Source organism: Streptomyces sp. CNT372 (genome assembly GCF_000377145.1).
Genome location: NZ_KB897777.1, coordinates 173,015 through 229,253 on the forward strand (window position 1 = coordinate 173,015; position 56,239 = coordinate 229,253).

A 56,239-nucleotide genomic window follows, 5' to 3' on the forward strand; every position below is an offset into this window, starting at 1 on the left:
TGGGCGGTCAGCTTCCAGGTGGTGGCCACCGCGGGCTTGGCGGAGTGCGCGGCGCTGAGCACGGTCGGCCCGTAGGTCCGGGCCGGGGCCGCCAGCCGGACCTCCTTGAGCGAACCGCTGTCGGCCGCCTTCCAGCTCAGGGTCACGGGGACGGCCCCGGCCTCGACCGTGCCGGTGCGCAGGGCGAGGGCGGGCTTGCCGGGGAAGGTGGGCGCGGTCGTCTCGGCCACCACGGTGAGGGGAGCCGTGGTCGCCGTCCTGCCGGACTGGTGGACCGCGCGGACCGCGAGCTGGTGGCTGCCCGCCGTGAGGGTCGCCTTCGCGGACAGCACGTTCGGGGCGGTGGTCGCGGCGACCTTGCCGCCGACCAGCAGCTCGTACCGCTTCACCAGCGAACTCGGCGTCTTCACCGACCAGTTCACGGTGACGGCGGAACGCGTCCAGTAGGTGGACCCGGCCGCCTGTGCGTCCGTCACGGAGGTGATCGCCAGCCCCGACACGGGCCCGCCGGCCAGGGAGCGCAGAGCGCCGAGCTGTTGGTAGAAGGCGTTGCCGGGGCACTGCGTGTTGTAGCCGTCCCGGTGCCCGTGGATCGTGGGCAGCGTCAGCTTCGCCCCGCTCGCCCAGGTCTTGCCCGCGTAGCTGCGGCCGGCGGCGCCCGCCACCAGCGTCGTGGTGCCGGCCGGGTCCACGCCGTACTGGCCGAGCTTCCACGCGGCGACGCGCGCCACCGCGGTCATCGCCGCCTGCGCCGGAGCGGTGTCCGTGTAGGTGCCGAGGACGGAGATCCCGGTCGTCTCGGCGTTGAAGCCGTAGGCGTGCGCGCCCATCACCGGCCGGTCCACACCGCCCTTGCGGCCCTCGTACACCGTGCCGCACTTGTCGACCAGGAAGTTGTAGCCGATGTCCTTCCAGCCCAACTGCCGTACGTGGTACGCGTAGATGCCGCGCACCACGGCCGGGGCCTGGGCGCAGGTGTAGCTGTTCGACTCGGCGGTGTGGTGGACCACGACCGCCTTGACCCTCTCCCCGGGCAGATAGCCGGGGGCCTCCGGGCTGATCGACTCGTCCGCGCCCCAGCCCGCACGGCTGGTGATCGCCGGCTTCGGCACGGTGGACGGCGGGGCCGGCGGCACGCTGACCGTCGGCGAGGGCACGGGCGTGGACACCGAGGGGGACGGCGTCGGGGACGGCGGGGGCGACGGCGAGGCGGGCACGCTCGGCGAGGCGGCCGGCGCGGACTCGGTGGGTGACGGCTCCGCCGGCCCGGAGGGGTCACCCGGCCCGGGCGACGGGTCCGGGGAAACGGGGTCGGAGGGCGTCGGCTCCGGGTCCGAGGGCGACGGGCTCGCGCTCTCGTCGCCGTCCGAGGCGAACGCGGCGGGGGCCATACCGCCCCGGCCCGGGTCGATCATGTCCAGGCGCAGGCCGTCCGGCAGGCCGGCGGTCGCGCCGCCCCCGGAGCGGACCCGCACCTCGACACCGTCCGACGGGCCCACCCAGGCGGGCTCGGTGCCGCCGCGCGCGGCTCCGCTCTCGCCCGGGCCGCTGTCCGCCTCCAGCCGCAGCCACGGCGACCACTCACCGGAGGCGACCGCACGGGTCCGGGCCTCGACCGTGCCCGTGACCCGGGCCTCCGGGTCGGTCCAGGTGACGCCGATCATGCTGAACGGTTCGGTGCCGGACCGCGCCAGCAAGGCGCTGCGCCCCTGGTCGGCCGTCTTCAGCGGCCGGGTGTGCGCTTCCGCGCGCACCGGTCCCGGCCGTCCGTCCTCCGCCACGGGCCGGCCTCCGCCGTCCCCCGCCGCCTGCACGACCAGCACCCCGGTCACGCACGTGACGGCGACGGCCGCCGTCACCCAGATACGACGCCGCTTCACGCAGCCCCACCCCTTGTGTCGTGTCGGGACCGGTCCCGTCCGCCCGACGCGGCACAGCCCTCCCAGGCCCCTCACCCGAGAAAGTACACCGGCCGCTCGCACGTCCCCCGCATGCGCATCCCCCCGGAAGCGCATACGGGGGCGAGTTGGGGGTATGCGTACCTGATTGCGGCGAGCGAAGCAGACCGGCGACGAGGAGTCGCCCCGCTTCAGCCCCGGGAACGGGCGGTGGCCCCGCTTCAGCCCCGGGAACGGGCGGTGGCCCCGCTTCAGCCCCAGGTGGCGGACTGCATGCTCCGGAAGTCCCGTCGCTCCTGCGCCGCGCCGATCCGGCGGGCGGCCACCAGGACCACCAGACTGACGCCGATGACGCCCAGCCCGAGGCCGGGATCGTCGAACTCCACGATGCTGGTGACCCGGCGGGCGTCCCCGGGCGGCGCGGCCGCCCCCGGTACCGCCCCGGCGCCCGCACTCACGCCCGTCGCCGGGGCCGTGCCGGTGCCGTTCCCGGTGCCCCCGCCCGCGGCCGCCCCGTCGCCCGCTGCGCCCGCGGCCGCGCCGGCCGCCTCGCCCGTTGCGCCGTCCGCTGCTCCGGTGCCTTCGCCCGCCCCGGTGCCGTCCGGCCCGGCAGCCGGGGTGACGCCCGCGAGGCGGACGCCCAGGTCCTCCAGGGCGGAGGTGACCGGCTGGAAGTAGGTGGTGCCGCCGGTGTCGCAGTCGCCGTCGCCGCCCGAGGTCAGCCCGATCGCCAGCCCCTCGGAGAACAACGGGCCCCCGCTGTCGCCCGGTTCGGCGCAGACCGTGGTCTCGATGAGCCCGGTGACCGTGCCCTCGGGGTAGTTGACGGTCGCGTTCACGGCGGTCACCCGGCCGGTGCGGAAGCCGGTGGTGCTGCCGCTGCGGAAGACCTGCGCCCCCACCGTCGCGTCCGCCGTGCCGACGATACGGACCCCGCGCCCCTGGCCGATGGCGACCACGTTGGTGAGGTCGGCCGACGCCTCGCTGCCGTACCGCACCAGGGAGTAGTCGGTGCCCGGGAAGGCGGACGCGGTGGTCGTGCCGAGCAGCCCCTCCGACTGGCCGCCGCCGCCCCGGAACCACGCCGTGCCCTGCGGCCCGCAGTGACCGGCGGTGAGGATGAACGCGTCCTGCCCGTCGGTCACGTTGAACCCGGCGGAGCAGCGGCGCTGGTCGCCGGCGATCGAGGAGGCGCCGCTGACCCGGGTGGTGAAGGAGCCCGTGGTGCGCTCCATCCGGACGACGTCGCCGATGCTCTCGGCGAGTCCGGTCATCCGGGACCAGTCGCCGGAGGAGACGGTGCGGTCGGCCCGGACCCGGACCTCGTTGGACGCGTAGTCCACCGCCCACGCGGTCCCGGGCACCCGGGGCGCGGTCCGCAGCGACTCGGTGGCCTCGCGCAGCCGGTCCGCGCTGTGCCGGACGAGCCGCGGCTCCGCCCCGGCCTCGCGCACCTCGTCCGCCGCGTCCCGGTCGGTGACGGCGACGACGGTCCGCCCGTCGGCGGCGGTCCAGCTGCCCGCCGTGCGGGCGGTGCCCAGCCGGTCGACCAGGGCGGTGACGGGTGCGGCCCGCCGCGTCCCGTCCCCCGGGCCGGGGTCGGCGGCGAAGGCGCCGGTGGTGATCAGGCCGCCGCAGACGAGCCCGCCGGCGGCCGCCAGACGCACCAGGCGCCGCAGGTTCCGTCGTGCGTGCTTCATGCGCGGCCCCAAGGTCCTCGTCGTGCGGGTGCGGCCCCGGCCGGGTCCGGCCCGGTCCGCTCCGGTGCGTTGTCGTCCCTCTCGTCGTTCCATACGCGCCCGGGGGCCGGGGCGTTCAGCCTCCCGCGGCCGGACCGCCCCCGAGCGCCCCGCACCCGGCGGGCGCACCCACCACAGCCCCCGGCCCCCTGTGCGAGGATCGCGGGCGTGGACGCCCTGACTCCCGACGACCCGGCCGCGATCGGCCCGTTCCGTCTCATCGGCCGGCTCGGCACCGGCGGCATGGGACGGGTGTTCCTGGCGCGCTCGGAGGGCGGCCGCGCGGTCGCCGTGAAGGTGGTCCACGCGCAGCTCGCGGAACAGGAGGAGTTCCGGCGGCGGTTCGCCCGTGAGGTGGCCGCGCTGGAGCGCGTCGGCGGCGCCGGAACCGCCCCCGTCATCGACTCCGACACCGAGGCGGCGGCCCCCTGGGTGGCGCTCGCCTACGTTCCCGGCCCGTCCCTGCGGGAGGTCGTCGGCGAGGAGTTCGGCCCGCTGCCGCCGCCCACCGTGCGGGCGCTCGCGGGCCGTCTCGCCGAGGCGCTGACCCTCATCCACGCGGCCGGGCTCGTGCACCGCGATCTGAAGCCGTCCAACATCCTGCTGACCGTGGACGGGCCGCGCGTCATCGACTTCGGTATCGCGCGGGCCGTGGACACCGTCACGACGGCGGACTCACGGGCACCGGCGCGGTGGTCGGCTCCCCCGGCTTCATGTCCCCCGAGCAGGTGCGCGGCGAGAAGCTGACGCCAGCCTCCGACGTCTTCTGCCTGGGCGCGGTCCTCGCCTACGCGGCCACCGGCACACCCCCTTTCGGTTCGGCGGACAGCGGCGCGCACGCGACCATGTTCCGTATCGCGCACGACGAACCGGATCTCACCGGCCTGCCGTCCGAACTGGCACCCCTGGTCCGCTCCTGCCTGGACAAGGACCCGTCCCGGCGCCCGCCCGCCTCGGTGCTCGCGGCCGGGGAGCGGGGCCCGGCCGGAGCCTGGCTGCCCGCGGACGTCCTCGCCCGGGTCGGCCGCAGCGCCGCGCGGGTGCTGGACGCGAACACCCCGGTGCCGGGGTCGGACCGGCGCCCGCACGATCCGACCCCGCCGGCCGGGAGCCCGGACACCGGCGAGGGTGATCCGCCCGGGAGCGGGTCCCGCCCGGCCCGGCGGCGCGGCCGGATCCTCGCCGCGACGGCCGCCGTGCTGGCGCTCGCCGGGGCGGGCACGGCCGTCGCCCTGTGGCCCGACGACGGCGCCACCGGCCCCGACGGCGACGCGGGGCGCCCGGCCGGCGCCTCGCGTACCTCCGGCGCGGTACCCGAGGTCTTCCTCGGCGCCTGGGAGGGTGTGCTCGACGGTCCGGCCGAGGCCCCGCGCTCGACCGGCCGCATCGAGATCGGTCAGGGCGCGGAGGGCGAGAAGGCAGCCGTGTACGTGACCGTCACCGGCGAACGCCTGTGCATGGGCCGGTCCGTGCTGGTCTCCGCGGACGCCGACCGGATCGTGTTCGGCGAGAGCGACGTGACCGTGAGCGTCCCGGAACAGCAGTGCACCCCAGCCGCGCACCAGACCCTCACCGTCCGCTCCCCCGACGTGCTGGAGTGGACCTCCGGCGCGGTCACCGCCACCTTCCGCAAGGCGGGCGCGGGCCCGGAGGCGGTCCCGGCGAAGTACGTCGGCACCTGGATCGAGGACGAGACGGGCCCGGAGTGGGACGGCGGCCGGGCGGATCTCTTCGAGCGCCGGGTCACGGTCACCCAGGGCCCGGTCGGCTCCGCCGTGGTCCGCTACGACACGGTGTTCCCGCGCACGGACGACGAGACGGGCGAGCCGGTCGGCGGCAGCATGAACTGCGCGTCCACGGCGGTCCTCGGCGGCGTCGGCAGCCTCCTGGTCGTCGGCCCGCCCGTGCCGGACCGCAAGGCGTCCGACGCCGACTGTCCCTGGGACGCGGCCTCCCAGAACCTGCGCACCGATCGCTTCGACGGGCGGGAGCGGCTTCTGCTGTACGGGATGAGCGCGGACGGGGAACCGGGCGAGTACGTCCGCCGCTGATGTTCCCGGCGCCCGGCCTCCTGGCCTACCGGCTGCGCGGCCCGGCCAGGGCGTCGTCACCACCCACGGGCGTCCGGCGTGCGCCGCCCCGAGGTGCCCGCGTGTGTGCGGAGTGGACGGGACCCGACGGGCCCGGGGCGTGGGCGCGCGGCCCCGCGTCGGTGCGCGGATCGCCGTGCACGGCTCACTACGCTGACGCGCGTGCGTCGTGACGAGGAACCGGGCCGTGGCGGGGAGCGGGGCGGTGACGACGAGCCCGGCGGGGCGCGGGGCCGTGACCAGGAGCGCGGCGGAGCGCGGGCCGAGGGCGCCGGGCCGTTCACGACCCGGCTGACGTGGCGCAGCGCCGAGGGCGGCACGGCCGTGTGGGAGTCGCGGGCGGTGCGCAAGCTGGGAGCGCTCACCGTCCGGACGGCGCACGAGGCGGAGGCCGTACTGCGGCCCGCGGACCGGCAGACCCTGGCCCGGCTGCGGAGGCTCAACACCCTCACCGCGATCGCCTTCACCGTCGGCGGGGCCCTGTTCGCCGCCGGGGCCGCGCTGGCGATCGCCGCGCCCGGGGAGGCGGTCGCCACCACGGTCACGTACTTCACCGGCGGGCTGTTCTTCAACACCGGCGGCTATGTCTCCCTCCTCCAGACCCTGAACGCGCCGCGCCGCTCGGCCGACGGGGACCGGCTGGAGCCCGTGCCCTGGCGCTGGTGGAGCTACGAGCCGATGCGGATCGACTGGCTCGGCACCTTCCTGCTGTTCGCCGGGACCCTGGTGTTCGGCGTCAACCTGCTGGACTCCTTCCTCCAGGGCCTGACCACCCAGCAGGCTGCCCGCCTGGTGTGGGCCCCGGACGTCATCGGCTGTGTGCTCTTCCTGATCTCCGGCCAACTCGCCCTCGCGGAGGTGTGCCACGGCCGCTCGGGCATCCGGGTGCACGACCTCGGCTGGTGGATCGTGGCCGTGAACCTGGCGGGTTCGGCGCTGTTCATGCTGGCCGCCGTCGCCGACCTGGTCACCCCGGGCTCCGAGTCGCCCGTGAGCCTGGCGGTCGCCAACTGGTGCACTCTGGCGGGGGCGTTGTGCTTCGCCGGGGCGGGCGTCCTCCAGGGCTTCGAGCACCCCTGACCGGTCGCGGCCGTGGCCCTGACCGGCTGCTCCGGCCTCTCCTTCCAGGACGACATCTGCGCCGGGGGCGAGTACCCCGTCATCTCGGTCGGCGGGACCGGTTCCGCCTGCGTCAAGGACGAGGAGAAGGTCCCGGAGGGCTACACCCGTTACCCCGAGGGCAAGGTGCCGCAGAAGGTCGACGACGAGTGGGACGTGTACTGGGACACGCACACCGTCGACGAGGACGGCGAGATCGTCGAGGTCCCCGGGGCGGCCGACGCGCCCGCCGCGGGGTGACGGGCGGTGACGCGCGTCAGTCCTCGTCCTCGTTGGGCATCACCCGGGTGACCCTGCCCTTGGGGTCGGCCTCCAGATAGCCGCTCTGGCTGTAGGCGTTCGAGAGGTAGACCTTCATGTTCTCGGGGTCGCCGAAGGTCGGGTCCTTCCCCTCGACGAGCAGGTAGCGGGAGTTCACGTCCTTGACGTTGAGCTTCTTCTCCGCCTGCCCGAGCAGGCCCGGCACCGCGTCCCAGTCGAAGCCGTCCACCTCGAAGGGGCTGTCGAGCGGGCTCACCGAACCGCTGATGATCCCCTTCTTCGCCCCCTCACCGGGCCGGTAGGTCCAGCTGTCGTAACGGCTCTTGCTGCCCTTGAGCATGACGTTGGCCGAGACGTGCTCCGGATAGACGGAGAGGGAACTCATCCGGTCCGACCCGGTGGCCTCCTTGAGCGCCTTCACGGCGGTGCGGATGCCGTCCGGGGTCAGCAGGTTCTCCGGCGCCTCCTCCGGCTCCCCCGCCGCGCCGCCGGAATCGTCACCCGCGTCCGCCGGGAGGTCCGCCGCCTTGGAGGCGGTGGGCGCCGGGCCGCGCGAACCGGACGCGACCGGGCCCGGGGACTTGGCGTCCGCGTCGCCCGAACCGTCGCGGTCGGGAAGGAAGTTCCACACCAGGACGCCCGCGAGCACCGTGGAGGCGAGCGAGGAGCCCACGGCGATGCGCCGGAAGCGCCGGCGCCGCGCCTCCTCCCGCCGCCGGGCCTCCGCGTCGCCGCCCGCCGCGATCCGCACGGCGTGGTCGCGCGGTTCCCCGCCGGGCACGGCGTACGGGGTCGGCCCGGAGGGGTACGGCGTCGGCCCGGTCGCCGGGTAGGGGGTCCCGGCCGGCGGCCACGGCGTCGCCCGGCCCGTCGTCCCCGGGCCCGTGGCGCCCGGACCCGCCGTCGGCGGGCCGAAGCCCGGGGGCGGGGTCGCGGACGGGGTCGCGGACGCGGGCGGTGCCAGCGGGTACGAGGTGGCGCCGTCCCCGGCCGGGGCCGGGCCCGTGCCCTCGGACCCCGCCGCTGCCGCTGCCGCGAGCAGCCCGTCCACCGTGTCCACGTCCGCCCGCGCCGCCGGGTCCTTGACCAGTACGGCGGCGAGCACCGGCGCGAGCACGCCCGCCCGCCGCGGAGGCGGCAACTCCTCGCTGAGCACGGCCGCGAGGGTGGCGAGGGTGGTGCCCCTGCGCAACGGGTGGTGGCCCTCGACGGCGACGTACAGCATCATCGCCAGCGACCACAGATCGGACTCCGGCCCGCCGTCGGCACCCGAGATGCGCTCGGGGGCCATGTAGTCGGGGGTGCCGATGATGGAGCCGGTCACGGTGAGCGCGGTCGACTCGCGGATGGCCGCGATGCCGAAGTCGGTGAGGACGGGGCGGCCGTCGGGGCGGAGCAGCACGTTGGCGGGCTTCACGTCCCGGTGCTGGATCCCGGCCTCGTGCGCGGCGCGCAGCGCGGCGAGCACCTCCCGGCCGAGCCGCGCGGCCTCCCGCGGCTCCATCGGCCCGCGCGCGAGCCGGTCGGCGAGGGAACCGCCGGTCACCAGCTCCATGACCAGCCAGGGGTAGGCGTGCTCGCCGCCGTCCACGACGTGGTGGATGGTGACCACGTTCGGATGGTCGACCCGGGCCAGTGCCCGGGCCTCGCGCAGCACCCGCTCGCGGAGCGTGGCCGCCGCCTCGGGGTCGTACTCGGCGAGCCCCGGATCGGGCGGCCGCACCTCCTTCAGCGCCACGGCCCGGTCCAGCACCAGATCGCGCGCCCGCCACACCATGCCCATACCGCCGCCCCCGAGCCGTGCCTCCAGCTCGAAGCGTCCGTCGATCACCCGTCTCGCGGGCTCCCCCTCGTTCATGCGGGGATGCTACGAGACTTTGGCGACAACCGGGACACGCCCCCGGTTACCGGCCGGTTCAGGACGTCCCGACAACGTGCCGCGTACGAAGCGGGCGCGCCCGTCCCCTCAGGGCCACCGGACAGAGGCACCCCCGGCCGGTCCCCGGCAGTCCGGGACCCGGCGGGCGGCCTCCGCCGGTGGCACGTCGTCCAGCGCGAAGCACAGCTGCGCGTGCAGCGACTCCGCCTCGGCGGGCGTCAGCCGCAGAGCCAGGTCGGTGTCGAAAGTGCCGGCCCGGATGAGCCACAGGTCGATCGCGAACCGCCCGTCCGCCTCCCGCCGCACGGGCTTGCCGGGCACCCTGCTGATCCGCAGCCTGCTGCCGCTGTCACTCATGCCGCCACCCCCATGACGGGCATCCCGACCTCGTGGCCGTGAATGACCCATGGCCCCGTGTCGATCCCGTCGAGCGCCAACTCCAGGGTCGTCCGGCGTTCCTGCTGCTCGTACGCGACGAGGTAGGGCCGCACCAGGGGGCCGGGGTGGTCGAGCAGCACGGTGTCGTGCTGTTCCCCGGGCACGTCCCGCTGCGCCCGCACCACGAGTTCGGCATGCTGCGCAATCGGCGTCGCACGCCGGGGGAGGAAGGGCCGGACAAGCCGACCGGATGCGCGCCGGACGGCCCGGCGGATAGTCTTGGGCATGCTGACGTGCTCCTCTGTGAAGGGCGTTGGCCACGCCCCGGGGTGCCGCTAACACCGCCGGGGCGCTTGTGTGCGTGCGGCAACGGGACCGCTACCGCGTGTAGTTGAGACGGTAGCGCGAAGAGTCAGCACTCATCAACATTTAGGCGTCACGAACACAGGAACGGCATATGCCGCAGCTGCTCACACCAGGTCGTCGAACTCCCCCGCACGGGCTCCGTCCAGAAACGCCTTGAGTTTCCGCCTGCTCGTGCGGACGACCACGGAGGGGTCGTCGCTCTCCCGCATGAGGATGTCGCCCTCGAACTCGGCCAGTTCGACGCAGTTGCCCTCCTGGTCGGAGAACGACGACTTGCGCCAGCTCACTCCGGAGAAGTCCACCCGAATCAACCCTCACATCTCTCGCAGCACCGAACGGATGAAGTCCTGAGACTCATCCGGGCTCAGTGCACGCTGCTCCACTCGGTCCAGCACGTGACGGTACTTGACGAGCTCCACCTCGGCGTGACGGAAGATCGTCCCGGGCGGCACGTCGATCTGCACCGTGTCCAGGGCCGATACCGGACCTTCGGCGTAGAGCGCGGAGGAACCGGCATTGGGGATACCGCCCGCCGCGAAGGGGATGACCAGCACGCGTACGTTGTCCCGGTCCGACTCGGCCAGGAGATGCCTCAGTTGGCGTTCCATCACCTGACGGCCGCCGAACGCCACGCGCAGCGCCGACTCATGGACGAGGAAGTCGCAGGGAAGTCCGGCCGGTGCGTCCAGCACGCGCTGCCGTGCCCCACGGAACTCGATGTTCCTGTCGAGAAGTTCCGGGGACAGCGCGGGTACGGCCTCCTCGAAGACCGCTCGCATGTAGTCGGGCTGCTGAAGCAGCCCGGGCAGATGCAGGATCAACGAGGCGCGGAGCGCAACCGCATGGTGTTCCAGCTCCGCGATGTCGACCATCGGCGCCGAGAGGGCGTCCCGGTACTCGTCCCACCAGTGCGAGCCTCGTTCGCCCGCCATCGCGGCCAAGGCGTCGACGTAGGTGGGATCCGGGCAGGCGTAGTTGGCCGCCCAGACACGCACCCGGTCAGGGCTGACGCCGAATCGCGCGGATTCGCTGTTGCTGATCGTGGTCTTGTCCACACCGTGGAGAGCAGCCGCCGCGGTCAACGACAGCCCCGCCCGCTCCCGCATGCGCCGCAACTCCGTGCCCAGCCGCCGCCTGCGCTCCGTCGGCGGCTTCCTCACGCTCACTCCCGGCCACCCCCTTCCCGCCGGGACAGCCTAGCCGCGCGCGCCGCGCCCCCGCACGCCGACGGCCCGCCCCGGGGAGCAGGTGTCCCCGGGGCGGGCCGGCGGGTGTGGGACGGGTGGGGCCTACAGGAAGGAGTTGATCTCGATCGTCTCCGTGCGGCCCGGGCCCACGCCGATCGCGGAGATCGGGGCGCCGGACATGTCCTCCAGGGCTTTCACGTACGCCTGCGCGTTCTTCGGCAGGTCGGCGAAGGTCTTGGCCTTGGTGATGTCCTCGGACCAGCCCGGCAGGGTCTCGTAGACCGGCTTCGCGTGGTGGAAGTCCGTCTGCGAGTAGGGCAGTTCCTCGACCCGCTTGCCGTCGATCTCGTACGCGACGCAGACCGGGATCTGCTCCCAGCCGGTGAGCACGTCCAGCTTGGTGAGGAAGAAGTCGGTCAGGCCGTTGACCCGGGTCGCGTAGCGGGCGATCACCGCGTCGAACCAGCCGCAGCGGCGGTCGCGGCCGGTGGTGACGCCGCGCTCGCCGCCGATGCGGCGCAGCGCCTCGCCGTCCTCGTCGAACAGCTCGGTCGGGAACGGGCCGGCGCCGACGCGGGTCGTGTACGCCTTGAGGATGCCGATGACCCGGCTGATCTTCGTCGGACCCACGCCCGCGCCCGTGCAGGCACCGCCCGCGGTCGGGTTGCTGGAGGTCACGAAGGGGTACGTGCCGTGGTCGACGTCGAGCAGGGTGCCCTGGCCGCCCTCGAAGAGGACGACCTTGCCCTCGTCGATCGCGTTGTTCAGGATCAGCGTGGTGTCCGCGACGTACGGACGGATCTGCTCCGCGTACTGGAGCATCTCCTCGACGATCTTCTCGGCCTCGATGGCGCGCCGGTTGAAGACCTTGGTCAGCAGCTGGTTCTTGGTGTCGAGGGCCGCCTCGACCTTCTGCTGGAGGATCGACTCGTCGTACAGGTCCTGCACGCGGATACCGGTGCGGTTGATCTTGTCCGCGTACGTCGGGCCGATGCCGCGCCCGGTCGTGCCGATCTTGCGCTTTCCGAGGAACCGTTCCGTCACCTTGTCGACGGTGACGTTGTACGGAGTGATCAGATGCGCGTTACCGCTGATCAGCAGCTTGGACGTGTCGACGCCGCGGTCGTTCAGCCCGCTCAGCTCGGAGAGCAGAACCGCCGGGTCCACGACGACACCGTTGCCGATGACCGGAGTGCATCCGGGCGAGAGGATTCCGGAAGGGAGGAGGTGGAGCGCATACTTCTGGTCACCGACGACCACCGTGTGGCCCGCGTTGTTGCCACCCTGATAGCGCACCACATAGTCCACGGAACCACCGAGCAGGTCAGTGGCCTTTCCCTTGCCTTCGTCACCCCACTGAGCACCGAGCAGCACAAGTGCGGGCACAGGCGTACACCCCTTCCGGGCGGGGCAAGACCAAGGTCAGGGGGCCTGAGCCGTGCCTGAGTCTTCGGACCGGTTGCCCCGGAATAGACGAAGCCCCTGGCGCAATAGCGCAAGGGGCTCTTGCACAAAGATGCTACCCGAGGAAGGACCGAGGTGTCGGCTCACGACCAGCTACTGGTGGTCATCGACCCGGTCGCCCGCAGAACGGACGGCGAATCCGTGCGTATCGCGAAGGATGTGCTGTGCGGTGGGTCGGAGGCGAAGATCTGCCTTCCCGGGGGACCCGAGGAGTTCGCCCGCGCCCTCGCCCGGCGCGGGCCGAGGCGGCCGGTCGTGGTCGGCGACGACCGCGCCCTGCTGCGCGCGGTGGCCCTGCTGCACCGCGACCGCTGGCTGGGGGACGGCGCGCTGGCCGTCGTCCCGGTCGGGGCGTCCGTGCAGCTCGCGCAGTCGCTGGGCGTACCGGCGGGCGCGGTCGCCGCGGCCCGCGCGGTCCTCGACGGCTCGGTGCGCCGGCTCGACCTGCTCGTCGACGAGTCGGACGGCGTGGTCCTCGGCGGGCTGACCATCCCCGCCCTGCGCTCCGCCGCGCGGGCCGAGGCGTCGGTGTGGAACGCGGCCCGCTCCCTGGTGCGCACCCTGGTCCGCCCGGCCCCGACGGCGCCCGCCCCGCCCCGGCCGCAGCGCCTGCGCGTGGAGGCGGACGGCGTCCTGCTCGCGGACCTGGACGAGCCGGTGGACGCGGTGTCCGTCCGGGCGGGCCGGGACGGCCGCGCCGAGGTGGTCGTCCGCCGGGCCTGCGACCCGGACCCGGTCCGCGCGGACGCGCTCACGGTCACCGTCTCCGGCCCGGACTTCCGCTACCGGGCCGACGCCCGTGTCACCGGCCCGGTCCGCACCCGCACCTGGACCCTGCGTCCGGGGGCGTGGGGGCTCACCCTGCCGGTTGCCTGACGGGGGCGAGGGCGCCGCGCGCGGGAGGGGCTAGGGCTCCCGGCACATCGAGGGGCTGGGGCGAGGGCGGACAGGAGGGAGGCGCCGTGGACGGTGAACCGGGCGGAGCGAGCGGGGCGGGCAGCGGACCGGGCCGCGCGGACGGGGCACCCACCGCGGACCGGGGCTTCGCGCACGCACCCGTCCCGGCCCCCGCGCTGGCCGACCCCCGGACCGCCGGGGCACTGCGGGCCTACCGTCGCCGGGCCGGGCGGCTGGTGCTCGGCGGCGCGCTGATCGTGATGGCCGTCGGGGCGGCGACGGCGGCGGGGATCGCGGAGCCCGTCGGGCAACTCGTGGCCCCGGTCGTCACGTTCTCCCTGATGGCGTGTGCCATCGGGCTCGGCTCGCTCGTCGTCGCCCGGCGGATGGCGGCCGCGCTCGGTGCCGGGCCCTGGCGGGCCCGCGCCGCCCGGGCCGTGCCGCAGGGCCTGCAGGCGGCCGGGGTCGTGCTCGCCGCCCCCGTCACCGGCGAGCTGCTGCCGCTGCGGGTGGTGGCGCTCCAGCAGCGCTACCCCGTGGCCGACCCGGGCCCCGCCGGGGTGCTGTGGTGGTGCGGCGACGCTTGTCGCGGGGGCGTTCTGGCCCCGCCCGGCGGCGGGGCGCTGATCTGGGCGCGCCCGGTCCGCGGGCGCCGGGAGCGGCTGCGGTACGCGCGGGTCGCGGAGGCACGGGGTATGCCGGAGCCCGCGCCGGCGGTCACGACCGCACCCGCGAGCCCGGCCGGAGCCGCCCCGCCGCCGTGGCCGGGTCAGACGTAGGACTGCAGCGTCCCGCGCCGGCGGACGTCCAGCGTCGCGCAGTGGAAGGAGCCGCCGAACGGCGCGTAGTGGAGCAGGTCGCACGGGATCGGCTCGAAGCCCCAGCGTTCGAGGGCGCGCAGCATGCCCGTGTGGTGGCGCTCGGCGATCACCCGGGTCTCGTCGATCATGAGGACGTTCATGCTGAGCCACTTCCCGCACATGGAGGTGATCCCCAGCAGCCGGTCCTCGATCGGGTCGGGCTCCGGGGCGACCAGGATCTCCCAGGAGTCCAGGACGGCGGGCAGGCGGTCGGGGTCCACGTACTCCGGGTTGATCAGTGCCCGGCCCGGCCCGAGGGGGACGAAGGTCGTGTCGATGTGCATCGGCGCGGGGCAGCGGCTCTCGATCTCGTGGACGCGGTAGCCGGGGCCGAGGTGACGGCGCAGCCACTCGATGCCCGTGCGGTTGGTGACGTTGCTGCGGGTGACGAAGAGGTCGCGGCCCGCCCGGACGAAGTCCGCCGCGTCGAAGACCGGCTCGAACTCGGTGAGGATGCGGCGGACGGGCTCGCCCGCACCGGCAGGACGGAAGCCCGGCTCGAAGAGTTCGTCCGTGAGCTGCGGTCTCGGCGCGGCCGTCCAGCGGGCGCCACGTCGGAACCAGTCCTTGAGCAGCGTCCGGTAGGAGTGGCTCTCGAAGTACCGGCAGGGCCAGGCCATCGGGGCCTCGATGATCTCGTCACCGACGACGAGGAGGCTGTCGCGCGGGCAGGTGTTGCAGAAACCCCGCGAGGACCAGTCGGGGGTGGCGAACCGTTTGCCGTGGTCGACGGGGTCCGGGCGCACGACGGTGACACCCAGGGAGCGCAGCAGGTCGATGAAGCCGTCGAGCTCCTCCTGGGCCGGACCGAGCAGCCTCCCCGGATACGCGAAGCCCGCCGCCACACCCTGGAGCCGGGCCGCCCAGCGCGGGAGGTTGCAGCCCACCACGGGGTGCCGGGAGGGGATCCGCGCGCCGTCGAGCCGTCCGACGACGACCTCCTCCAGCGGGTCCCACTCGTTGTGCGACCCGATCGGCGCGGTGGACGGTTCGGCGGTGCCGGTGCCGGTGGCCGGGACGTGGGCGCCCCGGCGGGGGCCGGTGTCCGCATCCGTGTCCGGTACGACGGCCATGGTGGACGCCTTCCGCTCGGGTGGGGCGAGTGACCGCGAGGCGCACCAGCCCGCTCAGTACGTACCCGTTGGATTCTCCCCAAAGCGGATTGTTCACGCATTTCCGCGCCTCGCGGGCGGGGGCTGCCGCACGCGCCTCGCGCGCTCCCGGCGGAGGTGCCGCCGTACGCCCGGCCCGGGAGGGCGTCGCGGAGAGCCAGGCCCCTGAGGGGGTGCCGTGAGTCCGGCCCGGGAGGAGTGCCGCCGTGGGTCCGGACCGGCCCGGCAGGTCAGGCGTCCGGGCACAGCCCGGCGGCTCAGGCGTCCGGGCCCGGCCCTGCCGCGCCCGGCGCCTCCTCCGGCCGCCCCTGTCCCGGCCCCGGCGCACCCGCCGCCCGCAGCGCCCGCCAGCGCACCAGCATCTCCCCCAGCTCCCGCTGCACGAACGCGAAGAACTCCGCCGTCTCCGCCGCCCGCGCGCCCGCCGCCGTGTCCGGGCCCATCGTCTCGGCGCCCTCGCGCAGCAGCTTCTCCCACCGGGTGAGGATCACGTCACGATGGGCGAGCGCCTCGTACCAGACCTCGTTGTAGAGCACATAGCGGTCGCGGCGGGAGCCCGGCTCGCGCTCGCGGCCGACCATACTGACCTGGGTGAGGTAGCGGATCGCCCCGGAGACCGCCGCCGGGCTGATGCGCAGCTGCTCCGCCAGCTCCGCCGAGGTCATCGACCCCGACTCGGACGCCAGCAGCGCCGCGAACACCCGCGCCGCCATCCGCTGCATGCCCGCCTCGGCCAGCTCCGACGCGAAGCGCTCCACGAAGCGCGACACCGCCTCCCCGTCGCCGCTCATCGGCCCTCGTCTCCCTTCGCCCGTCAGGACGTTCCGAGTCTATACGTGTTTCATACAGTTCCTGATCTTCATAAATTTGTGAAACATGCGTATGTTCTGAAGCATGAAGAAGGCCATCACCGTCTCCGGACTGCACAAGTCCTTCGGCCGGACCCACGCCCTGGACGGCCTCGACCTGACCGTCGGGGCGGGCGAGGTCCACGGCTTCCTCGGGCCCAACGGGTCCGGGAAGTCGACCACCATCCGGGTCCTCCTCGGGCTGCTGCGCGCCGACTCGGGCGCCGCCCAGCTCCTCGGCATGGACCCCTGGCGCGACGCCGTCGCCCTGCACCGCAGGATCGCGTACGTGCCCGGGGACGTCACCCTGTGGCGCAACCTCTCCGGCGGGGAGGTCATCGATCTGCTGGGGCGGCTGCGCGGCGGGCTGGACCCGGCGCGGCGGGCGGCGCTGGTCGAGCGCTTCGAACTCGACCCGACCAAGAAGGGGCGCACCTACTCCAAGGGCAACCGGCAGAAGGTCGCCCTGGTCGCCGCCTTCGCCTCCGACGTCGACCTGCTGATCCTGGACGAGCCGACCTCCGGCCTCGACCCGCTGATGGAGGAGGTCTTCCAGCAGTGCGTGGCGGAGGAACGGGACCGGGGCCGTACGGTCCTGCTGTCCTCGCACATCCTCAGCGAGGTCGAGACCCTCTGCGACCGGGTCTCCATCATCCGCCGGGGCCGGACCGTCGAGACCGGCACCCTGACCCAGCTGCGCCACCTCACCCGCACCAGCGTGAGCGCCGAACTGGCCGGACCGCCGAACGGTCTGGCGTCCCTCCCCGGTGTCCACGACCTCGATGTGCAGGGCACCCGGGTGCGGCTCCAGGTCGACACCGACCGGCTCGACGGAGTCCTGCGGGCGCTCACCGAGGCCGGGGTCCGCTCCCTCACCAGCACCCCGCCCACGCTGGAGGAACTGTTCCTGCGCCACTACGCGGACGGCCGGGACGGGGGCACCGGGGCCGGAAGCCACGCGGACGACGGCACCGGGGCAGGGAATCACGCGGACGACGGCACCGGGACCGGGACCGCGCACCGCACGGACGAGGAGGCGACGGCGTGACCGCCGCGCTCCCCCTCGCCGCCACCGCCCGGACCCGCCGGCCCGGACCCCTCACCGGCACGGGCACCCTGCTGCGCCTGGCGCTGCGCCGGGACCGGATCGTGCTGCCCGTGTGGGTGCTGACCATCGGGGCGCTGGTCGCGAGCGGTCCGGGCGCGCTGGGCGCCGTCTACCCCGGCGCGGCCGAACGCGCCGGGGCCGCCGCCACGATGAACGCCAACAGCTCGATGCGCTCGCTCGTCGGGCCCGTCTTCGGGGACTCGCTCGGCGCCCTGGTCGCCTGGCGGTTCGGCGTCTTCGCGGCGCTGCTGGCCGGGGCGATGAGCCTGGCGCTGGTGGTCCGGCACACCCGCGACGAGGAGGAGAGCGGCCGTCAGGAGCTGCTCTCCTCGGCGATGGTGGGCCGGCGGGCGCCGCTGACCGCCGCGCTGGCCACCGCCCTCCTCGCCAACGGGCTGGTCGCCCTGGTCGTGACCCTCGCACTGGCCCGGGAGGGCGTCGCGGGCGCCCTCGCCCTCGCCCTCGCGGTCGGCGGGACGGGCACGGTGTTCGCGGCGCTCGCCGCGTGCGTCGCCCAGATCACCGAGAGCGGGCGGCTCGCCCGGGGCGTGACGGCGGCGGCGCTGGGGGCGGCCTTCGTGCTCCGGGCGGCGGGCGACTCGGGGACCGCCGACGGCTCGTCCCCGCTCACCTGGCTCTCGCCGCTGGGATGGGCCGAGAACGTGCGCGCCTTCGCCGGGAACCGCTGGTGGGTCCTGCTGATCCCGCTCGCCGCCGCGCTCCTGTCGGCGGGGACCGCCTACGCGCTGACCGCGCGGCGGGACGTCGGCATGAGCTTCCTTGCGGCCCGCCCCGGGCCCGCCGCCGGGCGGATCGGCAGCGCGGGCGGGCTGGCGTGGCGGCTCCAGCGCGGGGCGCTGACCGGCTGGGCACTGGGCTTCCTCGCCGCCGGCACGGTCTTCGGCGGCATGGTCGACGGAGCGGCCGAGCTGGTCGGCGACAACGAGCAGACCCGGGCCGTCTTCGAGCGGATGGGTGGCACGACGGCCCTGACGGACGCGTTCGTGGCGGCGATGACAGGACTGTTCGGGCTGGTCGCCGCGCTCTGGGTGGTCCAGTCCGCGCTGCGCCTGCACGGCGAGGAGACCGCCGGGCGCGCCGAACCCGTGCTGGCCACCGCCGTGGGCCGGCTGCGCTGGGCGGCGGGCCATCTGCTGATCGCCTTCGGCGGCTCGGTGGTGATCCTGCTCCTCGCGGCGACAGGCCTCTGGCTCGGCCACGGCCGGGACGCCGGGGAGCTGTTCGCCGCCTGCCTGGTGCGGCTCCCGGCGGTGTGGACGGTCGGGGCGGTCGCGGTCCTGCTGCAGGGCGCGATCCCGCGCGCCGCCCCGGCCGCCTGGGGCGTGGCGGGCGCGGTCCTGGCGATCGGCTGGATCGGCCCGGCCCTGGACCTCCCGGAGGCGGTGCTGGACCTCTCCCCGTTCGCCCACCTCCCGCAGCTCCCGGGAGCGGCCGACCCTTCGTGGACGGGCGCGGGGGTGCTGCTCCTCCTGGCGGGCGCGCTGGTCGCGGCGGGGCTCGCCGGGCTGCGCCGGCGGGACCTGAGGGCGTGACACCCCGGGTGCGGGGCGCGTCCCACCGCCCCGCACCCGGGGCCACAGCCCGCCGCACCGGCACTCCGGGTCACCGCTCCCCGCGCCCCGCACCCGGCTCACCGCTCCGCCCGCCCCGCACCCTGCCTCACCGCTCCACGCGCAGCTCCACCCGGCTCACCGCCCCTTGCGCACCCGCACTCGGGGTCACAGCTCCACGCGCAGCTCCCGTACACCCCGGATCACGAAGCCGGGCTTCCACTCCGGTTCCGCGACCAGCCGCATCCCCGGCGCCTCCCGCAGCAACTCGCCGAACGAAGCGCCCAGTTCGACCCGCGCGAGCGGGGCGCCCAGGCAGTAGTGGATGCCCGCGCCGAAGCTGATGTGCGGGTTGTCGGCGCGGGACAGGTCCAGCTCGTCGGGACGCTCGAAACGGGCGCCGTCGCGGTTGGCCGAGCCGAAGAGGAGGGCGAGTTCGGAGCCGCGCGGGATCACCGTCCCGTCGATCTCGATGTCGTCGAGGACCCAGCGCTCGAAGAGCTGGAGCGGGGTGTCGAAGCGCATCAGCTCCTCCACCGCCGTGGGCAGCAGGGAGTGGTCGGCGCGCAGGGCGGCGAGCCGGTCCGGGTGGCGGAAGAGGGTCCACCAGCCGTTGGAGGTGGTGTTGACGGTCGCCTCGTGGCCCGCGTTCAGCAGCAGGGCGCAGGTGGAGACCATCTCCTGCTCGCTGAGGCGGTCGCCCTCGTCGTGCGCGGCGATCAGGGCCGAGACCAGGTCCTCGCCGGGGTCGGTGCGGCGGTGGGCGATCAGCTCCCGCAGATAAACGCTGAACTCGGTGGACGCCCGGACCGCCCGTGCCGCCGTCTCCTGCGACGGGTTCAGCTCGTACATCCCGCAGATGTCGGCCGACCAGGGCCGCAGCAGGGGCCGGTCGGACTCCGGGACGCCCAGCATCTCCGCGATCACGGCGACCGGCAGGGGCTCGGCCACCTCGGCCACCAGGTCGCCGCCACCGGCCTTCACCAGTGCGGCGACCAGCTCGGCCGCGAGCCGCCGGACCACCGGCTCCAGCTCGCGCACGGTCCTCGGGGTGAACGCCTTGGTGACCAGCCGCCGGATGCGCGTGTGGTCCGGCGCCTCCAGGTCGAGCAGCCCGTGGTCGTTGAGGGTGTGGAAGGGCTCGTGCGCGGCGGGCGGGGCCGGGCGGCCGAAGTCCTCGTGACCGAAGCGGTGCAGATAGGTCCGCCCGAGCCGCCGGTCCCGCAGCAGCGCCGAGACGTCGGCGTGGTGCGGGACGAGGTACTGCCGGGTGGGCGCGTACCAGTGGACGCGGCCGCGCTCGCGCAGCGCGGCGAAGGCCGGGTACGGGTCGGCGGCGAAGGCCGGGTCCTGCGGGCGGAAGAGCCGGTCCACGGGGGTGTCGGGCGCGAGGTCGTCCATGACCGGACGCTAGCCCCGCGCCCGTCTCCCTGACCAGCCCCGGGACCGGCCCGGGGCGGGACCCGCCCCGCCCCGGAGGAACCTCGCACTCCGCCGCGTCAGGCGGGCGTGACCAGCCGCGCCTCGTACGCGAAGACCGCCGCCTGGGTCCGGTCCCGCAGCCCCAGCTTCACCAGGACCCGGCTGACATGCGTCTTGATGGTGGACTCGGCGACCACCAGATGGGAGGCGATCTCCGCGTTCGACAGGCCCTGCGCGATCAGCACCAGGACCTCCGTCTCGCGCTCGGTCAGATCGCCCACCTGCGTCATCGCCGCCGGGCGGGGGTTCTCCGCCAGCTTGGAGAACTCGGTGATCAGCCGGCGGGTGACCGTCGGCGCGAGCAGCGCCTCACCGTCCGCGACCACCCGCACCCCGTCGGCCAGCTGCCGCGCGGAGGCGTCCTTCAGCAGGAAGCCCGAGGCCCCGGCGCGCAGCGCCTGGTACACGTACTCGTCGAGATCGAAGGTGGTCAGGACCAGCACTTTCGCGCCGGTGTCGGCGGCGACGATCTCCCGGGTGGCGTCGATGCCGTTCAGCTCCGGCATCCGGATGTCCATCAGGACCACGTCCGGGGCGAGTTCGGCGACCTTGGCGACCGCCTCGCGGCCGTTGACCGCCTCGCCGACGACCTCGATGTCCGGCATCGCGCCCAGCAGGACCGAGAAGCCCTCGCGGACCATGGCCTGGTCGTCGACGATCATGACGCGAATGCTCATCGGGGCTCCTCGGCCGGCTGGGACATGCCACCGGCGGACTCGGCCGCCCGGTCGGCGGCGACGGGGATGAACGCGGTCACCTCGTACCCGCCCTCGGCGGTCGGTTCGGCGGTCATCTCACCGCTGAGCATGGTGACACGCTCCCGCATCCCGGTGATGCCGTGGCCGGCCCCGCTGGTCAGGTGCGGGCGCAGTCCTTGCTGCGAGCCGGCGGCCGGGCGACGGGCGGGCTTGACCAGGCCCTGCGGGGCGGTGTTCACGATCCGCAGGCCCAGACCGCCGAGGACATAGGAGATCTCGATCTTCGCCGTGGCACCGGGGGCGTGCCGCAGCGCGTTGCTCAGCGCCTCCTGGATGATCCGGTACGCGGAGAGCTCCACGCCCGGGGGCAGCTCGCGGACCGCGCCGGTGATCGTCTTCTCGGTCTCCAGACCCGCCTCGCGGACGTTGGCCAGCAGGTTGTCGAGATCGCTCAGCATCGGCTGGGGCGCGTCGGGGGCCTGGTAGTCCTCGGCCCGGACCACCCCGAGGATGCGCCGCAGCTCGGTCAGCGCGGCGACCGCGTTCTCCCGGATCGTCGCGAACGCCTTCTCCAGTTCCTCGGGCGGGTTCTCCACCCGGTAGGGCGCGGCCTCCGCCTGGATGGCGACGACCGACATGTGGTGCGCCACCACGTCGTGCAGCTCACGGGCGATGGTGGTGCGCTCCTCCAGCAGGGTCCGCCGGTCGCGCTCGACGGCGGTGACGGTCTGCTGGGCGGCCACCTCCTGGTCGGCGTTGCGCCGGATCAGGAACATGCTCACGGCGAGCAGGATCACCGCGGACATGAACAGCATCGGCGCGGCCACCGAACTGTAGTCGCCGCGGCTGAAGGCGACGTCGGCGAAGACCGAGTACGCGGCGGTCAGCGCCCACATCCAGCCCGCAGCGCGGGGGCCGGTGCGCAGGGCGACCACGGTCATCACCGTCAGGTGGGACAGGAAGCCGGCGGGCGACCACGGCCACTCGTCGTACGCCCCGGTGAGCACGGCGACGAACGGCGAACTGAGCAGCGAGACCCACCAGGCGCCGACCGGCCGGATCAGGGTCATGACCACGGCACCCGTCGGAACCAGGCTGATCACCAGGCCGGGACCGCCCATCGGTGTGGACGCCATCGCGACGAGGAAGGTCCAGAAGGCCATGAAGAGCACGGCGGCGTGCGGCAGCCACCGCGCCGCCTCACGTATCCGGCCCTCCGGCAGACGGCGCAGCAGCGCGCCGTCCGTGCTCAGGGGAGGCAGGGGTCGGTAGGCGAACGCGTCGCGGAGCAGGTCCTGGCGGAGGCCGCTGAGCGCGCCCTCGACGAGGCGGTACTCGGGGCTGCGAGTCTTCTCGGTCACGTATCGAAGGTAAGCGGACCGGCGGCGGGGGTCGTCAGCATCGCTGCGGATCCTCGGGCATCCGCCTTGAGGATGACCTGGTCGGCGCGGGTCTCCCGGAGTCCCGGGGTGGCGGGGGTCACGGGCGGCCGGGGTTCCGGGGCGGCCGGGCCGGGGTCACGGGGCCGCCGGGCCGGGCCCCAGGTTCCCGCGGCGGGGTCCCGGCCGGCCGGGCCGGGGTCCCGGGGCGGGGCCGGGCGGCGGCCGGCCCCGCTCCCTCCGGGCCGTATCAGCGCGTCGGTCGCGTCCGGCGCGCCGGGCGCGTAGGTCGGGCCGGGCGCGGACCGCGTCCGCGGCCGTCACCAGGCGAGCTGGGCGATCTCCTCGGCCACGACCGCGCAGGCGTCGGCCGCCGGGTCGATCAGCGGGAAGTGGCCGACCTCCTCCAGCAGCGTCCAGCCGACCGTCTCGCCCGCCCGGGCCGCCGCGTCGACGAACGCCTCGCTCACGGCCTGCGGCACCACGATGTCGCTCCGGCCCTGGACGACCACGGTCGCGATGCCGGTCGGCAGCAGAACGGCGGGGTCGGTGTGCGCGGCGCGCGCCTCGTACTCCTCCTCCGGGCCGAGGAGCTGGCCGACCGCGCCGCCGCAGACGTCGAGCCCGGCGGCGGTGGCGAAGTCCGCGATCGGCGCGAGGGCGACGACGCCGCGCAGCGGGGGCGGGGCGGGCAGCCGCCAGGGCGAACCGGCGGGCAGGACGTGCCGGGCCGCCACCCAGAGCGCGAGGTGGCCGCCGGCGGAGTGCCCGGCGACGACCGTGCGCCGCAGGTCCGCCCGGGGCAGTGCCCTCGCGGCCAGTTCGGGCAGGGCGTCGAGGGCGGCGGCCACGTCGTCGAAGGTGTCCGGCCAGCGCCCGGCGACGGGGCCCGACCCGCGCTGACCGGGGATCTCCCGGCCCCGCCGGTACTCGACGTTCGCCACGGCGAGCCCCCGGCGGGCGAGGAAGTCCGCGAACGGGGTGACATGCCGCCGGTCGTACGGCGCCCGCCACGCACCGCCGTGCAGCAGGACGACCAGGGGGACGCTCGCGTGCCCGCCGCGCGGCGCGTAGAAGTCGACGAGCTGATCGGGGTGGTCGCCGTAGGGAAGGGAGGCGTCGGGCTCGACGGGAGGGTGGGAGAACGCCGACTCTTCCTCGGCGGCGTCCCGGGCGACGGGGTCCGGCATGTGCGCTCCAACAGTCCCGCGGTGCGTGCGAATTCGACCTGGCCAGCCGGGACGCTACCAGCACGGCGGGGGTCGTACGCGGCGGCCCGGACGGTCACGGCGGGCTCGTCCGCACCCGGGAGCGGACGCGCTCCCCGGGCGCCACCGGGCCCACCGTGCCCCGGACGCGAAGGAGCCGGCCCCCGAGTCCCCGACGGCCCCCGGGGGCGGCTCCCGCGTGTGCACCGCGACCGGCGCGGATCAGCCCGCCAGCACCTCCGCGAGCACCCGCGCCGCGCGCTCCGCGTCCGCGAAGCCCACGTACAGCGGGGTGAAGCCGAAGCGCAGCACGTCCGGGCGGCGCAGATCGCCGACCACTCCGCGCGCGATCAGCTCGTCCATCACCCGGGGCGCCTCCGCGCAGGCCAGCGCCACCTGGCTGCCGCGCTCCGGGTGGGCGGCGGGCGTCAGCGAGGTGACCCGGCCCTCGGGGACGTAGGCGGCGACGCACTCCAGGAAGAAGTCCGTCAGCGCCAGGCTCTTCGCCCGGACAGCCTCGATCGCGACGCCGTCCCAGACGTCGAGGGCCGCCTCCAGGGCCAGCATCGACAGGATGTCCGGCGTCCCGACCCGCCCGCGCACGGCACCCGGCGCGGGCACGTACGCGGGGGTCATGGCGAACGGGTCCTCGTGCGAGGTCCAGCCCGGCAGCGGGGAGTCGAAGGCGTCCTGGTGGCGGCAGGCGACGTAGAGGTACGCGGGCGAGCCGGGGCCGCCGTTGAGGTACTTGTACGTGCAGCCGACGGCCAGGTCGACCCCGTGCGCGTCCAGCCCGACCGGCAGCGCGCCCGCGCTGTGGCACAGGTCCCAGACGGCGAGGGCGCCCGCCGCGTGGACCGCCGCCGTGAGACCGGGCAGGTCGTGCAGCCGGCCCGAGCGGTAGTCGACGTGGTTGACCAGGGCCACCGCCGTGGCCGGACCGAGCGCGGCGGGCAGCTCGGCCGGGTCGACCGGGACGATCCGCCGGCCCGTCATCCGCGCGGCGGACTCGGCGATGTACCCGTCCGTGGGGAAGGTCGACGCGTCCACCAGCACATCGGTACGCGCCGGGTCGTCCACCAGGCGCACCGCCCCGACGACCGCCTTGAAGACGTTCACGCTGGTGGAGTCGCCCACGACCACCTGCCCGGGGGCGGCACCGACCAGCGGCGCTATCCGGTCGCCGATCCGCTCGGGCGCGGTCCACCAGTCGCCCTCGGTCCAGGAGCGGATCCGCAGCTCCCCCCACTGGCGCCGCACCACGTCGGCGACCCGGTCCGGGACGTGCGCGGGCAGCGCGCCGAGGGAGTTGCCGTCCAGGTAGACGGTGTCGTCCAGCGCGAACAGCTTCCGCGCACCGGCCAGTTCGTCTGCGGCGTCGAGCGCCGCGGCCTTTCCGGCCAGGGACTCAGACATGGCTGCGGGCCGTCCACAGCTCGGGGAAGACGTTCTTGCGGGCGCGCTTCTCCAGCCAGGCGACCCCGGCGGAGCCGCCGGTGCCGACCTTGGAGCCCATCGCCCGCCGGGTCGCCACCAGGTGGTCGTTGCGCCAGCGCCACACCAGCTCGCCGACATCGGTCAGGGCCTCGGCCAGGCGCATCAGGTCGGTGTCCTGCTCCTCGGCCCCGTACAGCTCCGCCCAGACCCGCTCGACCTCGGGCGAGGGCTCGTACTTCTGCGACAGATCGCGCTCCAGGACCCCGGCCGGGACGTCGTACCCGCGCCGGGCCAGCAGCCGCAGCACCTCGTCGTAGAGGCTCGGCTCGTGGAGGGCCTTCTCCAGCTCCGCGTGGACCCGGGGCGCGCCCCGGTGCGGGACCAGCATGGAGGCCGACTTGTCACCGAGCAGAAACTCCATCCGCCGGTACATGGCCGACTGGAAGCCGGAGCCCTCGCCGAGGGCGCTGCGGTAGGAGTTGAACTGCGCGGGGGTCAGATTGGCCAGCGGCCGCCAGGAGGCGTTCAGCGCCTCCAGCTCGCGGACCGAACGCTTGAGGGCGTCCCGGGCGACGGGGAGGTCGTCCTCGCGCAGGGCGCGCGCGGCGGTCTCCCACTCGTGGACGATCACGGTGAACCACAGCTCCATGACCTGGGTGGTCACCAGGAACACCATCTCTCCCGGGTCGTCCGAGAGGGGGTGCTGGAGGTGGGTGAGGACGTCCGCCTGCACGTAGTCCTCGTAGGGAGTGGTGCCCGCGAAATCCAGGTTCGGGGCGGCGTCATGTGACATCGCTGTCTCCTCGACGGTCCGGGTAGCGGTCCGCCCCTTCCTGATCCGGTGTGGGCCCCGGTCCCCACCGGCATCATAAGGCGAGGTTCCGGCGCGCGGACGGGTGAGATGCGCCCCCTCTCCGCCACGCCCGCGCGGGCGCACAACGGGCCCGCTCCCCCGAGGGGGCGCGGGCCCGTGTCCCTGCCGTTCGACCGCACGGCGTTCGGCGTTCGGCGTTCAGCCGAGGGTGTCGGCCGCCGTCTCGGACGACTCCCGCAGGAAGGTGGTGCAGCGCTCGTACTCGGCCTGCTCGCCGATCGCCTGCGCGGCACGGGCGAGGGCGTGCAGGGCGCGCAGGAAGCCCCGGTTGGGCTCGTGCTCCCACGGCACGGGCCCATGGCCCTTCCAGCCGTTGCGGCGCAGTACGTCCAGGCCCCGGTGGTAGCCGGTGCGTGCGTACGCGTAGGACTCGACGACGCTGCCGTTCTCGAAGGCGTCGTCGGCGAGGCGGGCCCAGGCGAGCGAGCTGGTGGGGTACTTGGCCGCCACATCGGCGGGGGACGTGCCGCTCGCGAGCAGTTCGCGCGGCTCGGGCTCGTCGGGCAGACGGGTCGGGGGCGGGCCCCCGAGCAGGTTCTCGTGGATGGACATGCCCTCAGTGTCACAGGTCACCGCGGCCGGTGTCCCGTCCGGGCGGCGCCCCGGACGGGAGGTCGTCCGCGCGGCCGGCCTCCCGTTCGCCGGCCGTGCGCCCGTCGGCGGGCTCCGGTAGCGCGGGTTCCAGCGGCGGGGACACCACACCGCAGTTGATCCGGCACTCGGGGTGGCAACGGTCGGCCTCCGGCGCGGCCGGCGGGGGCCTCCGGACCGTGGCCCAGGCGATCAGCGCCCCGGCGACCAGGACCCCGGCGCAGATCGGCATGGCCCGCCGGAAGCTCTCCCCGAACTCCTCCGCCGAGCGGTACGCCTCCGGCCCCATGCCCGCGAGGAGCGGCAGGGCCGCGACCGCGACCAGGCCCGCCGCGCGGGCGGCCGCGTTGTTGATCCCGCTGGCGATCCCGGCGCGCGCCGTGTCCACGGAGGCGAGGACGGTCGCGGTGAGCGGCGCGACCAGGGTGACCATGCCGAGGCCCATGACCAGCAGGGCGGGCAGCACGTCCCGGAGGTACGAGGCGCCCTCGCCGACGCGCAGCATCAGCATCATCCCGCCCGCGCAGAGCAGGGGTCCGACGGTGAGCGGGATGCGCGGACCGATCCGTTCGCCCAGCTCACCGGAGCGGGCGGAGAGCAGCAGCATCAGGACCGTGGTGGGCAGCAGGGCGGTGCCCGCGCCGAGGGCCGAGTAGCCGGAGACGACTTGCAGCTGGAGCACGACCAGGAAGAAGAACCCGCCGAAGGCCGCGTACACGCACAGGGTGACCACGTTGACGGCGGTGAACAGCCGGATCCGGAACAGCGACAGGGGCAGCATCGGCTTGGGCCGCCGGTGCTCGACGAGGACGAAGGCCACCGCGACCACCACGCCCGCCAGCCCCGCCCAGACGCTCGCGTCGATCAGCGCGTAGGTCACCAGCCCCAGGGCGAGCGCCCCGAGCACCGCGCCCGGCACGTCGAACCGGCCGCTCGCGTGCGGGTCGCGCGACTCGGGGACGTGCCGCAGGGCGACGGGCACGCAGACGGCGGCCAGCGGGACGTTGAGCAGGAACACCCAGCGCCAGCCGGGCCCGTCGACCAGCCAGCCGCCCACGAACGGCCCGATCGCCGCGCCGACGCCGCCGAACCCGGACCACAGTCCCACCGCGCGGGCCCGGTCGTCGGGATGGAAACTCGCCTGGATCAGCGCGAGGGACCCGGGGGTCAGCAGCGCCCCGCCGATCCCCTGGAGGGCACGGGCGGCCACCAGGATCTCGCCGTTGGGCGCGATCCCGCAGAGCAGCGAGCCGATCGCGAACCAGACCACCCCGAGGACGAAGATCCGCCGCCGCCCGTACCGGTCGCCCAGGGCGCCGCCGAGGAGGATCAGTCCGGCGAGCGTGAGCATGTAGGCGTTGACGGTCCACTGGAGGACGGACAGCTCGGCGTCGAGGTCCCGGCCGATCCGGGGCAGGGCGACGTTGACGACGGTGGAGTCCAGCAGCGCCATCCCGGACCCGAGGACGGTGGTCAGCACCACCCACCGGCCGGCCGGCGAGGCGAGCCGGATGTCCGGCCCGGGCGGGTCCTGGGCGGCACCCGCCGCACCGGCCGGCACGGGACCTGGCACGTCAGCGCCCTCGGCGTCCTCCGCACCGGGCGCGCCGGGGGCGGCGTCCCCGGCGGGGCCGGGCTGCGCGGGGCCGCCGTGCTCGGCGGGCGCCCGGCCCGGCGCGGGGCCTGGCTCCGTCTCCCCCTCCGGCGCGCGGCGGTGGCGGTGGCGGTCGGGGTCCGGCGGCTCCTCGTCCCGGCGATTGGCCATACCGCGATGATCCCAGCCGCCCGCCCACCCGACGACCCGGCGTGCGAGGAGAAGAACGGCCCGGTCCGCGCCGGGCCGTCCGATCGGCCGAGCCGGGCCCCGCCCGACCGCTCCCGCCGCGTCAGCCGCGCCCCGCGCGGAGCCGGGTCACCGCGCTGATCAGCGCGTCCACGCCCCGTTCCGCCTTGGCCCGGGGACAGCCCACGTTGAGGCGGACGAAGCCGGGGCAGCCGTACGTCCCGCCGGGCATCACCGCGACCCGCTCCGTGTCGATCAGCTCCCGTTGCAGCGTCTCCTCGGAGACGGTCGTCCCGATGCCGAGGGGCCGCAGGTCGATCCAGGCCAGGTAGCCCGCCTCCGGCGGCCGCCACCCCAGCTCGGGGAAGGCCGCGTCCAGCCGCTCCGCCATCAGCCGCAGGTTGCCCGCCACATATCCGCGCAGCGCGTCCAGCCAGGGACCGCCCTCCCGGTACGCGGCGATGTGCGCGGTGAGCGAGAGCACCGCGGGCGAGGCGAGCCCCTCCCCCGTCCGCATCCGGCGCAGGAACTCCGCGTGGTCGGCCGCGTCCCCGACCAGCCCGTAGGAGCCGGTCAGCGCGGGGAAGTTGAACGCCTTGGTCGCGGAGGTGATCAGCGCCCAGCGGCCCGTGGCGAACCTCGTCCAGGGCAGATGGACGCCGCCCTCGTGGACCAGGTCGGAGTGGATCTCGTCGCTGACGACGGCGACACCGTGCGCCCGGGCCAGCTCCGCGGTGCGGCGCAGTTCGGCCTCCGTCCACACCCGGCCGGTCGGGTTGTGGGGCGAGCAGAGCACCAGGACCCTGCTGTCCGGGCGGGCGAGCTGCGCCTCCAGTGCCTTCTCGTCGCCCACGGGCACCCCGCGCAGCTCCCGCCCGAGGCCGTCGATCGCCTTGCGGAACCCGTCGTAGGTCGGGGTGTGGACGACCACACCCTCGCCCGGCTCCGTCCACATCCTCAGCAGTTGCGAGAGCTGGTTGAGCACCGAGGGCGCGTACACCAGCCGGTCGGTGTCGATCCGCGTCCCGTGGCGGCGGGCGAACCAGTCCCGGACGGCGGAGAGGAAGTCCTCGTGCTGCCAGTCCGTGTAGCCGAACACCCCGTGGTCGATCCGGCTCCGCAGCGCGTCGAGCACCGCGGGCGGCGAGGGGAAGTCCATGTCGGAGATGGTGAACGGCAGCAGCCCGTCCACCCCGAACCGGTCGGCCACCCCGTCCCACTGGACGCACCAGGTGCCCCGGCGGTCCACCACCGCGTCGAAGTCGAAGCCCGCCCCCGGACCACCGGACGCCGTTGTCCCCGATCCCATCCGCTTCCCTCCCTGTTTCCTCGGTCGTCGTTCCTCGGTCGTCGGTCTCACCGGATGTACCGGTGCCGGGCGCGCCACGGGCCCGGCCCCCGAGAGGAGAGGGAGCCGGGCCCGCGGTACGACAGCCGGTTACTTCATCCTGGTGCCGGCGGAGCGCAGCGCGGCGCACGCCTCGCCGACGCGCTTCGCCATGCCCGCCTCGGCCAGCTTGCCCCAGGTGCGCGGGTCGTAGGTCTTCTTCGAGCCGACCTCGCCGTCCACCTTGAGCACACCGTCGTAGTTCTTGAACATGTGGTCCGCGACGGGGCGGGTGAACGCGTACTGGGTGTCCGTGTCGAGGTTCATCTTGACGACGCCGTTCTCCAGCGCGGTGGTGATCTCCTCGGCGGTGGAACCGGAGCCGCCGTGGAAGACGAAGTCGAACGGCGATGCCTTGCCGTACTTCTCGCCCACACCCTGCTGGAGGTCCTTGAGCAGCTCGGGACGGAGCACGACGTTGCCCGGCTTGTAGACGCCGTGCACGTTGCCGAAGGAGGCGGCCAGCAGGTAGCGGCCCTTCTCGCCCAGGCCGAGGGCCTCGGCGGTGCGCAGGGCGTCCTCGACGGTGGTGTACAGCTCGTCGTTGATCTCGTGGGTGACGCCGTCCTCCTCGCCACCGGTCGGGGTGATCTCGACCTCAAGGATGATCTTCGCGGCGGCGGCCTGGGCCAGCAGCTCCTGGCCGATGGCCAGGTTGTCGGCAAGGGTCTCGGCCGAGCCGTCCCACATGTGCGACTGGAAGAGCGGGTTGCGGCCGGCCTTCACGCGCTCGGCGGAGATGTCGAGCAGCGGCCGCACATAGCCGTCCAGCTTGTCCTTCGGGCAGTGGTCGGTGTGCAGGGCGACCGTGATGTCGTACTTGGCGGCGACGATGTGCGCGAACTCGGCCAGGGCGACGGCGCCGGTGACCATGTCCTTGTTGTACTGGCCACCCAGGAACTCGGCACCGCCGGTGGAGATCTGGATGATGCCGTCGCTCTCGGCCTCGGCGAAGCCACGCAGGGCGGCGTGCAGGGTCTGCGACGAAGTCACGTTGATGGCCGGGTAGGCGAACTTGCCTGCCTTCGCCCGGTCGAGCATCTCGTTGTAGACCTCGGGAGTCGCGATGGGCATGTGTCCGCTCCTTGTGATGTGCGGGTGTGGTGGTGCTGGCCCTGACCTGTGGGCGACGTCATCGTCGGGGCCATCTTTCCAGACTCCCCCTCCGGCACCACAGCGGCCGGGCGCCCGGATACACCAGGGGCGGACCGTTTCACGTGAAACAGCCCGCCCTTTACCGTCTGACCAGTTCGGAGGTGATTCGGCCGGATCCGGCCGGTCCGTTCAGCCGAGTCCGAGCTCGTCCAGGGAGTAGGCGTTGACATAGGGGAGGCCCGCCTCGGCGATCTTCGGAGCGGCACCGCGCTCGACGATCACGGCGACCGCGACGACCTCGCCTCCGGCCTCGCGGACCGCCTCGACGGCCGTCAGCGGGGAGCCGCCGGTGGTGGAGACGTCCTCGACCACCAGGCAGCGGCGGCCCTTCACGTCGGTGCCCTCGATGCGCCGCTGCATGCCGTGCGCCTTGCCCGCCTTGCGGACCACATAGGCGTCCAGCCGCTGCCCCCGGGCGGCGGAGGCGTGCAGCATCGAGGTCGCGACCGGGTCGGCGCCCAGGGTGAGGCCGCCGACGCAGTCGTAGTCCAGGTGCGCGGTGGCGTCCAGCATGACCTGGCCGACCATCGGCGCGGCCTCGCCGTCGAGCGTGATCCGGCGCAGATCGATGTACCAGTCGGCCTCGATGCCCGAGGAGAGGGTCACCTTGCCGTGCACCACGGCCTTGTCCTTGATCTGCTGGAGCAGCTCAGCGCGAACGTCAGTCATGCCCACGAGCTTATGCGCTGCCCGGCCGGGGGCCGTCCCCGCGCCGGGCAGGGGCCGGTCAGGAGCCGTCCAGCCGCCGCCAGGTCCAGGTCATGGAGGTCTCCAGGGGCTCGATCAGGGTGACCAGCTCGGGGTCCGTGTTCAGGCCGTCCGGCGGACCGGTCTGCGGCTCCACGCAGACCGCCTCCCGCTGCTCGTCGTAGACCACCACCCAGCGGGCGGGGCTGGTGACCGTCAGCTCCAGGCGTTCCGGCCAGGTCAGGGTGGCGCGGACACCGTCCGGCATACCGAAGCAGTCGTCCCAGGGGCCGGGCAGGACCTCGATCCGCTTCCCGGTCGGCAGATGGTCCTCGCCGCGCTCCTCCTGCCACTCGGGCGCGAAGTCCAGCCGGGCGTCCTCCCCGTCACCGAGGTTCCGCAGGAACCACGGGTGCCAGCCGGCCTGGGCCGGGAAGGAGTTCTCGGCCGTCTCCACGCCGAGGGCGACGGTGAGCGAGTCCGGGGTGAGGGCGAAGGTCTGGGTGACCTTGCCCGGGTAGGGCCAGGGCTCGGCGAGGTCACAGGTGAACGCGGCCTCGTCCGCCGTGGCCCGCGCGGTGCGCCAGGCGGTGTCCCGGACGGTACCGTGGATGGCGTGCGGCGCCGCGTTGAGCGGGAGTTGATGGGTGTCGGCGCCGTTGCGGAAGCGCCCGTCCCGAAGGCGTCCGCACCAGGGGGCCATGGGGAAGGTGCCGTAGTGCTCGCCCTGGCGCAGCAGTTCGGTGCCGTCGATACGCAGGCTCCCGATGCGGCAGCCGTTCTCCGGATGCACGGTCAACTCGACGTCCCCGGCGGCGAGCCGGATGCTCTGTTCGCTGCTCTTCACACGAGGACACTATCCGCGCGGAGGCCGTCCGCCGGGCCGGTCCGCGCCGACGGCACCGAAGGGCTCGGGTCCGTGCGGGGGCGGTTCCGTACGGGTGGGGCGGTTCCGTCGGGGCGGGGCGTTCCGGGGGCGGGTACGTCCGCGGGGCGGGTCCGTCCGCGGGGCGGTCCGCGCTCAGACCCCGCCGCCCCGGCGGCGCAGGACGCGGTGCAGGACGACGGCGGAGACGAGGGCGAGCGCGGCGGCGGGCGCGGCCCAGCGGAGCGCGGCACCGGTGCCGGACGCGGCGGGCGGGGGCGTGGGGGCGTACCGTCCGCGCGGCGGGGCGTGGTCCACCTCCTCCGCGCTCCGCCCGATCATCGTGCGGCGGGCGTGGGCGGCCTCGGCGGCCGGGTCGGCGGGGGCGAGCGGGCTGCCGTCCAGGTTCTGGAGGTCGTCGAAGCCGTCCAGGTCGACGACATCGTCCACGTCGTCCCCCGGTTCGTCGTCGTCCGACCCGTCGTCGAAGGCGTCCTCGGTGTCCGGGCCCAGGGACGGCGGCGGCACGGGCACCTCGAAGACGGAGCCCCGGCCGGGGTCCTCGGCACGGTCGTCCGCCGCGGTGGAGCCGGTCCCGGGTGCGTCCTCCGCCGCGAGGGCGTCCCCGGCGGCGGTCGCCTCGGCCGGGCCGGGACGGGCGTCCGCGTCGTCCGCCGTCCCGCCCCCGCCCGCGTGCGCGTCCGGCGCGGGCTCGCTCGCCGCGTCGCCGCAGGGCTCCGGGGCCACGGCCTCCGCGCCGGAGCTTCCCGGCCCCTGGCGACCCTCCGTCCCCGGGCCGCCCGACGAGGCGTCCGAGGGCTCGTCGAAGGCCACGGACGCCAGCGATTCGGCGAACCGGTCGAGCAGCCGGTGCGCGGCGGCGGTCCGCGCGGCCGGCGCGAGGTCGGCGAGGCGGCCCTCGGCCCGGGTGGAGCCGGTGAACGTCAGGGTGGTGCCGCCGTCCGTCGGCTCGGGACGGACCGTCAGCGTGACCTTCACCGAGCCGCCGCCGCGGGCCTCGGTCCCCTCGCCCTCGACGACGAAGGCGCGGCCCTGCTCCACGACATGGAGCGCCCCGCGGTAGGTGATGGTGTGGTTGCCGACGCGGAGCTTGAGTCTCCCGGAGAGCGGCCGGGCCGCGTCGTCCGCGTCCTGCTGGAGCCCCGGTACGCACCGGGCGACCCGGGCGGGGTCCCTCAGGGCCTGTCGGAAGGTCTCTGCCGGCACCGGAACGAACGCCTCATGCTCCATGGCAACCGAGCCTACTCAGCCGCACCCGCCGCGTCTGCCTTTCACACGGCACGCGCACGCCCGTGCCCCGCACGGCGGCCGGGTACGCGCACGCCCGTGCCCTCCAGGGCGGCCGGGTACGCGCACGCCCGCACCCTCCCGCCGGCCCGCCCCGGCCTCCGCCGGCGGCGGCCCGATCAGCTCTGGTGGGCGTACCGGGGACGGACCAGGGTGGAGGGCGGCAGCCCGGTCAGCCGGGTGTTCTCCGCCGCCCGCCCGTACCCGGCCAGGCGCTGCGGGAGGGCGGTCCTCAGCCGGGGTGCGCCCGGGTCCAGGGCGAGGGCCGGCGGACGCCCCACCCCGGCGAGCAGGAACCCGTGGTCACCGCCCGGCGCCCCCCGCCCCGGGTCACCGGACCCGGACGCCGGAGCCCGGTACGGCGCGGTGGCGAGCCCGGCCGCCACCAGGGTCGCGTCGACGGTCCAGTACACGCCCGGCCGGGAACCCGCCTTCCCTGCGTGCACCACCAGGCGGCCGCCGGGCGCGAGGGCGCGGCGGGCCAGCCCGTAGAACTCCTGCGAATAGAGCTTGGGGTCCGCGGCGGCCCCGGGTCCGGGCAGGTCCGAGACGATCACGTCGTAGGCGCCGTGGCGGGTCCCGCGCAGCCAGTCGAACGCGTCCGCGGTGACGGCGCGCAGCCGGGGGTCGTCGTAGGCGCGGCGGTTCAGCGCGGCCAGGGGCCCGTCGGTGCGGGCGAGCCGGATCAGGCCCGCGTCCCGTTCCACCAGGGTCAGCGACTCCACGTCCCCGTAGCCCAGCACCTCCCGGGCGGCGAGGCCGTCGCCGCCGCCGAGAATCAGCACCCGGGCGTGCGGGCCGTTCATCGCGGGGTGGACCAGGGCCTCGTGGTAGCCGCGCTCGCTCCCGCCGCGGACGGTGAGCCGCCCGTCGAGGAAGAGGTCGGGCGGCCGGTCGGGGGGCCCGGTCAGCACGACCTCCTGGACGCCGGTCCGGACCGCCACCCGCACCTGGTCGCCGTAGATGGCCCGGCGGGCGGCCTCCTCGAAGTCCCCGACGAGCGCGGCCGCGAGAGCGAGCAGGGCGAGGACCACACCGTTGAGGACGAGGAGGCGGCAGCGCCACCGGCGGCTCATCTCCCGGCGGAAGAGCCACAGCACGAGGACCGCCCCGGCGACCGCGTTGACCGCGCCGGTCACCAGCGCCCCGGTCAGCTCGCCGAGCCAGGGCAGCAGCAGGAAGGGGAAGGCCAGGCCGCCGACGAGCGCGCCCACGTAGTCCGCGGCGAAGAGATCGGCGACGGTGCCCTCGGCGTCCCGCCGGGCACACCGCTGGATCAGGGACATCAGCAGGGGTATCTCGGCGCCGATCAGCACCCCGATGGCGAGCGAGAACAGCACCAGCACCAGCCGGGAGCCGCCCGTCCACGCGAAGGCGGCGTAGAGGACCATCGCCGAACTGCCGCCGACCAGGGCGAGCACGGCCTCCAGGACGCCGAAGCCGACGGCGGCACGGCAGCGCAGCCGCTTCGCGAGCAGCGAGCCGACGCCCATCGCGAAGACCATCACGGAGAGGACGACGGACGCCTGGGTGACCGAGTCCCCGATCAAGTACGAGGCGAGGGCGACGAGTTCCAGTTCGTAGACCAGGCCGCAGGCGGCACACACGAAGACCACGGCCAGCACCAGGATCCGCCCGGCTTCGGGGCTGACGGGCAGCAGCACCCCGTCCGTGCGCGGGGTGGACTGGTGCTGGTCGATCACCCTTGTAACGCTACGTCACAGGCGTTGCACATATTGTCACCCACACGAGTTAACTCACCGGCGTCACGGGGTGTTCGCGGTCCGTTCGTGCCGCCGTCCGGTGGACGGCCCCGACCCGGGTGCGGGTCACCACGAGCCGGCCCTCCTGGGGGTAGGCGTGCCAGGTGCGCCACTGCACCTGGTGGCCGGTCCGCTGGGCGAAGAGCGCGGTGAAGGCGTGCGGGTCGCCGGGGAAGGTGCCCGCGAGACCGCGCGGGTGGTCCGCGACCAGGGCCAGCAGCTCCTGGGCGCGCCCGGCGAAGGCCTCCCGGCTCAGGGTCTCCACGCGCGCGGCGAACTCGTAGTCCCAGTCGCCGATCCGCTCGGCCACCCCGAGGGGCAGCGGCGTACTGCTGCCGGGTAGGCAGGCGACGGTCTCCGAGCAGGAGATCCGGCCGTCTTCCAGCAGCACCTGGTGGGAAGCGCCGAGCAGTCTCAACTGGACCGTCGCCCCGGCCATTTCGAGGTCGAGGACGGCCAGCGCGGGCAGCGGCTCCCGGCCGAGCGCCCAGGCGAGGTCGTCGGCACGGGTGTCGGTGTAGGCGGTGTCGATGGTCGTGAGCATGGGTGGGCTCCGCAGGACGCGCTTCGGCGGGTGGACACGGGACCCGGCGCTCCGGCGGGGAAGCGCACGATGGGGAGGGGCGGACCCCTGCCGGTGCCGCCACGGTTCCCGGCGGTTCGGAGGGGCTGGCTGGAACCGCTCGGTCCCTGTCACGAGGGAATCATGAACGGATTGCCGACCACAGAGGTTTTTCCCAACGTGCGGTGGTTTCCATCCCCTCGGGGGCCCAACGGTTCAACTGTTCAATGAAAAAAGGGGGCAGTGGGCTTCACGCCACAGGAGAGGGGCTGCCCGGGGCACATGCGGCCGTCAACAGGAAGGAACCCGGCGGTCTTTCACCGCCGGGTTCCTCCCGCGGCGCGGGCCGCTGCCCCGTGTCAGCTCCCGCCGCCGCATCCTCCGCCCCCGCCGCACGACGACCCGCCGCCGCACGAGGAGCCCCCGCCGCAGCCGCCGCCGGAGCCGCTGTCGCCGCCCCCGGCCCACCAGCTGCCCGAGCCGCCGCCCGCGCGCCGGCCGCCCCTCCGCCGGCCCCGGGTCACCTTCCTGGCGACGACGACGCCGGCCCCCAGCAGGCCGATGGCGATCACGATTCCGATCATCGGTTCACCGTCCTTCCCCGTTCCCCCGAAGCGAGTCCCCCGCGACGCTGCGCGACCGCTTCCTGCCTCCGCGTGATTCCGCTTATGCCGTTCTCACGCGCGTGAAGAGGGAATCCCCGTCCCGCGGGCGGGCCAAAGCAGACTTGAGCAAGTCCAGAGGTTCAGCGCAGGATGGCGCCCATGACAGGACGCGAGACAGGCCCCCGGCCGCTGCTCAACCGCAGGCTGGCAGGGTTCGGGACGACGATCTTCGCCGAGATGTCGGCGCTGGCCGCCCGCACCGGCGCGATCAACCTCGGCCAGGGCTTCCCCGACACGGACGGCCCCGAGGAGGTCCGGGAGGCGGCCGTACGGGCGCTGCGCGACGGCCGGGGCAACCAGTACCCGCCCGGCCCCGGCGTCCCGGAGCTGCGCACCGCGATCGCCGGGCACCAGCGCCGGCACTACGGACTGGACGTCGACCCCGACACGGAGGTCCTGGTCACCGCCGGCGCCACCGAGGCGATCGCCGCCGCGATGCTCGCCCTGCTCGAACCGGGCGACGAGGTGATCGCCCTGGAGCCCTACTACGACTCCTACGCGGCCTGTATCTCCCTGGCCGGTGCCGTCCGCGTCCCGGTGACCCTGCGGGCCCCGGACTTCCGGCCGGACCTGGACGCCCTGCGGGACGCCGTCACCCCGCGCACCCGGCTGATCCTCCTCAACTCCCCGCACAACCCGACGGGCACCGTGCTGACCCGCGAGGAGCTGACCGCGATCGCGGAACTGGCCGTCGAACGCGATCTGCTGGTGGTCACGGACGAGGTCTACGAGCACCTGGTCTTCGACGGCGAGCACATCCCGCTGATCTGTCTGCCGGGGATGCGGGACCGCACGGTGTCGATCTCCTCGGCGGGCAAGACCTTCTCCTTCACCGGCTGGAAGGTGGGCTGGGTGACCGCCGCCCCGGCCCTGGTCGCCGCCGTGCGCGCGGCGAAGCAGTACCTGACCTTCGTCTCGGCGGGCCCCTTCCAGTACGCGATCGCCGAGGCCCTGCGGCTGCCGGACACCTATGTCACGGGCGTCCGCGAGGAGCTGCGGGCCGGGCGGGACCTGCTCGCGGACGGGCTGGCCGAGGCCGGCTTCCGGGTGTACCGGCCGCAGGGCACGTACTTCGTCACCGCCGACATCGCCCCGCTCGGCGAGAAGGACGGCACCGCCTTCTGCCTCTCCCTGCCGGAGCGCTGCGGGGTGGTCGCGGTGCCGAACGCGGTCTTCTACGACGACCCCGAGGCCGGACGCACCCTGGTCCGCTTCGCGTTCTGCAAGCGGCGCCCGGTGCTCCAGGAGGCGGTGGACCGGCTGCGCGGCCTGCGCGCCTGACCCACCCGGGACGCCCGAGGGGCCGGCCGGGAGCATCCGCTCCCGGCCGGCCCCTCGGGCGTGTGCGAGAGGCTCAGCCCTCGTCGGCCGGCTTCTCGTCCTCGCCGGTGGCGAGACCGAAGCGCTCGACCAGCCACTTGTCGAACTCGATCGACGCGCGCACCCAGCTCACCGTGGACGACACGAAGTGCTCCAGGCTCACGCCCGTGCCGATCAGCATCTGCGCCTCGCCGATGAGGCGGAGCGTCGGAGCCGTGTCCTCCTCCTCGTGGAGGTGGGTGTAGACCTTCGGCCACAGGGTGCGGCGGTTCCAGTCGTCGATGACGTCGAGGATCTCGGCGCGCTTCTCGACCGGGTGCGGGCGGTCGTAGAAGGTCCGCACCGAGAAGATCTGCTGCTCGTTCTCGCCACGGAACATGAAGTACGTGCGGAAGTCCTCCCACGGCGCCGCGAGGTCGCCCTCGTCGTCGACGACGTACTTGAGCTCCATCTGGTCGAGCAGCTGCTTGACCAGGTCCTGGTCGGGGACGACGGGGCCCGCCGGTCCTTCCGCCTGAGGCTGGGGCTGGCCCCCGAAGTTCGGAATCGAGGACGGATCGATGGTCACCGTGTATTTCCCTTCGTACGGATGCCGCCATCCTCTCCCATGTCCGCCCGCCCCTGGCAAGCCCCGCCGCGCCCTGTCAGCCACGGGCTGACAGGATCGGCCCCGGCCGGTCAGTCCCGGGCCGCCGGGCCCACGATCAGGCCGTCCTCGAAGCGGTCGACCCGGACCGTGTCGCCGTCCCGGACCTCGCCCGCGAGGATCTCCTTGGCGAGCCGGTCGCCGATCGCCGTCTGGACCAGCCGCCGCAGGGGCCGGGCGCCGTACGCCGGGTCGTTGCCCTCGTCCGCCAGCCACTCCAGCGCCGCCGGGGTGACGTCCAGGACGAGGCGGCGCTCGGCGAGCCGCTTCGCGAGCCGGTCGATCTGGAGGCCCGCGATGTGCGCCAGCTCGTCCCGCGAGAGGGCCGAGAAGACCACCAGGTCGTCCAGCCGGTTGAGGAACTCGGGCTTGAAGGAGGCCCGTACGGTCTCCAGGACCCGCCGCTTCTTCTCCTCCTCGCCGGTGGCCGGGTCCACCAGGTACTGGCTGCCCAGGTTGGAGGTGAGGATCAGGATGGTGTTCCGGAAGTCCACCGTGCGGCCCTGGCCGTCGGTGAGCCGGCCGTCGTCCAGCACCTGGAGGAGGACGTCGAAGACCTCGGGGTGCGCCTTCTCCACCTCGTCCAGCAGCACCACGCTGTACGGGCGGCGCCGGACGGCCTCGGTGAGCTGGCCGCCCTCCTCGTATCCGACGTATCCGGGCGGGGCGCCGACCAGGCGGGCGACGCTGTGCTTCTCGCCGTACTCGCTCATGTCGATGCGGACCATGGCCCGTTCGTCGTCGAAGAGGAAGTCCGCGAGGGCCTTCGCCAGTTCGGTCTTGCCCACACCCGTCGGGCCGAGGAAGAGGAAGGAGCCGGTGGGCCGGTCCGGGTCGGCGATGCCCGCCCGGGTGCGGCGGACCGCGTCGGAGACCGCCTGCACGGCCTCGGCCTGTCCGATCAGCCGGCGGCCCAGCTCCTGCTCCATGCGGAGCAGCTTCTGCGTCTCGCCCTCCAGCAGCCGCCCGGCCGGGATGCCCGTCCAGGAGCCGACCACGTCCGCGATGTCGTCCGGGCCGACCTCCTCCTTGACCATGGTGTCCCTCGACGCCTCCTCCTCGGCCTCGGAGGCGGCCTCCAGGTCGCGCTCCAGGGTCGGGATCTCGCCGTAGAGCAGCTTGGACGCGGTGTCGAAGTCGCCGTCGCGCTGGGCGCGTTCGGCCTGGCCGCGCAGGTCGTCCAGGCGCTCCTTCAGCTCACCGACGCGGTTGAGGCCCTGCTTCTCCTTCTCCCAGCGGGCGGTCAGCCCGCGCAGTTCCTCCTCCTTGTCGGCGAGGTCGCGGCGCAGCTTCTCCAGCCGCTGCCGGGAGGCCGGGTCCGACTCGTTCTTCAGCGCCAGCTCCTCCATCCGCAGCCGGTCGACGGCGCGCTGGAGCTCGTCGATCTCGACGGGCGAGGAGTCGATCTCCATGCGCAGCCGGGAGGCGGCCTCGTCGACCAGGTCGATGGCCTTGTCGGGGAGGAAACGGGAGGTGATGTACCGGTCGGAGAGGGTGGCGGCGGCGACCAGGGCGCTGTCGTTGATCTGCACCTTGTGGTGCGCCTCGTAGCGGCCCTTCAGGCCGCGCAGGATGGCGATGGTGTCCTCGACGCTGGGCTCGGCGACCAGCACCTGCTGGAAGCGCCGCTCCAGGGCCGGGTCCTTCTCGATGCGCTCGCGGTACTCGTCGAGGGTCGTCGCGCCGACCATGCGCAGCTCGCCGCGGGCCAGCATGGGCTTGAGCATGTTGCCGGCGTCCATGGCGGAGTCGCCCCCGGCGCCCGCGCCGACGACGGTGTGCAGCTCGTCGATGAAGGTGATGATCTGCCCGTCGCTCTCCTTGATCTCGGAGAGGACGGTCTTCAGCCGCTCCTCGAACTCACCGCGGTACTTGGCGCCGGCCACCATCGCGCCCAGGTCCAGCGAGACCAGGCGCTTGTCGCGCAGCGACTCGGGGACGTCGCCCTTGACGATGCGCTGGGCGAGGCCCTCGACGACGGCGGTCTTGCCGACGCCGGGCTCGCCGATGAGCACCGGGTTGTTCTTGGTGCGCCGCGAGAGCACCTGCACCACGCGGCGGATCTCCTGGTCCCGGCCGATGACCGGGTCGAGCTTGCCCTCGCGTGCGGCGGCGGTGAAGTCCGTGCCGAACTTCTCCAGCGCCTTGTACTGGCCCTCCGGGTCGGGTGTGGTCACCCGGCGCCCTCCTCTGGTCTTCGCGAACGCGTCGAGCAGCTTCCGCGCGCTCGCCCCCTGGTCCTGGAGCACCTGTCCGCCGGCCCCGCCCGTGGCGGCGATGCCGATGAGGAGGTGCTCGGTGGAGACGTAGTCGTCACCGAGCTCCTTGGCCCGCCGGCCGGCGTCGGCGATGACGGCGAGCAGTTCGCGGTTGGGCCCGGGCGGCGCGACCGTGGAGCCGGTGACGCTGGGCAGCGCGGCGAGCACCCGCTCCGCGCCGGAGCGCACGGCGGCCTGGTCGGCCTCGACGGCGGCCAGCAGGTCGGTGATGTTCTCGTTGTCCCGGCCGGTCAGCAGAGCCAGCAGCAGGTGGGCCGGGGTCAGGTCGGCGTGCCCGTCCTGCACGGCACGGCTGCTCGCGGCGTTGATCGCGTCCCTGCTCTTGTTGGTCAGCTCGGCGTCCACGTTCGGTGTCTCCTCCTCGCCCGGCGGGGTGCTTCGGCCCTCGGTACGGACCGATACGGACCTGTCATGGGTACTGACTCAACCAGCGTACACAAAGTTGAGTCCATTCCGCTCAAGGTACCGGATGCGCCGTTCCCGGGTCCCGGGGATAGGTTCCGCCCATGGCCATCGATCCGCGCAACCCCGACGCGCCCTACCTCGCCTTCTGGCGCGAGCGGCACGTCTGCACCCTCACCACCCCGCGCCCGGACGGCACCCCTCATGTGGTTCCGGTGGGGGTGACGTACGACCCGGAGGGCGGTGTGGCCCGGGTCATCGCGAGCGGGCACAGCCGGAAGGTCGCCAACGTGGCGGCGGCGGGATCGGAGGGCGCCCGGGTCGCGGTCTGCCAGACGGCGGGACGGCGCTGGGCGACGCTGGAGGGTGTGGCGCGGGTCCTCACCGACGCGGCGTCCGTGGCCGACGCGGAGGCGCGCTACGAGGTGCGGTACGGCCATCCGCCGCGGCCCAACCCGGACCGGGTGGTCATCGAGATCGCCCTCACCCGCGCGATGGGCCGCGCCTGACGGCGGCCGGCCCGGGCCGGCCGCGAGCGCGCCGGGAGTGTCCGGGCAGCACAACGGCGCCATCGTGTTTCAGGTCCACGATGGCGCCGCTGTGTGGGGGAAGCACCTGAGCGATCTGTAACGACGGGGGAACCGCTCAGGCACTGCGGGGGGTGGCGGTGGCGTCCGACTCGACGAGCTGGTGGTCACGCGCGTCGAGATTGACGAAGATCATGCCGTACCTGATGGCACAGCGGACGGGCTGCGGTGCGCCTCGCGGCCGACGGAGGCACCGGTACGCGCGGACGTCCTCGTCCTCCTCGCGAGCGACGACGATCGGCTCGCCGAACAGGGTGACCATCAACGAGTCGCCACGGTGGGGAATAGCCGTGACGAGATCGATGAAATGCCACCCGGACCGGTAGGCCGTGGCCATCTCGCGCCGGAAGACCCGGTCGTCCGGGGGGATGGTCATGCGTCCGCACCCCGGCCGGTGGGCGCGCTCTCCCACGAGAAGTCGTTCCCGACGGCGACGGTCACCTTCGCCGGCCCGGACTCCCAGCTCGGGTCACCCGGAACGGCGAGCACCTGCGCCGGCTCGGACTCCCAGCTCGGGTCTCCCAGGGCGGCGAATGCACTGAAACCCGCCACAGCAAGACCGAGCGCGCAGAATATACGAACCATCCTGTTCATGGAGGATCTCCACCCCATTCTGTTCAATACCCTCCCCCCGCGTCTAAGACGATGTCTCACGCCGAATACTTCCACCAGCGAGCACAGGCATCATGTTCCTGTATTGCAGGACCCTGAGGGGGTGTCAAATGGTTTCTAATCATGATGGTTTCGGACATAACCACAGTGCCGGCGAACTCTGCGAAGCGGGCAAAAAGCTCTACGCGGCGGCACTGCGATCCGGCCAACTGTCCCGCTCAGAGGTGAAAGAAGCGCCCTGCCTGCTTGACCTCGCGCTGCTCCGCCCGGATCCCGACGACGCGCAGTGGCTCCGGCCCGTCCCGCCCGCCCTCGCCCTCAACCAGCTCATGCACCCCATCGAGCGCGAGATCCAGGAGCGCCGGCAGCTCGCCCTCACCGTCGCCGACACCTTCGAGCCCTTCCTGAGCCTCACCGCCCAGGACCTCTCCGCCCAGCACGCGATCACCGTGCTGGAGGGTCTGAGCCTGATCAACACCACTCTGGACCGCGTGACAGGAGAGTGCAACGAGGAACTCCTGACCGTCCAGCCGGGCAGCGGACGCCGTCCCGACACCCTGGAGACCGCGCTGCGCCGCACGGAACCACTGCTGCGCAACGGCGTGAAGATGCGCACCCTCTACCAGCACACCGCGCGCCACCACCCGTCGAGCCTGGCCTACGTCGAACGCGTCAGCGCCCAGGGCGTCGAGGTCCGGACGCTGGAAGAGATCATCGACCGGCTGATCATCATCGACCGCAAGGTCGCCTTCGTCCCGGCCCGCAGCGACCGACAGGTCGCCCTGGAGCTCCGCCACGAAGGGCTGGTGCGCTATCTGGTGGGCGTCTTCGAGCAGTTGTGGCTGCACGCCACCCCCTGGGAGGAGCAGCTCTCCTACGCGCCCGAGCTGGACGGCATCACCGGCGTCCAGCGCTCCATCGCGAAACTCCTCGTGGAGGGCCATGTCGACGACTCCATCGCCCGCCGCCTCGGGATGAACGTGCGCACCTGCCGGGCCCACATCGCCAAGCTGAACGCGGCCCTCGGCAGCGGCAGCCGGGCCCAACTCGGCTACCTGATCGCCCAGTCGGGCATCCTGGAGGAAGCACCCTGAGCCCCGGGAGCACGACGGACACCGACACCGCCGCTGCCACCGCCGGGCCCTGCCCCGACGGTGGACCGGGCGGCGGGGCCGGGCGCACGCACGGCGGCGGGCCGGGAGCTGTCCGCTCCCGGCCCGCCGCCGTAGGTGTGCGCGGGAATCCGTCCGGCTACTCCGGCCGCTTGGGCCGCCAGACCACCAGCGCGCTCGTCTGCTGCACGTCCTGGTACGGGACCAGGTCCCGCCGGTAGGACGCGTGCACCTGCGCCTCGCGCTGCCGCATCGCCGCCGCAGCGCCCTCCACGGCCGCCGACAGCTCGGCGACCCGGGACTGGAGCGCCGCGACCTGGTTCTCCAGTTCGATGATGCGCTTGATACCGGCCAGGTTGATGCCCTCGTCCTGCGACAACTGCTGCACGGTGCGCAGCAGTTCGATGTCACGGGCCGAGTACCGCCGGCCCCGGCCCGCGGTGCGGTCCGGGGAGACGAGACCGAGGCGGTCGTACTGCCGCAGGGTCTGCGGGTGCAGACCCGAAAGCTGCGCGGCCACCGAGATCACGTACACCGGCGACTCGTCGGTCAGTTCGTAGGGGTTGCGGCTGCGCCCCGGACGGTCCATGTCACGCTCCCTTCGCTGCCTGGAACAGCTCGGCCCGCGGGTCCTCGTCCGCGGTGGCCTCCCGGTAGGACTCCAGCGCCTCGCGGGCCTTGTCGCCGAGGTCCTTGGGCACGGCGACCTCCACTGTGACCAGCAGATCGCCGCGGGTGCCGTCCTTGCGCACGGCGCCCTTGCCCCGGGCGCGCATGGTGCGCCCACCCGGGGTGCCGGCCGGCAGTTTCAGGGTGACCGGCGGCCCGCCCAGCGTGGGCACCTTCACCTCGCCGCCGAGTGCCGCCTCCGCGAAGGTGACGGGCACGGTGACGGTGAGGTTGTCGCCCTTGCGGCCGAACACGGGGTGGGCGTCGACATGGACGACCACGTACAGGTCGCCCGCCGGTCCGCCCCGCTCGCCGGGCGCGCCCTTGCCGCGCAGCCGGATGCGCTGCCCGTCAAAGACGCCCGCCGGGATGCGCACCTGCATGGTGCGCGAACTCCGGGCCCGGCCGCTGCCCTTGCACACCTCGCACGGGGTCTCGGCGATCAGGCCGCGGCCCTTGCAGTCCACGCACGGGTCGGTCAGCGAGAACGAGCCGCTGCCGCCCCGCGAGACCTGCCCGGTGCCGACGCAGGTCGGGCACACCCGGGGGGTGCCGTTCTTGTCGCCGGTGCCCGAACACGCCTTGCAGGGCGCCTGGCTGGACATCCGCAGCGGGACCGTGGCCCCGTCGACCGCCTCGGTGAAGCTGAGCGTCACCTCGGACTCGACGTCCTGGCCGCGGCGCGGCTGTGTGCGCGCACCCGGGCCGCCGCCGCGGTTGAAGAGGCCGCCGAACACGTCCCCCAGTCCGCCGCCGAAACCGCCCGCGCCGCCGGGCTGCGCTCCGCCCTGGGCGCCCCCGAAGAGGTCGCCCAGGTCGAAGTTGAAGCTGCCGCCCCCGGCCCCGGGACCGGCCCGGAAGCCCCCGTTGCCGAACAGGGCGCGCGCCTCGTCGTACTCCTTGCGGCGCTTGGGGTCGCCGAGGACGTCGTTCGCCTCGGAGATCTCCTTGAAGCGGGCCTCCGCCTTGGCGTCGCCCGTGTTGGCGTCCGGGTGGTTCTCGCGGGCGAGTTTCCGGTACGCCTTCTTGATCTCGGCCTCGGTGGCGTCCTTGGGGACGCCGAGAACCTTGTAGTAGTCCTTCTCGACGAAGTCCTTCGTGCTCATCGACGTCCCTCCTCCCGGACGTTTCGCGCGTCAGCCCTCCTCGGGGCCACCGCTCTCCTCGTCGGCCTGCTTCTCTTCCTTGGCCGCGGCCGGGGTGGCCCCGGGCTGCGGTTCCGCCACGGCGACCCGCGCGGGGCGGATCGTGCGCTCGCCGATGCGGTACCCCGGCTGGAGCACCGCGACGCATGTGGTCTCGGTGACATCCGGCGCGTACGAGTGCATCAGCGCCTCGTGCACGGTCGGGTCGAAGGGCTCGCCCTCCTTGCCGAACTGCTGGAGGCCCATCTTGGCCGCCGCGGTCTCCAGGGACTCGGCGACGGACTTGAATCCGCCGACCAGCTCCCCGTGGTCCCGTGCGCGGCCGATGTCGTCGAGCACGGGCAGGAGTTCGGTCAGGAGGGTCGCCGTGGCGATCTCCTTCACCGTCACCCGGTCGCGCTCCACGCGGCGGCGGTAGTTCTGGTACTCGGCCTGGAGCCGCTGGAGGTCCGCGGTGCGCTCGCCGAGCGCGGTACGGACCTGGTCCAGCTGGGCCGTCAGACCCGCGGTCTGCGCTGCGTCCCCTGCCGGGGCCGCCTGGCCCTCCTCCTCGGAGGACTCGGCGGTCTCGGCGGCGTCGTCAGGTGTGGCGCCGGAGGGGACGTCGGGGTTCTCGTCGTCCGGGTCGAACCCCTTGGTCTCCTCACTCACGCGGCACCGCCCTTGCTGTCCTTCTCGTCGTCCACGATCTCGGCGTCGACGACGTCGTCGTCGGCCTTGCCCTGCTCGGCGCCCGGGGCGCCGGCTCCGGCCGCGCCGCCCTCGGGGGCGGCGTTCGCGTAGAGCGCCTGGCCGAGCTTCTGGGAGACGGCCGCGACCTTCTCGGTGGCGGTGCGGATCTCGGCGGTGTCCTCGCCCTTGAGCTTCTCCTTCAGCTCGCCGAGCGCGGTCTCCACCTCCGTCTTCACATCGCCGGGGACCTTCTCCTCGTTGTCCTTGAGGAACTTCTCCGTCTGGTAGACGAGCTGCTCGCCCTGGTTGCGGGTCTCGGCGGCCTCGCGGCGGCGGTGGTCCTCGTCCGCGTACTGCTCGGCCTCCTGGCGCATCCGGTCGACCTCGTCCTTCGGCAGCGAGGAGCCGCCGGTGACGGTCATCTTCTGCTCCTTGCCCGTCCCCAGGTCCTTCGCGGTGACGTGCATGATGCCGTTGGCGTCGATGTCGAAGGAGACCTCGATCTGCGGGACCCCGCGCGGGGCGGGCGGCAGACCGGTCAGCTCGAACATCCCGAGCTTCTTGTTGTACGCCGCGATCTCGCGCTCGCCCTGGTAGACCTGGATCTGCACGGACGGCTGGTTGTCCTCGGCCGTGGTGAAGATCTCGGACCGCTTGGTCGGGATCGTGGTGTTGCGCTCGATGAGCTTGGTCATGATGCCGCCCTTGGTCTCGATGCCGAGGGACAGCGGGGTCACGTCGAGGAGCAGGACGTCCTTGACCTCACCCTTGAGGACACCGGCCTGGAGCGAGGCGCCGATGGCGACGACCTCGTCCGGGTTCACACCCTTGTTGGCCTCCTTGCCGCCGGTCAGCTCCTTGACGAGCTCGGCGACGGCGGGCATACGGGTGGAGCCGCCGACCAGGACCACGTGGTCGATCTCGGACAGCTGGATGCCGGCGTCCTTGATGACGTTGTGGAAGGGGTGCTTGCAGCGCTCCAGGAGGTCGGCGGTGAGCTGCTGGAACTGCGCGCGGGTGAGCTTCTCGTCGAGGTGCAGGGGGCCCTCGGCGGAGGCCGTGATGTACGGCAGGTTGATGGTCGTCTCGGTGGAGGACGACAGCTCGATCTTCGCCTTCTCGGCGGCCTCGCGCAGACGCTGGAGCGCCATCTTGTCCTTGGCGAGGTCGACGCCGTGGCCGTTCTGGAACTGCTTGACCAGGTACTCGACGACGCGCTGGTCCCAGTCGTCACCGCCGAGGTGGTTGTCGCCGTTGGTGGCCTTCACCTCGACGACGCCGTCGCCGATCTCCAGCAGCGAGACGTCGAAGGTGCCGCCACCGAGGTCGAAGACGAGGATCGTCTGGTCGTCCTTGTCCAGGCCGTAGGCGAGGGCGGCGGCGGTGGGCTCGTTGACGATGCGCAGGACGTTCAGGCCCGCGATCTCGCCGGCCTCCTTGGTGGCCTGACGCTCGGAGTCGTTGAAGTACGCCGGGACGGTGATGACCGCGTCGGTGACCTTCTCGCCCAGGTACGACTCGGCGTCGCGCTTGAGCTTCTGCAGGATGAAGGCGCTCATCTGCTGCGGGTTGAAGGTCTTGCCGTCGAGGTCGATCTTCCAGTCCGTGCCCATGTGGCGCTTCACGGAGCGGATCGTCCGATCGACGTTGGTGACGGCCTGGCGCTTGGCCACCTCGCCGACCAGCACCTCGCCGTTCTTCGCGAAGGCGACGACGGACGGCGTGGTCCTGGCGCCCTCGGCGTTGGTGATGACGGTGGGCTCGCCGCCTTCCAGAACGCTGACGACGGAGTTAGTCGTGCCCAGGTCGATGCCGACCGCACGTGCCATTTCGATTCCTCCAGGTGACTTGAGTGGATCTGGCTCAAGGATGCACGACGGAGGCAGCGGAGTCAAAGGACCTGAGTCAAGGGCACTCAACTTTTATCCGGCCCTTACAGGCACCCCGAACCCCAGGCGTGGCGCGACCCCGCCCACCCGTACCCGTCTGCCAGAGTCATACACGGCAGTCATACACGGCAAAACCGGTACGAATCACGCACGACCAAGGGCGGGTGCATGTCCCCGAAGCGAGCCTTCGACCTCGGCGGAGCGGCCCTGCTGCTCCTGGCCCTGTCCCCGGTGACGCTGGCGGCCGCGGCCGCCGTGGCGCTGACCGGCCGGGGACCGGTACTGCGCCGCACCGAGCGCCTGGGCCGGGGCGGGCGGACGTTCACCATGTTCACGTTCCGCATCACCCGCGGCGGCGCCCTCACCCCGGCCGGGCGGCTGCTGCGCCGCCACTACCTGGACCTGCTGCCCCAGCTCCTCAATGTGCTGCGCGGGGACATGGCCCTGGTGGGACCGCGCCCGCTGCCCGGCCCGCCGGGGCGCTCCACAGTCGGCCGCGCCCGCCTCGCGGTGCGCCCCGGGATGACCGGACCCTGGCAGATCGCCGGGCGGTCCGACCTCCCCTGGGAGGAAATGGGCGTCCTCGACCTGCATTATGTGGAGCAGCACTGGCTGGGACTCGACCTCGCGATCCTGGCCCGCACGGTGCCGGCCGCCGTCCGCGGACGACGCCCGGCGACGGCGGTACGGACCGTGCCGGTGAGGGTTGCCTGAGCGACACAGATCACCGGCGACCCAACTACAGTGCGGCGGAACAACTGGGTAGTCTCAGCAGGGACTGAATAAGTTACCGCTTAGTAGTGCCGGATTGCCCACCCTCGCAGGCCCGAGGAGCCTCCCATGCAACTCGCCGCGATCATCGTGTCGCTGACCCTGACCGTCGTCGGCGTTGCGCTCATCTCCCGAGCGGTCGCGCAGATCTACCGGTTCGTCCGGCTCGGCCAGCCGGTCCCCGCCGGCAGCCGCACCGACAACCCCAAGGCCCGCACGATCACGCTGGTCAAGGAGTTCCTGGGCCACACCCGGATGAACCGCTGGGGGATCGTCGGCTTCGCGCACTGGTTCGTCGCGATCGGCTTCCTCACCCTGCCGCCCACCCTGGCGCAGGCGTACGGGCAGCTCTTCCAGGCCGACTGGGTGCTGCCGGTCATCGGCGGCTTCCTGCCGTTCGAGATGTACATCGAGTTCATCGGCCTGATGACCGTCGTCGGCATCCTGGTGCTGATGGCGATCCGGCTGCTGAACCTGCCCTCCCGGGCCGGCCGCAAGTCCCGCTTCGCCGGCTCCAAGGCCTGGCAGGCGTACTTCGTCGAGTACGTCATCCTCACCATCGGCCTCGCGATCCTCGTGCTGCGCGGTCTGGAGGGGGCGATCCACCACGTCGAGTCCTACGATGCGGCGTACTTCGTGTCGTACCCGCTGGTCCTGGCGTTCAAGGGCCTGTCGCTGCCCACGCTCCAGACGCTGATCTACTTCACCGCGATGGTCAAGATCGGCACCTCGCTGATCTGGATGATCACCGTCTCGCTGAACACCAACATGGGTGTGGCCTGGCACCGCTTCCTCGGCTTCCCCAACATCTGGTTCAAGCGGAACGCGGACGGCGCCTCGGCACTCGGCGCCCTCCAGCCGATGACCTCGGGCGGCAAGGAGATCGACTTCGAGGACCCGGGCGAGGACGACGTCTACGGCGTCTCCCAGGTCGAGCAGTTCTCCTGGAAGGGCATCCTCGACTTCTCCACCTGCACCGAGTGCGGCCGCTGCCAGTCGCAGTGCCCCGCCTGGAACACCGGCAAGCCCCTCTCCCCCAAGCTCCTGATCATGTCGCTGCGCGACCACGCGCACGCCAAGGCCCCCTACCTGCTGGCCGGCGGCGGCAAGACCATGGAGGGCGAGGAGAAGGCGTCCGAGGAGCAGCTCGCCGGGGTGCCTGCCGCGGCCCTCGCCGAGGCGGAGCGCCCGCTGGTCGGCACCGCCGAGGCCGTGTCGGTCAACGGCTCCGCCCTGGGCGGCGTCATCGACCCGGACGTCCTGTGGTCCTGCACCACCTGCGGCGCCTGCGTCGAGCAGTGCCCGGTCGACATCGAGCACATCGACCACATCGTCGACATGCGCCGCTACCAGGTCATGATCGAGTCCTCGTTCCCGTCCGAGGCGGGCACGATGCTCAAGAACCTGGAGAAGAAGGGCAACCCCTGGGGGCTCGCCAAGAAGCAGCGCGTCGAGTGGACCAAGGAGGTCGACTTCGAGGTCCCGATCGTCGGCAAGGACGTCGAGGACCTGTCCGAGGTCGACTACCTCTACTGGGTCGGCTGCGCCGGCGCCCTGGAGGACCGGGCGAAGAAGACCACCAAGGCCTTCGCGGAGCTGCTGCACATCGCGGGCGTCAAGTTCGCGATCATGGGCGGCGAGGAGAAGTGCACCGGCGACTCCCCGCGCCGCCTGGGCAACGAGCCGCTGTTCCAGCAGCTCGGCCAGGAGAACGTCGCGATGCTGAACATGGCCTTCGGCGAGGACGACGACGACCCGGAGACGAAGAAGCCGAAGTCGGCCAAGAAGATCGTCGCGACCTGCCCGCACTGCTTCAACACCATCGCCAACGAGTACCCGCAGCTCGGCGGCGAGTTCGAGGTCATCCACCACACCCAGCTGCTCCAGCACCTGATCGACGAGGGCCGGCTGATCCCGATCACGCCCGTCGAGGGCCTGATCACCTATCACGACCCCTGCTACCTGGGCCGGCACAACAAGGTCTACACGCCCCCGCGCGAGATCATGGACAAGGTCCCCGGCCTGCGCCAGCAGGAGATGCACCGCCACAAGGAGCGCGGCTTCTGCTGCGGCGCCGGCGGCGCCCGGATGTGGATGGAGGAGCGGATCGGCAAGCGCATCAACACCGAGCGCGTCGACGAGGCCCTCTCCCTCAACCCGGACATCGTCTCCACCGCCTGCCCGTTCTGCCTGGTCATGCTCACCGACTCGGTCAACGGCAAGAAGAACGACGGCCAGGCGAAGGAGTCCCTCCAGGTCGTGGACGTCGCGCAGCTCCTGCTCGACTCGGTGAAGACCCCGCCCGCCGGCCCGGAACCCGCGGACGAGACCGAGGGCGCGCCGGAACCGGAGCCGGTGAAGTAGCCGTCCACACCGGGGAAGCTCCCTGACGGAGTGAGCGCCGCCGGGAGGGATCCCGCGGCGCGACGCGGAGCGGCCGGACCTGTCTCGGGGGCAGGACCGGCCGCTCACGCGTGTTCCGGGACGGTCCTGCGCGGGCAACGGGCGGGGTCGGGCCGGCGGGCGGGACCGGCCGGTGGGCGCGGGGCCCTTGGGGGAACACCCCCCGGGGGCCCTTAGGGGATGTCACAGGTAGGCCGCAATGGCCCCCTCCTCCCGGCCCCCGGCCGCCGGACGGTCGCGGAGCGGGTACGTTCGATGACGTGGCTGGATTCAGGATCGGACGCGGCCGGGACAACCGCACCCCGCAACAACCGCAGGCCCAGGCGCCCCAGGCGCCCGGCCCCTACCAGGGCGCGCCGCCGTACGGGCAGCAGCAGCCGCCGCCGTGGCCCAGCGCCGCCGGCGGGCCGCAGCCGTACGGCCGGCCCCAGGGCCGGCCGGGCGGACACGGTGGTCAGGGCGGTCAGGGCGGGCACCAGGGACAGGGCGGGCCCGGGGGCTACGACGAACCGGAGTACTTCGGTGACCCGTACCACCAGGGCCACCAGGGCGGCGCCCCGCACGACCCGTACGCCGCCAACAACCCCGGCCACACCCAGGCGTTCAGCGTCCACGACGGCGACATGTACGGCGCCGGCTCCACGTACACCGCCGGGGGCGCCCCGGCCCCGGTCGGGCCGCGCCTGCACTGGAAGCAGCTGCTGACCGGCATCGTGCTCCGCCCCGGCCCCACCTTCCTGCAGATGCGGGACCACCAGGTGTGGGGCCCGGCGATCGTCGTGACCTTCCTCTACGGCCTGCTGGCCCTCTTCGGCTTCGACGAGCCCCGCAAGGACGCGATCAACGCGACCCTCTCCGTCGCGGTGCCGATGGTGCTCAGCGTGGGCGTCGCCTTCGTCGTCTGCGGACTGATCCTCGGCGCGGTGACGCACACCCTGGCACGCCAGCTCGGCGGCACGGGCTCCTGGCAGCCCACCGTCGGTCTCTCCATGCTGATCATGTCCCTCACGGACGCGCCCCGGCTGCTGTTCGCCCTCTTCCTCGGCGGCGACAACGCCCTGGTGCAGGTCCTGGGCTGGCTGACCTGGCTGGCGGCGGGGGCGTTGTTCACCTCCATGGTGAGCAAGTCGCACGATCTGCCGTGGCCCAAGGCGCTGGGCGCGTCGGCGATCCAGCTGATCGCGCTGCTGTCGATCATCAAGCTCGGCACGATCTGAGGCCGGTCGGCCGGTTCGCCCGTCCGCCCGTCGGCCCGTCGGGCGGTCGGGCGGTCGGGCGGTCGGACGAACGGCGGCGGGCCCGTGGAGCTGTGTGCTCCGCGGGCCCGCCGCTTCACGTCTCAGGGGCGGAGGATGCCCGCCCGGCGGGCCGCCGTCAGCCAGGACGGGAACTCGGACAGCAGCCGGTCGTACAGCTCCTGATCGGAGACCGTGGCGATGTCGTCGACGGCGAAGAAGCCCACGTTGTCGACGCGTCGGCTCGCCATGGTGTCGAAGCGCTCCAGCACCCCGTAGTTCGACCGCCCGAGGCCCACGAACTGCCAGAACACCGGCTCCTCGACGGCCTCCCGGAGCTCCCGCTCGATCTCGGCGTTGCGGTAGACCCCGCCGTCGGAGAAGAACAGCACCAGGGTCGGGTCGGCGGCCGGGGCGTCCCGGACGAACGCGCGGACCTCGGAGATCACCTTCTGCTCCTCGTTCTGGATGCCGACCAGGCGCATGTCGACCTGCCCCGGCTGCATCCCCTTCCGCGGCTTCTTCGGCCGCCCGAAGAGGCTCATCTCGCCGCAGCGCACATGCAGCCCCAGCCACTCGGGCAGCTCCCCGAGCCGCAGGTCGGGCAGCCGGGCGGGGTTGGAGGCGAAGGTCCACGCCTGCATCTCGCCGTCGTCGTCGAGCTGCGCGGCCACGGCGGCCATCCGCTCGACGACATCGGTGACGACGCCCTTGAGGTAGAGGCCGGCCATCGACCCGGACGCGTCGAGCACCAGGACCACCCGCGCGCGGGCCCCGGCGGCACCGTGCTTGGTGAGGCTGACGGCGACCTGCTCCTTGCGGAGGGAGAGGCGCTTGCGCATGTCGACGGGGAGGAGCTCCTCGCCCTTGGTGAGGCGGGCGGGGCGTGGTGCCGGGGCGGGCGTGCGGGGGGCGGGCGTGGGCGGGGCGGCCGGGGCCGGTCCAGGTGCCTGCGTCGACGCCTGCGTCCGGTCCTGCCGCGTCGGCCCCGGCTGCCCCGCCGGCTCCTCGTCCACCGAGATGCCGAAGTCCGTCGCCAGACCGGCCAGCCCGGTCGCGTACCCCTGCCCCACGGCCCGGAACTTCCACTGCCCGTTGCGCCGGTACAGCTCCCCGGTGACGAACGCCGTCTCCGTCGTCGCCGTCGTCTCGAAGCGGGCGAGCGGGACGCGGGTCCCGGCGTCCAGGAGGGTCAGCGTGAGGTCCCGGACCTGGCCGAAGGTCCCGCCGTCGGCGGAGGCGCACAGCACGACCCGTTCGACGTCCGCCGGCACACCGCCGAGGTCTACGGCGACGCCGTCCCGCGCGGTCCCACTGCCCTTCTCGCCGCCGAGGTGCCGGACCGCCCCGGAGGCGTGGGCGGGCTGGTTGTAGAAGACGAAGTCGGCGTCGTCACGCACCCGTCCGGCCGGGGTCAGCAGCAGTGCCGACGCGTCGACGTCGGGGGTGCCGGGCCCCGCCGTCCAGCTCAGCACGGCGTGCACGGCGGAGGCGGCCACGGGAACGTTGGCGCCCTTGCTCATCGATGTCGCTGCCACGGGGCCAGTCTGCCCGGCGGCCCGGGGCGGGGCGCAAGGCCCGGGCCGGCGCGATCCCTCCCCGCCCCGCCCTGCGCGCCCTCGCGCTCCCCCGTGCCTGCCCGCCCGCGCGCCTGCCCGCCCGCCTACGCGTCGAGGACCTGGCCGTCCCGGCGAACGACCGGCTTCTCCACGCTCCAGGGGAAGTTGATCCACTCGTCCGTGCGCTTCCACACGTACTCGCACTTCACCAGCGAGTGCGACTTCTCGTAGATCACGGCGGACCGGACCTCGGCGACATGGTCGAGGCAGAAGTCGTGCACCAGCTTGAGCGTCTTGCCGGTGTCGGCGACGTCGTCGGCGATCAGGACCTTCTTGTCGGAGAAGTCGATCGCGTTGGGGACGGGCGCCAGCATGACGGGCATCTCCAGGGTGGTGCCCACTCCCGTGTAGAACTCCACGTTCACCAGGTGGATGTTCTTGCAGTCCAGCGCGTACGCCAGACCGCCGGCCACGAAGACACCGCCGCGCGCGATCGACAGCACGACGTCGGGCTCGTAGCCGTCGTCGGCGATGGTCTGCGCCAGCTCACGGATCGCGCCGCCGAACCGCTCGTACGTCAGGTTCTCGCGTACCTCGCTCATGCGTCGGCCCTCACACCTGCGTCCGGTGGAAATTGATGTACGAGCGGGAGGCGGTCGGCCCCCGCTGGCCCTGGTAGCGCGAACCGTACCGCTCGCTGCCGTAGGGCTCCTCGGCGGGCGAGGAGAGCCGGAACAGGCAGAGCTGCCCGATCTTCATGCCCGGCCAGAGCTTGATCGGGAGCGTCGCGAGGTTCGACAGCTCCAGCGTGACGTGCCCGGAGAACCCGGGGTCGATGAACCCGGCCGTCGAATGCGTCACCAGGCCGAGCCGGCCGAGGGAGCTCTTCCCCTCCAGCCGGGAGGCGATGTCGTCCGGCAGCGAGATGACCTCGTAGGTCGACGCGAGCACGAACTCGCCGGGGTGCAGGATGAACGCCTCGTCCCCCTCGGGCTCGACGAGCCGCGTCAGGTCCGTCTGCTCGTCGGCGGGGTCGATGTGGGGGTAGCGGTGGTTCTCGAACACCCGGAAGTAGCGGTCCAGCCGCACGTCGATGCTCGAGGGCTGCACCATGGTCTCGTCGTACGGATCGATACGCACGCGCCCGGCGTCGATCTCGGCCCGGATGTCCTTGTCTGAGAGAAGCACGTCCCGAGGATACGCAGAGCGCGCGGGCCGTCCCCAACCGGACGGCTGCCCGCGCGCTCACCGCGACCCGGCCCCTATCCCTGGTCGAGCCGGTCCCGAGCCGTCGTCACCGGCACGGCGCTCCTCAGCCGCGCACACCGCGGACACCGGATGAGCCGGCCCGGCCCGAGCCGCTCGGGCCCGAGCTGCTGCATCGGAAACGAAGCGGTGGTGAACACGTGCCCCTCGGCACAGCGGACTACGGTGCGCTCCATCAAGTCCATCGGGCCCCTTCCCAACGAATGCGGACGAAGCCACACATTAGGGGATGGGTCGGACGCCACCGCACGCGGCACTCCGCACCACCGGGACCGCCCTCGGCACGCTGCCGAACGCCTCCGGAGCCACGCCGGAACCCGAGGCTACGCCCCAACTCCCCAGCCCCGCAGCGCCCTCCACCCTCCGGACACACGAACGCCCCGCGGCGTCATGCACCGAGGGGCGGGGAATGGGGTAGAGTGTGCGACGATGCGGCACCGATCAAGGTCCGCCGCGCGGGTGTAGTTTAATGGTAGAACATGAGCTTCCCAAGCTCAGAGCGCGGGTTCGATTCCCGTCACCCGCTCCACGCAGAAGGCCCAGGTCATAGACCCGGGCCTTATCTGTTGTCTGGACCTGTCTAAGCGCCTTGCACCAGATCCGCACCAGAAGGCTTCTCGCTGCCCTTCTGGCGAGCGGCCCGCACCAGCTGATCCAGCCCGCTCGCGACTTCCTGCTGCCGGTCCAGGTCGGAGTGCTGATAGATCAGCGCGGCCTTCTCCGAGGACTGCCCTGCGCGGACCATCGTGTCCTTGAGCGTGGCTCCGGACCGGGTCGCGAGGGTGTGCCCGGTGTGACGAAGATCGTAGAAGCGGAAGCCGTCCGGCATGCCGACGAGGGCGCGGGCCCGACGCCACTTCCGCCCGAAGGTGGACCGCCGGAACGACTCCGCCGTCTCCCCGACCAGCAGCAGCCCGTTCAGCGAGCAGTCGACGCGGTTCGGGACAGAGGAAGCCGCAGCACCTGGCGACATTCAGTCTTCGTCTCCCTCGTCCACCACACCCGCTGCGGGATACCCGTTCTCAGCGACGACCGCCTTGCCGGTGACCGT

The 56,239-nt window shown here is 73.3% G+C and carries 51 protein-coding genes, 1 tRNA gene and 2 pseudogenes (2 of these 54 cut by a window edge); 14 read left to right on the plus strand and 40 right to left on the minus strand.

Translation table 11 applies throughout. From position 1 onward, the window contains the following. Positions 1-1,859 carry the 5' portion of an N-acetylmuramoyl-L-alanine amidase gene (locus tag C593_RS0103335; protein WP_018845895.1) on the minus strand. The gene continues 406 nt to the left of window position 1, outside the view, so 1,859 of the gene's 2,265 nt are visible here — the first part of the coding sequence; it begins with the start codon at positions 1,857-1,859; its stop codon lies off the left edge, out of view. A gap of 290 nt (positions 1,860-2,149) precedes the next feature. Then, the gene (locus C593_RS0103340) at positions 2,150-3,598 is read right to left on the minus strand and encodes a trypsin-like serine protease (RefSeq protein ID WP_018845896.1); all 1,449 of its coding nucleotides are present in this window, start codon (positions 3,596-3,598) and stop codon (positions 2,150-2,152) included. Positions 3,599-3,805: 207 nt separating this feature from the next. Here C593_RS0103340 and C593_RS28735 point away from each other — a divergent pair. The 3 genes and pseudogenes from C593_RS28735 to C593_RS28740 all read left to right on the plus strand — a co-directional run bounded on the left by C593_RS28735 (position 3,806) and on the right by C593_RS28740 (position 7,086). Then, positions 3,806-5,688: pseudogene (locus C593_RS28735) on the plus strand (serine/threonine-protein kinase). Between the two features lie 201 nt (positions 5,689-5,889). Then, positions 5,890-6,807 (plus strand): hypothetical protein, encoded by a 918-nt coding sequence (locus tag C593_RS0103350; protein ID WP_018845897.1) that lies wholly within the window; start codon positions 5,890-5,892, stop codon positions 6,805-6,807. A gap of 12 nt (positions 6,808-6,819) precedes the next feature. Next, the gene (locus C593_RS28740; protein ID WP_018845898.1) at positions 6,820-7,086 is read left to right on the plus strand and encodes an SCO0607 family lipoprotein; all 267 of its coding nucleotides are present in this window, start codon (positions 6,820-6,822) and stop codon (positions 7,084-7,086) included. Positions 7,087-7,102: 16 nt separating this feature from the next. On the opposite strand, the gene C593_RS0103360 is transcribed toward C593_RS28740, so the two are convergent. The 6 genes from C593_RS0103360 to C593_RS0103385 all read right to left on the minus strand — a co-directional run bounded on the left by C593_RS0103360 (position 7,103) and on the right by C593_RS0103385 (position 12,303). After that, positions 7,103-8,965 (minus strand): serine/threonine-protein kinase, encoded by a 1,863-nt coding sequence (locus tag C593_RS0103360; RefSeq protein ID WP_026277307.1) that lies wholly within the window; start codon positions 8,963-8,965, stop codon positions 7,103-7,105. Positions 8,966-9,073: 108 nt separating this feature from the next. Continuing rightward, positions 9,074-9,343, minus strand: a complete 270-nt coding sequence (locus C593_RS0103365) for a hypothetical protein (RefSeq protein ID WP_026277308.1) — start codon at positions 9,341-9,343, stop codon at positions 9,074-9,076. Continuing rightward, the gene (locus C593_RS0103370) at positions 9,340-9,651 is read right to left on the minus strand and encodes a hypothetical protein (protein WP_018845901.1); all 312 of its coding nucleotides are present in this window, start codon (positions 9,649-9,651) and stop codon (positions 9,340-9,342) included. The genes C593_RS0103365 and C593_RS0103370 overlap by 4 nt, the downstream gene beginning before the upstream one ends. A 183-nt stretch (positions 9,652-9,834) precedes the next feature. Next, positions 9,835-10,032 (minus strand): DUF397 domain-containing protein, encoded by a 198-nt coding sequence (locus C593_RS0103375; protein ID WP_018845902.1) that lies wholly within the window; start codon positions 10,030-10,032, stop codon positions 9,835-9,837. 12 nt (positions 10,033-10,044) lie between these two features. Continuing rightward, entirely contained in the window at positions 10,045-10,896 is an 852-nt protein-coding gene (locus tag C593_RS0103380) for a Scr1 family TA system antitoxin-like transcriptional regulator (protein WP_106434540.1), read from the minus strand. Between the two features lie 123 nt (positions 10,897-11,019). Further along, complete coding sequence (locus C593_RS0103385; protein ID WP_026277309.1) at positions 11,020-12,303, minus strand: adenylosuccinate synthase; 1,284 nt, start codon at positions 12,301-12,303, stop codon at positions 11,020-11,022. A gap of 153 nt (positions 12,304-12,456) precedes the next feature. On the opposite strand from C593_RS0103385, the gene C593_RS0103390 reads away from it, so the two are divergent. After that, complete coding sequence (locus tag C593_RS0103390) at positions 12,457-13,257, plus strand: hypothetical protein (RefSeq protein ID WP_026277310.1); 801 nt, start codon at positions 12,457-12,459, stop codon at positions 13,255-13,257. A gap of 86 nt (positions 13,258-13,343) precedes the next feature. Next, positions 13,344-14,057: a hypothetical protein gene (locus C593_RS0103395; protein WP_018845906.1), complete on the plus strand. Its 714-nt coding sequence runs from the start codon at positions 13,344-13,346 to the stop codon at positions 14,055-14,057. Here C593_RS0103395 and C593_RS0103400 read toward each other — a convergent pair. Both C593_RS0103400 and C593_RS28745 read right to left on the minus strand, forming a co-directional pair. Continuing rightward, positions 14,048-15,211 (minus strand): amidinotransferase domain-containing protein, encoded by a 1,164-nt coding sequence (locus C593_RS0103400; protein WP_018845907.1) that lies wholly within the window; start codon positions 15,209-15,211, stop codon positions 14,048-14,050. The genes C593_RS0103395 and C593_RS0103400 overlap by 10 nt on opposite strands. Before the next feature lie 296 nt (positions 15,212-15,507). Continuing rightward, on the minus strand, positions 15,508-16,041 hold the full coding sequence (locus C593_RS28745; protein WP_018845908.1) for a MarR family transcriptional regulator: 534 nt from the start codon (positions 16,039-16,041) through the stop codon (positions 15,508-15,510). 103 nt (positions 16,042-16,144) lie between these two features. Here C593_RS28745 and C593_RS0103410 point away from each other — a divergent pair, with 103 nt between their 5' ends. Both C593_RS0103410 and C593_RS0103415 read left to right on the plus strand, forming a co-directional pair. Continuing rightward, positions 16,145-17,146, plus strand: a complete 1,002-nt coding sequence (locus tag C593_RS0103410) for an ABC transporter ATP-binding protein (protein WP_018845909.1) — start codon at positions 16,145-16,147, stop codon at positions 17,144-17,146. After that, entirely contained in the window at positions 17,143-18,759 is a 1,617-nt protein-coding gene (locus tag C593_RS0103415; protein ID WP_018845910.1) for a hypothetical protein, read from the plus strand. The genes C593_RS0103410 and C593_RS0103415 overlap by 4 nt, the downstream gene beginning before the upstream one ends. 186 nt (positions 18,760-18,945) lie before the next feature. On the opposite strand, the gene C593_RS0103420 is transcribed toward C593_RS0103415, so the two are convergent. The 16 genes from C593_RS0103420 to C593_RS0103495 form a co-directional block, all read right to left on the minus strand. Next, positions 18,946-20,178 carry a cytochrome P450 gene (locus C593_RS0103420; protein ID WP_018845911.1) on the minus strand — a complete coding sequence of 411 codons (1,233 nt, stop codon included), beginning with the start codon at positions 20,176-20,178 and terminating at the stop codon, positions 18,946-18,948. Between the two features lie 98 nt (positions 20,179-20,276). After that, a complete protein-coding gene (locus C593_RS0103425) occupies positions 20,277-20,936 on the minus strand; it encodes a response regulator (RefSeq protein WP_018845912.1) in 660 nt (219 codons plus the stop codon). Next, the gene (locus C593_RS0103430; RefSeq protein WP_018845913.1) at positions 20,933-22,318 is read right to left on the minus strand and encodes a histidine kinase; all 1,386 of its coding nucleotides are present in this window, start codon (positions 22,316-22,318) and stop codon (positions 20,933-20,935) included. The genes C593_RS0103425 and C593_RS0103430 overlap by 4 nt, the downstream gene beginning before the upstream one ends. 338 nt (positions 22,319-22,656) lie before the next feature. Next, positions 22,657-23,526, minus strand: a complete 870-nt coding sequence (locus C593_RS0103435) for an alpha/beta hydrolase (protein ID WP_018845914.1) — start codon at positions 23,524-23,526, stop codon at positions 22,657-22,659. Positions 23,527-23,766: 240 nt separating this feature from the next. Further along, complete coding sequence (gene kynU, locus C593_RS0103440; protein ID WP_018845915.1) at positions 23,767-24,960, minus strand: kynureninase; 1,194 nt, start codon at positions 24,958-24,960, stop codon at positions 23,767-23,769. Then, a complete protein-coding gene (locus C593_RS0103445) occupies positions 24,953-25,774 on the minus strand; it encodes a tryptophan 2,3-dioxygenase family protein (protein ID WP_018845916.1) in 822 nt (273 codons plus the stop codon). Before C593_RS0103445 ends, kynU begins: the two co-directional genes overlap by 8 nt. A gap of 219 nt (positions 25,775-25,993) precedes the next feature. Then, positions 25,994-26,407: a DUF3151 domain-containing protein gene (locus C593_RS0103450; protein ID WP_018845917.1), complete on the minus strand. Its 414-nt coding sequence runs from the start codon at positions 26,405-26,407 to the stop codon at positions 25,994-25,996. A gap of 10 nt (positions 26,408-26,417) precedes the next feature. Then, entirely contained in the window at positions 26,418-28,211 is a 1,794-nt protein-coding gene (locus tag C593_RS0103455; protein ID WP_018845918.1) for a DHA2 family efflux MFS transporter permease subunit, read from the minus strand. Between the two features lie 121 nt (positions 28,212-28,332). Next, positions 28,333-29,538 (minus strand): MalY/PatB family protein, encoded by a 1,206-nt coding sequence (locus tag C593_RS0103460; protein WP_018845919.1) that lies wholly within the window; start codon positions 29,536-29,538, stop codon positions 28,333-28,335. Between the two features lie 129 nt (positions 29,539-29,667). Then, on the minus strand, positions 29,668-30,690 hold the full coding sequence (gene fbaA, locus C593_RS0103465) for a class II fructose-bisphosphate aldolase (RefSeq protein WP_018845920.1): 1,023 nt from the start codon (positions 30,688-30,690) through the stop codon (positions 29,668-29,670). A gap of 210 nt (positions 30,691-30,900) precedes the next feature. After that, entirely contained in the window at positions 30,901-31,440 is a 540-nt protein-coding gene (gene pyrE / locus C593_RS0103470; protein WP_018845921.1) for an orotate phosphoribosyltransferase, read from the minus strand. Positions 31,441-31,498: 58 nt separating this feature from the next. After that, a complete protein-coding gene (locus tag C593_RS0103475; protein ID WP_018845922.1) occupies positions 31,499-32,305 on the minus strand; it encodes an aldose epimerase family protein in 807 nt (268 codons plus the stop codon). A 174-nt stretch (positions 32,306-32,479) separates the two neighbouring features. Continuing rightward, positions 32,480-33,574 carry an SRPBCC domain-containing protein gene (locus tag C593_RS0103480; RefSeq protein ID WP_018845923.1) on the minus strand — a complete coding sequence of 365 codons (1,095 nt, stop codon included), beginning with the start codon at positions 33,572-33,574 and terminating at the stop codon, positions 32,480-32,482. Positions 33,575-33,750: 176 nt separating this feature from the next. Further along, positions 33,751-35,334 (minus strand): polyamine aminopropyltransferase, encoded by a 1,584-nt coding sequence (locus tag C593_RS0103485; protein WP_018845924.1) that lies wholly within the window; start codon positions 35,332-35,334, stop codon positions 33,751-33,753. Between the two features lie 49 nt (positions 35,335-35,383). Next, on the minus strand, positions 35,384-35,938 hold the full coding sequence (locus tag C593_RS0103490; protein WP_018845925.1) for a DUF2617 family protein: 555 nt from the start codon (positions 35,936-35,938) through the stop codon (positions 35,384-35,386). A gap of 377 nt (positions 35,939-36,315) precedes the next feature. Continuing rightward, positions 36,316-36,540 carry a hypothetical protein gene (locus tag C593_RS0103495; RefSeq protein WP_018845926.1) on the minus strand — a complete coding sequence of 75 codons (225 nt, stop codon included), beginning with the start codon at positions 36,538-36,540 and terminating at the stop codon, positions 36,316-36,318. 171 nt (positions 36,541-36,711) lie between these two features. Between C593_RS0103495 and C593_RS0103500 the strand changes: the two genes are divergently transcribed. Next, the gene (locus tag C593_RS0103500) at positions 36,712-37,902 is read left to right on the plus strand and encodes a pyridoxal phosphate-dependent aminotransferase (protein ID WP_199789987.1); all 1,191 of its coding nucleotides are present in this window, start codon (positions 36,712-36,714) and stop codon (positions 37,900-37,902) included. 73 nt (positions 37,903-37,975) lie between these two features. Here C593_RS0103500 and C593_RS0103505 read toward each other — a convergent pair whose 3' ends face one another. After that, positions 37,976-38,509, minus strand: coding sequence for a type III secretion system chaperone family protein (locus tag C593_RS0103505; protein ID WP_018845928.1), 534 nt, complete (start codon positions 38,507-38,509; stop codon positions 37,976-37,978). Between the two features lie 110 nt (positions 38,510-38,619). Beyond that, positions 38,620-41,211 carry an ATP-dependent chaperone ClpB gene (gene clpB / locus C593_RS0103510; RefSeq protein WP_018845929.1) on the minus strand — a complete coding sequence of 864 codons (2,592 nt, stop codon included), beginning with the start codon at positions 41,209-41,211 and terminating at the stop codon, positions 38,620-38,622. A 161-nt stretch (positions 41,212-41,372) separates the two neighbouring features. Between clpB and C593_RS0103515 the strand changes: the two genes are divergently transcribed. Further along, a complete protein-coding gene (locus tag C593_RS0103515) occupies positions 41,373-41,777 on the plus strand; it encodes a TIGR03618 family F420-dependent PPOX class oxidoreductase (protein WP_018845930.1) in 405 nt (134 codons plus the stop codon). 136 nt (positions 41,778-41,913) lie between these two features. Here the strand turns inward: C593_RS0103515 and C593_RS0103520 are convergent, their stop codons facing one another. Together C593_RS0103520 and C593_RS28750 are read right to left on the minus strand one after the other, a co-directional pair. Then, positions 41,914-42,231: a hypothetical protein gene (locus tag C593_RS0103520; protein ID WP_018845931.1), complete on the minus strand. Its 318-nt coding sequence runs from the start codon at positions 42,229-42,231 to the stop codon at positions 41,914-41,916. Then, positions 42,228-42,449: a hypothetical protein gene (locus tag C593_RS28750; RefSeq protein WP_158686795.1), complete on the minus strand. Its 222-nt coding sequence runs from the start codon at positions 42,447-42,449 to the stop codon at positions 42,228-42,230. The genes C593_RS0103520 and C593_RS28750 overlap by 4 nt, the downstream gene beginning before the upstream one ends. A gap of 92 nt (positions 42,450-42,541) precedes the next feature. Between C593_RS28750 and C593_RS0103530 the strand changes: the two genes are divergently transcribed. Beyond that, the gene (locus C593_RS0103530; protein WP_199789988.1) at positions 42,542-43,561 is read left to right on the plus strand and encodes a helix-turn-helix domain-containing protein; all 1,020 of its coding nucleotides are present in this window, start codon (positions 42,542-42,544) and stop codon (positions 43,559-43,561) included. Positions 43,562-43,718: 157 nt separating this feature from the next. Here the strand turns inward: C593_RS0103530 and C593_RS0103535 are convergent, their stop codons facing one another. Genes C593_RS0103535 through dnaK form a run of 4 tightly spaced genes read right to left on the minus strand, consistent with a single transcriptional unit; the run spans position 43,719 to position 47,894 of the window. After that, positions 43,719-44,168: a heat shock protein transcriptional repressor HspR gene (locus C593_RS0103535; RefSeq protein ID WP_018845934.1), complete on the minus strand. Its 450-nt coding sequence runs from the start codon at positions 44,166-44,168 to the stop codon at positions 43,719-43,721. Between the two features lies 1 nt (position 44,169). Then, positions 44,170-45,354: a molecular chaperone DnaJ gene (gene dnaJ / locus C593_RS0103540; protein ID WP_018845935.1), complete on the minus strand. Its 1,185-nt coding sequence runs from the start codon at positions 45,352-45,354 to the stop codon at positions 44,170-44,172. Positions 45,355-45,384: 30 nt separating this feature from the next. Then, on the minus strand, positions 45,385-46,044 hold the full coding sequence (gene grpE, locus C593_RS0103545) for a nucleotide exchange factor GrpE (protein ID WP_018845936.1): 660 nt from the start codon (positions 46,042-46,044) through the stop codon (positions 45,385-45,387). Next, entirely contained in the window at positions 46,041-47,894 is a 1,854-nt protein-coding gene (gene dnaK / locus C593_RS0103550) for a molecular chaperone DnaK (protein ID WP_018845937.1), read from the minus strand. The genes grpE and dnaK overlap by 4 nt, the downstream gene beginning before the upstream one ends. Before the next feature lie 228 nt (positions 47,895-48,122). On the opposite strand from dnaK, the gene C593_RS28755 reads away from it, so the two are divergent. The 3 genes from C593_RS28755 (at position 48,123) to C593_RS0103565 (ending at position 52,345) form a co-directional block, all read left to right on the plus strand. Beyond that, entirely contained in the window at positions 48,123-48,668 is a 546-nt protein-coding gene (locus C593_RS28755) for a sugar transferase (protein ID WP_018845938.1), read from the plus strand. A gap of 126 nt (positions 48,669-48,794) precedes the next feature. Continuing rightward, positions 48,795-51,089 carry a (Fe-S)-binding protein gene (locus tag C593_RS0103560; protein ID WP_018845939.1) on the plus strand — a complete coding sequence of 765 codons (2,295 nt, stop codon included), beginning with the start codon at positions 48,795-48,797 and terminating at the stop codon, positions 51,087-51,089. 299 nt (positions 51,090-51,388) lie between these two features. Further along, positions 51,389-52,345, plus strand: coding sequence for a Yip1 family protein (locus tag C593_RS0103565; RefSeq protein WP_018845940.1), 957 nt, complete (start codon positions 51,389-51,391; stop codon positions 52,343-52,345). A 122-nt stretch (positions 52,346-52,467) separates the two neighbouring features. Here C593_RS0103565 and C593_RS0103570 read toward each other — a convergent pair whose 3' ends face one another. The 4 genes from C593_RS0103570 to C593_RS33565 form a co-directional block, all read right to left on the minus strand. Next, on the minus strand, positions 52,468-53,886 hold the full coding sequence (locus tag C593_RS0103570; RefSeq protein ID WP_018845941.1) for a VWA domain-containing protein: 1,419 nt from the start codon (positions 53,884-53,886) through the stop codon (positions 52,468-52,470). A 140-nt stretch (positions 53,887-54,026) separates the two neighbouring features. Beyond that, complete coding sequence (locus C593_RS0103575) at positions 54,027-54,524, minus strand: phosphoribosyltransferase (RefSeq protein ID WP_018845942.1); 498 nt, start codon at positions 54,522-54,524, stop codon at positions 54,027-54,029. Positions 54,525-54,534: 10 nt separating this feature from the next. Next, on the minus strand, positions 54,535-55,110 hold the full coding sequence (gene dcd, locus C593_RS0103580; RefSeq protein ID WP_018845943.1) for a dCTP deaminase: 576 nt from the start codon (positions 55,108-55,110) through the stop codon (positions 54,535-54,537). Between the two features lie 74 nt (positions 55,111-55,184). Then, the gene (locus C593_RS33565; protein ID WP_018845944.1) at positions 55,185-55,373 is read right to left on the minus strand and encodes a hypothetical protein; all 189 of its coding nucleotides are present in this window, start codon (positions 55,371-55,373) and stop codon (positions 55,185-55,187) included. A 270-nt stretch (positions 55,374-55,643) separates the two neighbouring features. Here C593_RS33565 and C593_RS0103590 point away from each other — a divergent pair. Next, positions 55,644-55,717, plus strand: a tRNA-Gly gene (locus C593_RS0103590). Between the two features lie 51 nt (positions 55,718-55,768). On the opposite strand, the pseudogene C593_RS28760 reads toward C593_RS0103590, so the two are convergent. Then, positions 55,769-56,107, minus strand: a pseudogene (locus C593_RS28760) (tyrosine-type recombinase/integrase); the annotation flags it as partial. A 54-nt stretch (positions 56,108-56,161) separates the two neighbouring features. Beyond that, positions 56,162-56,239: the end of a DUF262 domain-containing protein gene (locus C593_RS0103600; protein ID WP_018845946.1), read on the minus strand. Its footprint extends 1,749 nt past the window's final position; only the last 78 of its 1,827 coding nucleotides appear in the window; its start codon lies off the right edge, out of view; the stop codon is at positions 56,162-56,164.

What these genes read in the sequence shown, in the direction of transcription:
- C593_RS0103340 (WP_018845896.1), bottom strand. Translation starts at nt 3,598, where the DNA reads ATGAAGCACGCACGACGGAACCTGCGGCGCCTGGTGCGTCTGGCGGCC.
- C593_RS0103360 (WP_026277307.1), bottom strand. Translation starts at nt 8,965, where the DNA reads ATGAACGAGGGGGAGCCCGCGAGACGGGTGATCGACGGACGCTTCGAG.
- C593_RS0103365 (WP_026277308.1), bottom strand. Translation starts at nt 9,343, where the DNA reads ATGAGTGACAGCGGCAGCAGGCTGCGGATCAGCAGGGTGCCCGGCAAG.
- C593_RS0103370 (WP_018845901.1), bottom strand. Translation starts at nt 9,651, where the DNA reads ATGCCCAAGACTATCCGCCGGGCCGTCCGGCGCGCATCCGGTCGGCTT.
- C593_RS0103400 (WP_018845907.1), bottom strand. Translation starts at nt 15,211, where the DNA reads ATGGCCGTCGTACCGGACACGGATGCGGACACCGGCCCCCGCCGGGGC.
- C593_RS28745 (WP_018845908.1), bottom strand. Translation starts at nt 16,041, where the DNA reads ATGAGCGGCGACGGGGAGGCGGTGTCGCGCTTCGTGGAGCGCTTCGCG.
- C593_RS0103410 (WP_018845909.1), top strand. Translation starts at nt 16,145, where the DNA reads ATGAAGAAGGCCATCACCGTCTCCGGACTGCACAAGTCCTTCGGCCGG.
- C593_RS0103420 (WP_018845911.1), bottom strand. Translation starts at nt 20,178, where the DNA reads ATGGACGACCTCGCGCCCGACACCCCCGTGGACCGGCTCTTCCGCCCG.
- C593_RS0103425 (WP_018845912.1), bottom strand. Translation starts at nt 20,936, where the DNA reads ATGAGCATTCGCGTCATGATCGTCGACGACCAGGCCATGGTCCGCGAG.
- C593_RS0103435 (WP_018845914.1), bottom strand. Translation starts at nt 23,526, where the DNA reads ATGCCGGACCCCGTCGCCCGGGACGCCGCCGAGGAAGAGTCGGCGTTC.
- kynU (WP_018845915.1), bottom strand. Translation starts at nt 24,960, where the DNA reads ATGTCTGAGTCCCTGGCCGGAAAGGCCGCGGCGCTCGACGCCGCAGAC.
- C593_RS0103445 (WP_018845916.1), bottom strand. Translation starts at nt 25,774, where the DNA reads ATGTCACATGACGCCGCCCCGAACCTGGATTTCGCGGGCACCACTCCC.
- C593_RS0103450 (WP_018845917.1), bottom strand. Translation starts at nt 26,407, where the DNA reads ATGTCCATCCACGAGAACCTGCTCGGGGGCCCGCCCCCGACCCGTCTG.
- C593_RS0103455 (WP_018845918.1), bottom strand. Translation starts at nt 28,211, where the DNA reads ATGGCCAATCGCCGGGACGAGGAGCCGCCGGACCCCGACCGCCACCGC.
- C593_RS0103460 (WP_018845919.1), bottom strand. Translation starts at nt 29,538, where the DNA reads ATGGGATCGGGGACAACGGCGTCCGGTGGTCCGGGGGCGGGCTTCGAC.
- fbaA (WP_018845920.1), bottom strand. Translation starts at nt 30,690, where the DNA reads ATGCCCATCGCGACTCCCGAGGTCTACAACGAGATGCTCGACCGGGCG.
- pyrE (WP_018845921.1), bottom strand. Translation starts at nt 31,440, where the DNA reads ATGACTGACGTTCGCGCTGAGCTGCTCCAGCAGATCAAGGACAAGGCC.
- C593_RS0103480 (WP_018845923.1), bottom strand. Translation starts at nt 33,574, where the DNA reads ATGGAGCATGAGGCGTTCGTTCCGGTGCCGGCAGAGACCTTCCGACAG.
- C593_RS0103490 (WP_018845925.1), bottom strand. Translation starts at nt 35,938, where the DNA reads ATGCTCACGACCATCGACACCGCCTACACCGACACCCGTGCCGACGAC.
- C593_RS0103495 (WP_018845926.1), bottom strand. Translation starts at nt 36,540, where the DNA reads ATGATCGGAATCGTGATCGCCATCGGCCTGCTGGGGGCCGGCGTCGTC.
- C593_RS0103500 (WP_199789987.1), top strand. Translation starts at nt 36,712, where the DNA reads ATGGCGCCCATGACAGGACGCGAGACAGGCCCCCGGCCGCTGCTCAAC.
- C593_RS0103515 (WP_018845930.1), top strand. Translation starts at nt 41,373, where the DNA reads ATGGCCATCGATCCGCGCAACCCCGACGCGCCCTACCTCGCCTTCTGG.
- C593_RS0103520 (WP_018845931.1), bottom strand. Translation starts at nt 42,231, where the DNA reads ATGACCATCCCCCCGGACGACCGGGTCTTCCGGCGCGAGATGGCCACG.
- C593_RS28750 (WP_158686795.1), bottom strand. Translation starts at nt 42,449, where the DNA reads ATGAACAGGATGGTTCGTATATTCTGCGCGCTCGGTCTTGCTGTGGCG.
- C593_RS0103530 (WP_199789988.1), top strand. Translation starts at nt 42,542, where the DNA reads ATGTTCCTGTATTGCAGGACCCTGAGGGGGTGTCAAATGGTTTCTAAT.
- C593_RS0103535 (WP_018845934.1), bottom strand. Translation starts at nt 44,168, where the DNA reads ATGGACCGTCCGGGGCGCAGCCGCAACCCCTACGAACTGACCGACGAG.
- dnaJ (WP_018845935.1), bottom strand. Translation starts at nt 45,354, where the DNA reads ATGAGCACGAAGGACTTCGTCGAGAAGGACTACTACAAGGTTCTCGGC.
- dnaK (WP_018845937.1), bottom strand. Translation starts at nt 47,894, where the DNA reads ATGGCACGTGCGGTCGGCATCGACCTGGGCACGACTAACTCCGTCGTC.
- C593_RS28755 (WP_018845938.1), top strand. Translation starts at nt 48,123, where the DNA reads ATGTCCCCGAAGCGAGCCTTCGACCTCGGCGGAGCGGCCCTGCTGCTC.
- C593_RS0103560 (WP_018845939.1), top strand. Translation starts at nt 48,795, where the DNA reads ATGCAACTCGCCGCGATCATCGTGTCGCTGACCCTGACCGTCGTCGGC.
- C593_RS0103570 (WP_018845941.1), bottom strand. Translation starts at nt 53,886, where the DNA reads ATGAGCAAGGGCGCCAACGTTCCCGTGGCCGCCTCCGCCGTGCACGCC.
- C593_RS0103575 (WP_018845942.1), bottom strand. Translation starts at nt 54,524, where the DNA reads ATGAGCGAGGTACGCGAGAACCTGACGTACGAGCGGTTCGGCGGCGCG.
- C593_RS33565 (WP_018845944.1), bottom strand. Translation starts at nt 55,373, where the DNA reads ATGGACTTGATGGAGCGCACCGTAGTCCGCTGTGCCGAGGGGCACGTG.